The organism is Oceanobacillus sp. FSL W7-1293 (assembly GCF_037969815.1).
Taxonomy (GTDB): Bacteria; Bacillota; Bacilli; order Bacillales; family Amphibacillaceae; genus Oceanobacillus; species Oceanobacillus oncorhynchi.
The window spans coordinates 4602427-4660097 of sequence record NZ_CP150212.1 but is presented as its reverse complement, the minus strand read 5'-3'; the positions used below and the strand labels follow the sequence as shown (position 1 = coordinate 4660097).

General features: G+C 39.3%; 50 protein-coding genes, 1 riboswitch and 1 other annotated feature (2 of these 52 only partly in view). Of the genes, 30 read left to right on the top strand and 20 right to left on the bottom strand.

Annotated elements, in window-relative coordinates:
- Nucleotides 1-1614, top strand: partial view of a ribulokinase gene (locus MKY65_RS22310; RefSeq protein ID WP_339180918.1) — the 3' portion only. It extends 48 nt beyond the left edge of the window; 1614 of the gene's 1662 nt are visible here — the last part of the coding sequence; its start codon lies beyond the left edge, outside the window; it ends in the stop codon at nucleotides 1612-1614.
- A gap of 268 nt (nucleotides 1615-1882) precedes the next feature.
- Here the strand turns inward: MKY65_RS22310 and MKY65_RS22305 are convergent, their stop codons facing one another.
- From MKY65_RS22305 to MKY65_RS22290, 4 genes are all read right to left on the bottom strand, one after another.
- Nucleotides 1883-2659 (bottom strand): sulfite exporter TauE/SafE family protein, encoded by a 777-nt coding sequence (locus MKY65_RS22305; protein WP_339180916.1) that lies wholly within the window; start codon nucleotides 2657-2659, stop codon nucleotides 1883-1885.
- A gap of 125 nt (nucleotides 2660-2784) precedes the next feature.
- A complete protein-coding gene (locus MKY65_RS22300; RefSeq protein ID WP_339180913.1) occupies nucleotides 2785-4113 on the bottom strand; it encodes an amidohydrolase in 1329 nt (442 codons plus the stop codon).
- Between the two features lie 104 nt (nucleotides 4114-4217).
- Complete coding sequence (locus MKY65_RS22295) at nucleotides 4218-4667, bottom strand: hypothetical protein (protein ID WP_332094047.1); 450 nt, start codon at nucleotides 4665-4667, stop codon at nucleotides 4218-4220.
- Nucleotides 4664-5527, bottom strand: coding sequence for a DUF3100 domain-containing protein (locus tag MKY65_RS22290; RefSeq protein WP_339180909.1), 864 nt, complete (start codon nucleotides 5525-5527; stop codon nucleotides 4664-4666). The genes MKY65_RS22295 and MKY65_RS22290 overlap by 4 nt, the downstream gene beginning before the upstream one ends.
- A gap of 255 nt (nucleotides 5528-5782) precedes the next feature.
- Nucleotides 5783-5884, bottom strand: a riboswitch (purine riboswitch).
- Between the two features lie 216 nt (nucleotides 5885-6100).
- Between MKY65_RS22290 and MKY65_RS22285 the strand changes: the two genes are divergently transcribed.
- From MKY65_RS22285 to MKY65_RS22270, 4 genes are all read left to right on the top strand, one after another.
- Nucleotides 6101-6781 (top strand): sigma factor-like helix-turn-helix DNA-binding protein, encoded by a 681-nt coding sequence (locus tag MKY65_RS22285; RefSeq protein ID WP_339180907.1) that lies wholly within the window; start codon nucleotides 6101-6103, stop codon nucleotides 6779-6781.
- Between the two features lie 36 nt (nucleotides 6782-6817).
- A complete protein-coding gene (clpP, locus tag MKY65_RS22280; protein ID WP_339180905.1) occupies nucleotides 6818-7390 on the top strand; it encodes an ATP-dependent Clp endopeptidase proteolytic subunit ClpP in 573 nt (190 codons plus the stop codon).
- A gap of 346 nt (nucleotides 7391-7736) precedes the next feature.
- Nucleotides 7737-8633 carry a macrolide 2'-phosphotransferase gene (locus MKY65_RS22275; RefSeq protein WP_339180904.1) on the top strand — a complete coding sequence of 299 codons (897 nt, stop codon included), beginning with the start codon at nucleotides 7737-7739 and terminating at the stop codon, nucleotides 8631-8633.
- Nucleotides 8634-9266: 633 nt separating this feature from the next.
- Nucleotides 9267-10109: an aldo/keto reductase gene (locus MKY65_RS22270; protein ID WP_339180903.1), complete on the top strand. Its 843-nt coding sequence runs from the start codon at nucleotides 9267-9269 to the stop codon at nucleotides 10107-10109.
- A gap of 91 nt (nucleotides 10110-10200) precedes the next feature.
- Here the strand turns inward: MKY65_RS22270 and MKY65_RS22265 are convergent, their stop codons facing one another.
- Nucleotides 10201-11628, bottom strand: coding sequence for an amidohydrolase (locus MKY65_RS22265; RefSeq protein ID WP_339180902.1), 1428 nt, complete (start codon nucleotides 11626-11628; stop codon nucleotides 10201-10203).
- A 37-nt stretch (nucleotides 11629-11665) separates the two neighbouring features.
- Entirely contained in the window at nucleotides 11666-13216 is a 1551-nt protein-coding gene (locus tag MKY65_RS22260; protein WP_339180900.1) for a Na+/H+ antiporter NhaC family protein, read from the bottom strand.
- A 698-nt stretch (nucleotides 13217-13914) separates the two neighbouring features.
- On the opposite strand from MKY65_RS22260, the gene MKY65_RS22255 reads away from it, so the two are divergent.
- Nucleotides 13915-14247 carry a general stress protein gene (locus MKY65_RS22255; RefSeq protein WP_339180897.1) on the top strand — a complete coding sequence of 111 codons (333 nt, stop codon included), beginning with the start codon at nucleotides 13915-13917 and terminating at the stop codon, nucleotides 14245-14247.
- A gap of 120 nt (nucleotides 14248-14367) precedes the next feature.
- Here MKY65_RS22255 and MKY65_RS22250 read toward each other — a convergent pair whose 3' ends face one another.
- On the bottom strand, nucleotides 14368-14799 hold the full coding sequence (locus MKY65_RS22250; protein WP_339180894.1) for a pyridoxamine 5'-phosphate oxidase family protein: 432 nt from the start codon (nucleotides 14797-14799) through the stop codon (nucleotides 14368-14370).
- Between the two features lie 526 nt (nucleotides 14800-15325).
- Here MKY65_RS22250 and MKY65_RS22245 point away from each other — a divergent pair.
- The 9 genes from MKY65_RS22245 (at nucleotide 15326) to MKY65_RS22205 (ending at nucleotide 24701) form a co-directional block, all read left to right on the top strand.
- Entirely contained in the window at nucleotides 15326-16561 is a 1236-nt protein-coding gene (locus tag MKY65_RS22245; protein ID WP_339180891.1) for an ROK family transcriptional regulator, read from the top strand.
- A 10-nt stretch (nucleotides 16562-16571) separates the two neighbouring features.
- Nucleotides 16572-17396: a sugar phosphate isomerase/epimerase family protein gene (locus tag MKY65_RS22240; protein WP_339180888.1), complete on the top strand. Its 825-nt coding sequence runs from the start codon at nucleotides 16572-16574 to the stop codon at nucleotides 17394-17396.
- A gap of 9 nt (nucleotides 17397-17405) precedes the next feature.
- The gene (locus MKY65_RS22235; RefSeq protein ID WP_339180887.1) at nucleotides 17406-18389 is read left to right on the top strand and encodes a Gfo/Idh/MocA family oxidoreductase; all 984 of its coding nucleotides are present in this window, start codon (nucleotides 17406-17408) and stop codon (nucleotides 18387-18389) included.
- A 251-nt stretch (nucleotides 18390-18640) separates the two neighbouring features.
- Nucleotides 18641-19903, top strand: coding sequence for a sugar ABC transporter substrate-binding protein (locus MKY65_RS22230; RefSeq protein WP_339180886.1), 1263 nt, complete (start codon nucleotides 18641-18643; stop codon nucleotides 19901-19903).
- Nucleotides 19904-19935: 32 nt separating this feature from the next.
- Nucleotides 19936-20856, top strand: a complete 921-nt coding sequence (locus MKY65_RS22225; protein ID WP_289584501.1) for a sugar ABC transporter permease — start codon at nucleotides 19936-19938, stop codon at nucleotides 20854-20856.
- A 14-nt stretch (nucleotides 20857-20870) separates the two neighbouring features.
- Nucleotides 20871-21683: a carbohydrate ABC transporter permease gene (locus MKY65_RS22220; RefSeq protein ID WP_212929197.1), complete on the top strand. Its 813-nt coding sequence runs from the start codon at nucleotides 20871-20873 to the stop codon at nucleotides 21681-21683.
- Between the two features lie 23 nt (nucleotides 21684-21706).
- Complete coding sequence (locus MKY65_RS22215) at nucleotides 21707-22720, top strand: Gfo/Idh/MocA family oxidoreductase (RefSeq protein ID WP_339180880.1); 1014 nt, start codon at nucleotides 21707-21709, stop codon at nucleotides 22718-22720.
- Nucleotides 22717-23694 carry a Gfo/Idh/MocA family oxidoreductase gene (locus MKY65_RS22210; RefSeq protein ID WP_339180877.1) on the top strand — a complete coding sequence of 326 codons (978 nt, stop codon included), beginning with the start codon at nucleotides 22717-22719 and terminating at the stop codon, nucleotides 23692-23694. The genes MKY65_RS22215 and MKY65_RS22210 overlap by 4 nt, the downstream gene beginning before the upstream one ends.
- Before the next feature lie 242 nt (nucleotides 23695-23936).
- Nucleotides 23937-24701: a 2OG-Fe dioxygenase family protein gene (locus MKY65_RS22205; RefSeq protein WP_339180874.1), complete on the top strand. Its 765-nt coding sequence runs from the start codon at nucleotides 23937-23939 to the stop codon at nucleotides 24699-24701.
- A gap of 57 nt (nucleotides 24702-24758) precedes the next feature.
- Here MKY65_RS22205 and MKY65_RS22200 read toward each other — a convergent pair whose 3' ends face one another.
- Nucleotides 24759-25721, bottom strand: a complete 963-nt coding sequence (locus tag MKY65_RS22200; RefSeq protein ID WP_339180872.1) for an L-lactate dehydrogenase — start codon at nucleotides 25719-25721, stop codon at nucleotides 24759-24761.
- A gap of 215 nt (nucleotides 25722-25936) precedes the next feature.
- Nucleotides 25937-26193, top strand: a binding site (T-box leader).
- A 67-nt stretch (nucleotides 26194-26260) separates the two neighbouring features.
- Between MKY65_RS22200 and MKY65_RS22195 the strand changes: the two genes are divergently transcribed.
- Nucleotides 26261-27481: an MFS transporter gene (locus MKY65_RS22195; RefSeq protein WP_339180869.1), complete on the top strand. Its 1221-nt coding sequence runs from the start codon at nucleotides 26261-26263 to the stop codon at nucleotides 27479-27481.
- A 186-nt stretch (nucleotides 27482-27667) separates the two neighbouring features.
- Here the strand turns inward: MKY65_RS22195 and MKY65_RS22190 are convergent, their stop codons facing one another.
- The 4 genes from MKY65_RS22190 to pfkB all read right to left on the bottom strand — a co-directional run bounded on the left by MKY65_RS22190 (nucleotide 27668) and on the right by pfkB (nucleotide 32115).
- Nucleotides 27668-28171, bottom strand: a complete 504-nt coding sequence (locus tag MKY65_RS22190; RefSeq protein WP_339180866.1) for a hypothetical protein — start codon at nucleotides 28169-28171, stop codon at nucleotides 27668-27670.
- A gap of 175 nt (nucleotides 28172-28346) precedes the next feature.
- A complete protein-coding gene (lacD, locus tag MKY65_RS22185; protein WP_339180864.1) occupies nucleotides 28347-29285 on the bottom strand; it encodes a tagatose-bisphosphate aldolase in 939 nt (312 codons plus the stop codon).
- Nucleotides 29282-31177, bottom strand: coding sequence for a fructose-specific PTS transporter subunit EIIC (locus tag MKY65_RS22180; RefSeq protein ID WP_339180862.1), 1896 nt, complete (start codon nucleotides 31175-31177; stop codon nucleotides 29282-29284). The genes lacD and MKY65_RS22180 overlap by 4 nt, the downstream gene beginning before the upstream one ends.
- A 17-nt stretch (nucleotides 31178-31194) precedes the next feature.
- A complete protein-coding gene (gene pfkB / locus MKY65_RS22175; RefSeq protein ID WP_339180859.1) occupies nucleotides 31195-32115 on the bottom strand; it encodes a 1-phosphofructokinase in 921 nt (306 codons plus the stop codon).
- Nucleotides 32116-32244: 129 nt separating this feature from the next.
- Between pfkB and MKY65_RS22170 the strand changes: the two genes are divergently transcribed.
- The 5 genes from MKY65_RS22170 to MKY65_RS22150 all read left to right on the top strand — a co-directional run bounded on the left by MKY65_RS22170 (nucleotide 32245) and on the right by MKY65_RS22150 (nucleotide 38427).
- A complete protein-coding gene (locus MKY65_RS22170; protein ID WP_339180857.1) occupies nucleotides 32245-33021 on the top strand; it encodes a MurR/RpiR family transcriptional regulator in 777 nt (258 codons plus the stop codon).
- A gap of 373 nt (nucleotides 33022-33394) precedes the next feature.
- On the top strand, nucleotides 33395-34636 hold the full coding sequence (locus MKY65_RS22165; RefSeq protein ID WP_339185346.1) for a dicarboxylate/amino acid:cation symporter: 1242 nt from the start codon (nucleotides 33395-33397) through the stop codon (nucleotides 34634-34636).
- A gap of 834 nt (nucleotides 34637-35470) precedes the next feature.
- Entirely contained in the window at nucleotides 35471-36910 is a 1440-nt protein-coding gene (locus MKY65_RS22160) for a transposase (RefSeq protein ID WP_339180854.1), read from the top strand.
- Between the two features lie 223 nt (nucleotides 36911-37133).
- On the top strand, nucleotides 37134-37904 hold the full coding sequence (locus MKY65_RS22155; RefSeq protein WP_339180851.1) for an SDR family oxidoreductase: 771 nt from the start codon (nucleotides 37134-37136) through the stop codon (nucleotides 37902-37904).
- A gap of 217 nt (nucleotides 37905-38121) precedes the next feature.
- Nucleotides 38122-38427 (top strand): hypothetical protein, encoded by a 306-nt coding sequence (locus MKY65_RS22150; protein ID WP_339180848.1) that lies wholly within the window; start codon nucleotides 38122-38124, stop codon nucleotides 38425-38427.
- 69 nt (nucleotides 38428-38496) lie between these two features.
- Here MKY65_RS22150 and MKY65_RS22145 read toward each other — a convergent pair whose 3' ends face one another.
- The 3 genes from MKY65_RS22145 to MKY65_RS22135 all read right to left on the bottom strand — a co-directional run bounded on the left by MKY65_RS22145 (nucleotide 38497) and on the right by MKY65_RS22135 (nucleotide 39722).
- Nucleotides 38497-38718: a hypothetical protein gene (locus tag MKY65_RS22145; RefSeq protein WP_339180846.1), complete on the bottom strand. Its 222-nt coding sequence runs from the start codon at nucleotides 38716-38718 to the stop codon at nucleotides 38497-38499.
- A gap of 111 nt (nucleotides 38719-38829) precedes the next feature.
- Entirely contained in the window at nucleotides 38830-39282 is a 453-nt protein-coding gene (locus MKY65_RS22140; protein WP_212929263.1) for a DUF2269 family protein, read from the bottom strand.
- Between the two features lie 62 nt (nucleotides 39283-39344).
- The gene (locus MKY65_RS22135; protein ID WP_339180843.1) at nucleotides 39345-39722 is read right to left on the bottom strand and encodes a YbaN family protein; all 378 of its coding nucleotides are present in this window, start codon (nucleotides 39720-39722) and stop codon (nucleotides 39345-39347) included.
- A 275-nt stretch (nucleotides 39723-39997) separates the two neighbouring features.
- On the opposite strand from MKY65_RS22135, the gene MKY65_RS22130 reads away from it, so the two are divergent.
- The 3 genes from MKY65_RS22130 to MKY65_RS22120 all read left to right on the top strand — a co-directional run bounded on the left by MKY65_RS22130 (nucleotide 39998) and on the right by MKY65_RS22120 (nucleotide 45552).
- Nucleotides 39998-41902 carry a helix-turn-helix domain-containing protein gene (locus tag MKY65_RS22130; protein WP_339180841.1) on the top strand — a complete coding sequence of 635 codons (1905 nt, stop codon included), beginning with the start codon at nucleotides 39998-40000 and terminating at the stop codon, nucleotides 41900-41902.
- A gap of 291 nt (nucleotides 41903-42193) precedes the next feature.
- Nucleotides 42194-43609: a glycoside hydrolase family 1 protein gene (locus MKY65_RS22125; protein WP_339180838.1), complete on the top strand. Its 1416-nt coding sequence runs from the start codon at nucleotides 42194-42196 to the stop codon at nucleotides 43607-43609.
- Between the two features lie 62 nt (nucleotides 43610-43671).
- Nucleotides 43672-45552, top strand: coding sequence for a beta-glucoside-specific PTS transporter subunit IIABC (locus MKY65_RS22120; protein ID WP_339180837.1), 1881 nt, complete (start codon nucleotides 43672-43674; stop codon nucleotides 45550-45552).
- A 98-nt stretch (nucleotides 45553-45650) separates the two neighbouring features.
- Here MKY65_RS22120 and panD read toward each other — a convergent pair whose 3' ends face one another.
- Genes panD through panB form a run of 3 tightly spaced genes read right to left on the bottom strand, consistent with a single transcriptional unit; the run spans nucleotide 45651 to nucleotide 47675 of the window.
- Nucleotides 45651-46034, bottom strand: coding sequence for an aspartate 1-decarboxylase (gene panD, locus MKY65_RS22115; RefSeq protein WP_193064459.1), 384 nt, complete (start codon nucleotides 46032-46034; stop codon nucleotides 45651-45653).
- Nucleotides 46027-46887 (bottom strand): pantoate--beta-alanine ligase, encoded by an 861-nt coding sequence (panC, locus tag MKY65_RS22110; protein WP_339180834.1) that lies wholly within the window; start codon nucleotides 46885-46887, stop codon nucleotides 46027-46029. The genes panD and panC overlap by 8 nt, the downstream gene beginning before the upstream one ends.
- Complete coding sequence (panB, locus tag MKY65_RS22105) at nucleotides 46884-47675, bottom strand: 3-methyl-2-oxobutanoate hydroxymethyltransferase (protein ID WP_339185344.1); 792 nt, start codon at nucleotides 47673-47675, stop codon at nucleotides 46884-46886. Before panB ends, panC begins: the two co-directional genes overlap by 4 nt.
- A gap of 125 nt (nucleotides 47676-47800) precedes the next feature.
- Here panB and MKY65_RS22100 point away from each other — a divergent pair, with 125 nt between their 5' ends.
- Together MKY65_RS22100 and MKY65_RS22095 are read left to right on the top strand one after the other, a co-directional pair.
- Nucleotides 47801-48661 (top strand): oxidoreductase, encoded by an 861-nt coding sequence (locus MKY65_RS22100; RefSeq protein ID WP_339180831.1) that lies wholly within the window; start codon nucleotides 47801-47803, stop codon nucleotides 48659-48661.
- Between the two features lie 157 nt (nucleotides 48662-48818).
- Nucleotides 48819-50402, top strand: coding sequence for a BCCT family transporter (locus tag MKY65_RS22095; RefSeq protein ID WP_339180829.1), 1584 nt, complete (start codon nucleotides 48819-48821; stop codon nucleotides 50400-50402).
- 326 nt (nucleotides 50403-50728) lie between these two features.
- On the opposite strand, the gene MKY65_RS22090 is transcribed toward MKY65_RS22095, so the two are convergent.
- Nucleotides 50729-52225: a glycoside hydrolase family 32 protein gene (locus MKY65_RS22090; RefSeq protein ID WP_339180827.1), complete on the bottom strand. Its 1497-nt coding sequence runs from the start codon at nucleotides 52223-52225 to the stop codon at nucleotides 50729-50731.
- Complete coding sequence (locus MKY65_RS22085) at nucleotides 52200-53444, bottom strand: oligosaccharide MFS transporter (protein WP_339180825.1); 1245 nt, start codon at nucleotides 53442-53444, stop codon at nucleotides 52200-52202. The genes MKY65_RS22090 and MKY65_RS22085 overlap by 26 nt, the downstream gene beginning before the upstream one ends.
- A 354-nt stretch (nucleotides 53445-53798) precedes the next feature.
- On the opposite strand from MKY65_RS22085, the gene MKY65_RS22080 reads away from it, so the two are divergent.
- From MKY65_RS22080 to MKY65_RS22065, 4 genes are all read left to right on the top strand, one after another.
- On the top strand, nucleotides 53799-54794 hold the full coding sequence (locus tag MKY65_RS22080; RefSeq protein WP_339180822.1) for a LacI family DNA-binding transcriptional regulator: 996 nt from the start codon (nucleotides 53799-53801) through the stop codon (nucleotides 54792-54794).
- Between the two features lie 113 nt (nucleotides 54795-54907).
- Nucleotides 54908-55849: a nucleoside hydrolase gene (locus MKY65_RS22075; RefSeq protein WP_339180820.1), complete on the top strand. Its 942-nt coding sequence runs from the start codon at nucleotides 54908-54910 to the stop codon at nucleotides 55847-55849.
- 1 nt (nucleotide 55850) lies between these two features.
- On the top strand, nucleotides 55851-56798 hold the full coding sequence (locus tag MKY65_RS22070; protein ID WP_339180818.1) for a nucleoside hydrolase: 948 nt from the start codon (nucleotides 55851-55853) through the stop codon (nucleotides 56796-56798).
- Nucleotides 56799-57261: 463 nt separating this feature from the next.
- Nucleotides 57262-57671, top strand: the start of a protein-coding gene (locus MKY65_RS22065) for a PRD domain-containing protein (RefSeq protein ID WP_339180816.1). It continues 1432 nt past the right edge of the window; the window shows 410 of its 1842 coding nt (coding positions 1-410); it begins with the start codon at nucleotides 57262-57264; its stop codon lies beyond the right edge, outside the window.

Here is a 57671-nt window from a genome sequence, read left to right as displayed (position 1 = left end):
AGAGTTCTCTTAGTGGATGTACAGAACGGAGAAGAGATTGCCACACATGTTACGCATTATAAACATGGTGTTTTAGATGAAAGTCTGCCAAATGGGAAAATGCTTCCGCCGGACTGGGCATTGCAGCATCCTGGAGATTATTTAGATGTGCTCTATCAATCTATACCGCAAGTAATTGAAAAGGCGCAGATTGAAAAAAGAGATATTATTGGGGTAGGGATAGATTTTACATCATCTACTATCTTACCATTAGATCAAGCAGGGGAGCCGTTATGCTTTCAACAGGAGTGGGAAAGTAACCCGCATAGCTGGGTGAAGTTATGGAAGCATCATGCGGCGCAAAAAGAAGCAGATGAAATAACACAGCTTGCGAAAGAGCAAGATGAAGATTTCTTAAGCTTATATGGCGGAAAAATTTCTTCGGAATGGATGTTTCCTAAAATATTGCAAATTGTTAAAGAGGCTCCTGAAATCTATGAAAAAACAGATTTATTTATGGAAGCATGCGATTGGATTACTTCTAAATTAACAGGAAAACTAATACGAAGCAGTAATACCTGTGGTTATAAAGGGTTCTGGAGCAAGAAAAATGGTTTTCCGGAAGCATCCTTTTTTAGCATGTTAGATGCTAGATTGGAAGGTGTTTTAGAAACAAAAATGCGGGGGAAAGTTCAATCCATTGGGGGAAAAGCAGGAGCACTGGCAGAAGGAATGGCAGAGAAAATCGGTCTCCTCCCGGGAACTTCTGTTGCCGTAGGAATTATTGATGCGCATGCCGGCGTAGCTGCAGTTGGTGCGGTGCATCCTGGACAGTTTGTGATGGCAATGGGTACGTCTACTTGTCATATGTTGATTGCTGATAAAGAAGAGAAAATCGAAGGCGTATGCGGGATTGTAGAAGACGGGATTATTCCAGGTTACGTTAGTTATGAGACAGGGCAGGTAGCTGTAGGAGATTCATTTGCCTGGTATGTGGATCATGCAGTTCCAAGCTATATTTTACAAGAGGCAAAGGAAAAAGGAACGAATGTACATGCATTATTGGAGGAAAAAGCGTCAATGTATAAGCCGGGACAATCCGGTCTGATAGCTTTGGATTGGTGGAATGGAAATCGTTCTGTTTTGGTTGATGCTCATTTATCTGGGATAATTGTCGGTTTGACACTAGCCACCAAACCAGAAGAAATATACCGGTCCTTATTGGAATCTACTGCCTTTGGAACAAAGAGAATTATTGAAGGGTATCTTCACGCCGGTATTGAAGTAAATGAAATTTTTGCAAGCGGCGGATTGCCGCAAAGAAATAGATTACTAATGCAAATCTATGCGGATGTAATCAATAGAGAAATTAAAATACCAGATTCCAGTCAAACTACTGCGCTTGGAGCGGCGATGTATGCGAGTGTTGCAGCCGGAGGGGAGAAGGGCGGCTATGATACCATTTTCGAAGCTGCTGAAAAAATGGCGAAAGTAAAAGAAGAAGTGTTTACGCCAATTCCAGAAAACGTGCAGCTTTATGAAGAACTTTACCAATACTATCTGGATGTGCATGATTATTTTGGAAAAGAGAATAGTAGCGTGATGCATGGTTTGAAAAGAATGAAATTGGGATAAGAGATAATAAAAGTAGTAAACAGAAGAAATGTCTCCCCGTCTTTAAATATATAGAAGAAGGGACCCCCTCACCAAAGGTCCCTTCTTCTACCCAATCAAAGTCCCCAAACATCATCTCTTTAATTTCTTCCCTTGCATGGCTTCTCTGGTAAGGTATCCCCGAGATTATGCCTCCTTAGAGACAAGGAATGCCCAATTGGTGTTGCAAGCAACCCGACTAATTTTATTTTGAAATATAAAAAAGCGAACCTCCGCGAGGTACGCTTTTTCAGCCTCCAAATGCTAAACTGCCAAGCATATAAACAGAAGAAATAATGGTAATCACAGCAATAAAGATTTTTAACTGGTCCACAGGAACCTTGTTGGTAAGGCGGGACCCGGCTAAGATACCAATCGTTGTTCCAATCAGACTAAAGATAATAAATAAATGCATATTGTCGATGCTTGCATACGTAAAATAGCCAAATATAGACGGAAGAGCGATGATAACAGAGTTTAACAACCCCACGCCGACTGCTGTCCGGATATTTACACCAAGGCTAGCAAGCAATGGTACAACTAAAATGGGACCGCCTGCACCTGTTAAAGCGCAAATGGCTGCGGTCAGAATCCCAAGCAGTATAACCCATACCGGCTGCCGTAAAATAAGTGATTTGCTGTCGTCTGCTTCGTTGTCAGAGGCAGCTTTGTTTTTCTTAAGGATAATGGAAAGGCCGGCGCATAAGACAAACAAGTAAAGCAGCAGCTTCGCCAGCGTTTCGGAAATAAGTACATTGATTTGTACACCGAGGAAGGCCCCGGGGAGGCTGCCGATGCTCAAATAAAGTGCTAATTTGAAATCCATATATTTCAGCTTCCAATAGGAATAGGCCCCGATAACGCCTGCGATGAGAAATGCCAGAAAGCTGAGCGCCAGGGAGTCATATACGGGAAGACCTAACAAACCGACATAAATAATTGGCAGCAGGAAACCGGAAACGCCGGAGAGGCCTACTAATACGCCGATAATTAAATTTGCTATAAATACAATAAAAAACGTTAACATGGAAGTGACCTCAACTCTCTAATAACTTTATCTTCTTGAATGTGGGAGGGAGCTCCTCATACAAACAAGGAGAAGAGCGCTTCAACATGACGCTGTTAAACCGCTCGTATGCTTTGGTACAATATCTAAATTTTAGCACGAACGATGAGATCGTCCATAGCTTTTTTACTTTCATATTTAATTCTTTCTTCGTCCAGTGAAAGCACTTCTCTATTTTTCATTAAAATACGCCCATTTACAATCACATCTGCAACGTCATTGCTGTTCGCAGATTCAATTAATGTATTTGTCAGCTGGTGGGTCGGTTCGATATGCGGCTGATCGGTATTGATTAAAATCATATCTGCCTTCTTGCCAACTTCGATGCTTCCAAACTGTTCCTCCTGCAGCATGGCTTTTGCGCCGCCAAGTGTCGCCATCTCCAGAATATTTTTAGATGGCATCACAACGGGATCAAAAATCGGAACGCCCCAAAAGGCGCGCATGAGGGATTTGAAAACCTTCATTTGATCGAATAAGCTCAATCCGGAGTGAGCAGAGCCGTCTGTTCCTAAGCCAATGCTTACACCCTTTTGCATAAGACTTGGAGACTTGGTAAATCCTTTTCCTGCATTACTGATAGGGCTGTGAGCTACCTTGCTATCGTATTTCTGAATAAGTTCCATCTCATTCTCGGATAAGAGGATACTGTGCGCGCCTAAGAAATTTTCGTCCAGCACGCCTAGTGATTCTAAATATTCATATGGACGCATTTGAAAGTTTTCTAAGCAGTAGCTGATTTCATTTGGATATTCATTCATATGTGTCTGCATGCCCGTTCCGGCTGCATTTGCTGTTTCATAGACCTTCTGAATTAATTCAGGTGTACAGGTAATAAGCGATCGTAAAGAGTACCACACGTGGATTCGTCCATCTGCTTTTCCATGATAAGCATCAAACAGGTCCGTATTTCTTTGAATATTATGTTCCATCGTTGTTTTCATCGATTCAGGAATGGCGGCGCCTGTATCCATTGTAGAGCAGGTAAGCACACCGCGTAATCCGGAGGCTTCCACAGCTTCTGCCACCTTGTGCATATAGCTTCCGCCTGCATCAACAAAGCCTGTCGTACCAGCCTTCAGCATTTCTAAGCAGCTCAGTTCTGCGCTGATTGCTACATCTTCTTCCCGGAGGTTACTTTCAAATGGAACCATGATACGTGTCCAAATCATTGGATATTCATCTGAAATTCTGCCCCGCAGAAGCTGTTGATTTGTATGCGTATGTGCATCAATCAAACCTGGCATGACAAGTTTACCTTTTCCGTCTATGGTTTCTTTCGCATCATAGGTTTGTGTAAGTTCTTTTTCGATAGCAATAATCTTTTGATCCTTGATAACGATATGTTGCTCGTGAATTACTTCAAAATCTGGGGTTAACATAGAACAGTTTTTAATCAGTATATCTGCATGCATTGTTATTTCTCCTTTAGGACACGTTGAAAAAGACTGTGTGAACAGCCTTCTCAACATGGTTAGGTTAGTATAAGTGTAAATAGATTTTTAAGTTTTCTTTTAGCTTAAAAAGCGTTTGTAACTGTTAAAAATACTTGAGCAAAGACTGCTTGAAGCAGGAAAGTTCCAGTAAATACAAATACGGCGATAATGACCATTTTCCAGCTTTGACTCATAAATGCTTTAAAATCAAGTCCAATTCCAGCCAGTGTACCCACAACAGTGATGGGTGCTGTAAAAGAAATTAAAGAGGTATAGTAAATAATCGGGTCCGAAATCGGTGAAATCGGGCTGGCTAACAGTAAACCAGTTAAAGCAACATACACCACGGCAGGTATTTTTAAAGGAATGAGCTTGGCGATGAATATACCGATAAATGCAATGCTGGATAAAATCAATACACCAGGAATGGACTCTAAAATGGAAATATCATTTTGAAAAAAGTTCGCAATAATCGTTGTCAGGACGGATGTGAATAAAAGGGAAATCGTCCAGTCTTTCATGCTCATATTCATTGTGAAATCCTGCTTTCTACAGATGTTTTAGGGCTGTGATTTTTATTTCGACGTCCAATTTTAGGCTCTAACCAGCCATACATTTTGTTGACAAGCGGCAATGAAATAAACAGTGTAAAGTAAATTCCGGTAATTGCTGATAGCATATCGCTCATGCCGGCCAGCATGATGATTTGATCCGCATAGGCCGGATAAATGGTCGCCAGCGTACTGGAGGCGGCGGCCATCATCACACCGCTGCCGACACCGCTCGCCATTGCCAGGGCTAACGGGTGGAAGAAATCAAAGGATGCAACAATGCTTGCTAATAAACCGAGATAGGTTGTACCAATCAAAAATCCAATAATATAGATAGAAAGAGAGCCGCGGGCTTCGGGAGAGTTTGCACCATACTTACTGCAAATCAGCCCATAATCCTTATCGCGGTTGGTAGAGCTGGTTGCGCCGATGGATTCTCTTTTAAGACCAAGGAGCAGCGCAATCGGAAGAGCAAATAACATCGTTCCAATGGTTCCGAATTCCTGAAAAACGAGTGCCGGGCCAACGTTAACAAGCTCAGGAAGGTTAGAACCTGCCATAACGCCGATTTTTGCCATGAATGGGGAGATGGCAACAAGAACGAGCTGCGATGCTTTTTTTGCTTCTTTCTTTTTAAGGAATTTGAGTACATCTTTTCCGAATAGAATACTGATAATAATGGCGAATAACATGGGATAAAGCACAATTAATGCTGAACCGACATTAAATTGGATTGTCCCGATAAGTTCGGCAATAAGGACAATACCAAATGCAATCGCATAGAGCCGGTAATTTTCCTTGAGATGTCCTATGATTGTTGTTTTTTGAGGTGCTTTTTCCATAGTGTGTTTTCCTCCTTAGATGTACTGCCAAATCAGCGCCGGTGCAAATAAAAAAACGCTAGTAAGTTTCTTCTACTAGCGTTCCGGCTTGGCATATGAAAAACACAAAAAAGACCAACGTAAACAGGTTAGGACACGCACTTCGGCAGTTTTCTCGAGAAGCTACGTTACATATGCTGAAAAAAGAATGAAAAACATATATTATTTTATCAGCAACAGCTACCTATTAGATGAAAAAGATAATTCTTATCCGACTGATCATTTGTGATTTTCCATAGTCAAACCATTTACGGTAGTTTGGTAGAAACTTTTGGACCATATTTCCAACTTTATATGGTTAATCAAAATACGAATGTTAAATTGTTTTCTTTGTTTAATGTTCGTGTATTAGTAACTTACCTCAATATGATAAGAATGTCAAAGGTTTTTTTATGGGAAATAGAATGAAGTTTTACATTTCATCACAAAAATATAAAATAAGATTAGTTAGAGAAGAAAAAAATTTAAATCCCCATATCTTTTTACAGTATGAAATCGTTTATATTATTGAGAAGCGTAAAAGGAGTGAGTGGCATGTGCGCTAGGCCTAGCACAAATCAAAATGAAGAAGAAATAATCTTTCACACGATGTATCGCCAGCTTTCCCATTACTGCTTTTTCCTGTCTCAAAACAAATGGGACGGTGAAGAATTAGTGCAGGAAAGCTTGAAGAAAGCACTGATAAGCTATGGAGACCCGGGTTCCTGGAATGTTACGTTGCTGAAGAAAATAGCTTATCATGCCTGGATTGATACAAAGCGAAGGAAGACAGCTGAAATAGAGCATATCGTGAAAGAGAAACCAGAACAAGAAAGTCATTATGAGGAAATTGAGGCGTTGGTGACAAAACTGCTTTCTTTCATGACAGTGAAACAATGTATGGTGTTTTTGTTGAAGGATGTATTTCAGTATCAAATCAATGAAATTGCTGAGAATTGCGGTATGTCTGATACAGCAGTGAAGGCGATGTTGAACAGAGCTAGAAAACAGATACAGAACATGAAAGAGGAAGAAGCGTTGGTTTCAGCCGATGAAGTTCCTTATGAGAATACCGCGGAAAGCTTTGTTCAAGTGGTTGTTTACGTTATTAAAGCAAATGACCCGGCTAAATTAATGGAGCTGATTCCAGAAATCTTTATGTCAGGTTATCCGGCACATAAATTGCATCATCAAACATATCGCCCTTCTTCTTACGCTCTCTCGATGGCAGCATAAACTGCCATAATCCACGCGTTTACAGGGAGGATGTATATGAATACAGTTCCATATGTTATTGAACAGTCAGGCCGAAGCGAGCGGTCTTATGATATTTTTTCCAGGTTGTTAAAGGACCGGATTATTATGATCAGTGATGAAGTGAATGACCAGATGGCAAACAGTATTGTTGCACAGCTGTTATTTTTAGCTGCAGAGGATGCGGAAAAGGATATTTCTGTGTATATCAACAGTCCTGGAGGTTCTACTTCTGCAGGTTTTGCCATTTTTGATACGATGCAGTTTATAAAACCGGATGTGCGTACGATCTGCACAGGTTTAGCTGCTTCGATGGGGGCATTGCTATTGCTGTCTGGAACGAAAGGGAAACGTTTTGCACTTCCAAACAGTGAAATCATGCTTCATCAGCCGCTTGGAGGAGCACGCGGGCAAGCAACCGAAATTGATATTTCAGCGAAGCGGATTATCAAGCTCCGGGAAAAATTGAATCATATTATTGCGGAGCATTCCGGCCAGCCTGTGGAGAAGGTGGAGGCGGATACAGAAAGAGATTATTTCTTAAGTGCAGAAGAAGCAAAAGAATACGGTTTGATTGATAAAATTATTTAATTGGGAAGCGGGCTGTCCATGGAAGTTATGGCAGCTCGCTTTTGCCGTGTAGGCATAAAACATGTTGTTGCGAATCAACCATCGTTATGCTAGGATAAATGTAATTAATAGGGAGGAGGGATTCTTTTGATCGATAACCAATCTTTGCATCGCTAATGCAGACGCTTCAGACTCGAGACACGATATGTGCCCAGATGAAGGATTGGTCTATCTTTTTTTAGAATCCCTATACGGTGAAAAGTAAGCGTAGGGGTGGAATCTGTCTGCCCCTGCTTTTTTTAGACTTAAGAGTATCCTTCACTGATTAGCATGTATAAAGCAGAATAAAAAGAAGGATGTGACAGATTTGGATAAACAAACGGTATCAGAATTAGCTAATAAATATGGATTAGATTTGAAAGAGGATTCTATCCGCTTTAATGAATCCGGATTGGATTTTCTCGCTGCTTTTGCGGAGGATTCGGATGGAGCAGAATGGGTCTTAAGAATACCGAGACGCGACGATGTGATGGGAAGAACAGTCGATGAAGGGAAAGTGTTAGCGTTCGTTCATCAGCATGTATCCTTTCAGGTTCCAGTCTGGTCCATTTATGAAGAGGATGTAATCGCCTATAAAAAGCTGAGCGGGGTTCCAGCAGGCACGATTGATCCAGAAATTCAAAACTATGTCTGGGAAATGGATATTGAAAACATACCTGAAGCCTTTCATCAGAGCCAGGGAGCGGTTTTAGCATCTTTACACACAGTTCCTGTAAAAGACGCAGAAAAAGCTGGAATTCCTGTCCAAACGGCAGAGGAAGCAAAGGCCTCTATGAAAGAACGAATGGAAAAGGTAAAGAAACATTTTGGCGTGGCTGATGCCCTTTGGAACCGCTGGCAGGACTGGTTGAATAATGATGAATTATGGCCAAAACAAACAGGGTTGATGCATGGTGATATGCATGCCGGGCATATGATGATCGATAACGATTCACGGGTTATTGGTTTAATTGACTGGACAGAAGCGAAAGTAACGGATGTTTCCAATGATTTTGTGTTCCAATATAAAGCATTTGGAGAAGAAGCGCTGGATAAGCTCCTTCATTATTATAAAGAAGCTGGAGGTATTTACTGGCCAAGAATGAAGGAGCATATCATAGAGCTGGATGCTGCGTATGCTGTAGCGATTGCGGAGTTTGCGATTGTTTCTGGTGTGGAGGAATATGAGCAGATGGCGAAGGAAGCGTTGGGTGTTGGAAGATAAATATAAGGATAATCACGTCTAACTTTGAGCGATAGATTCATTTTAACCCGAAGAACTGAATTTATTTCGCTTCCATAGTAATAAGGTTATTCAGGTGGAAATGACTTGTTTTTAAATATGTAAATAGGGTATACTATCAGTAGAAAGACATATAATTAAAAGACCGTTCCATGCTGGTACATGAAACAGTCACAATAGACTGAACCCCATCAAGAGGGGCTAGGTAGCGGGAAAAATAATCCCTCACTTTCCTACGACAAGGCATGAGGGATTATTTTTTATGGTCTTTATCAGACATGATGAACGCTATTAACATCCCAAAAGATATCATTAGCGTTAACACGCTTTCTAAATCCATAGGCAAACACCTCCCTCCCTAGGAAGTCTCCTAATAAAGACTACCGACAGGATGACAAGTGCTACCATAACCCTCATGTGAAGCCAGCTTATTGATGCAACTATTATAACACAAATTAATTATCTAACAGATAGAATGGTTACATTTTTAATAAGAAATAGTATAAAAAACTGTAAGTCTGATAACTCTCGGCGGAAGCAAGATGCTTCGTCGTTTATTTGCATTTTCATAAGGGAATATTAAAAATAAACGAAAGCGAAAAGAGGTGGTGCTGAATGGTTCAATTAGGAAAAAAAGAATTGTTTCCAATTGGAATGGGAACCTGGCATATGGGAGATTATCCAGAAAAAAGAAAGCAAGAAATAGAAGCGCTGAGATATGGACTGGAACAAGGCATTGAAGTAATCGATACGGCGGAAATGTACGGAGAAGGGAATTCAGAAAACCTTATTGGTGAGGCGATCCAAGATGTAAAGAGGGAGGATATTTACCTGATTTCCAAGTTCTATCCGTTTCATGCACAGGAGCCGGATCTGGAGCGCTCCCTGGAGAATTCATTAAAACGGCTAGGTACAGATTATCTGGATTTATATTTATTGCATTGGAAAAGCAGTACACCGCTGGAAGAAACAATTGAATCACTTGAAAAGTATGTGAAGGACGGGCGCATTCGTGCCTGGGGTGTTTCTAATTTCGATACAAGGGACGTAGAAGGAATGTGGCAGGCTGCTGGCGGGGAAAATGGTACTGCGAATCAAGTATTATATAATATAGCGAGCAGAGGGATTGAATATGATTTACTGCCGATGCAGAGAGAAAAGGGGCTGCCAACCATTGCCTATTCCCCAACTGCGCAAGGGGATACGAGGGGCGATAAAATCACATCAAACAAAGTCCTGCAAAAGATAGCAAAGCATCATGATGCAACCGTATTTCAGGTGATGCTGGCATGGACGATCCGTCACGATGATGTACTGGCTATCCCGCAATCCAGTGATAAAAAGCATATTCAGGAAAATATAGATGCCGCATCGATAAAGCTTTCTGAAGAAGAACTGCAGCTGATTGAAAAAGAATTTCCTGCGCCGAAGCGGAAGATGCCGTTAGATATTATCTGAGGCGGACTGCCCATTCTTTAATGATGATATGAAAAGAAACCAATGAAAAACCCGGATAAGTTCGGATTTTTCATTGGTTTCTATTTTTTCACTATAATAATCCATCTCTGACCATTTGTAAGATATCGCTGTCCGCTTTAAGTATATCTTCTTCTGCGCGGGAGGCGATATTCTCTGCTGTTTGCTGCGCCTTCGAGATTTCCTCTTTTTCATTGATTGTTAAGATCTGTTTATTCTCCATAATCACTTTCCCATCAATGATGGCTGTATCTACTTCGTCTCCTCTTGCGGAATATACCAGGTTTGGAACGATATTACGAATGGGCTTGGTTAGAACAGGATAAAAAGCAGGAGCAGTTAAATCGACTAAGATGATATCTGCTTTTTTCCCACTGCGCAAACTTCCCACTTCATGATCGATGCCCATGACTTTAGCAGCTTCAATGGTAGCCATCCGAAGTGCTTGCGTGGCATGAAAGACCTGCGGATTTTTATATTTTACTTTGTTCAATATGGCTGCCAATTTCATTTCGTTGAACATATTATTGCTGTTGTTTCCTGGTGCTTGATCTGATCCTAAGCATGCTGTTCCTCCGGCATCTAGAAAATGCTGTACAGGCGGTACCATTCCATCAATGATACCAATGCTTCCGGCACAGTAAATCATACTAGCACCGCTTTTGGCTATAAATGCAGTCTCTTCATCAGTGGCCTCGGTAAGATGTACCGCAATTAATCGCTCATTTAAGAAATCATGCTCATCCAGAAATTCAATACTTCTTTTTCCATAACGTTTTTCCATCTGATTAATTTCCCGGTCACCCTGGGCTACATGCATGTGCAGCTTGGTGTCTAATTTCTCTGCATGATGTTTTACTTCCTTCAACAATTCTAAACTCATCATATCCGGACCATGCGGGCCAAGGATAACCGTAATGCGTCCGTCTTCTGTATCATGGTGTTTCTCGTATAATTCAAGGTTTCGATTTAATTTTGTTTCTCCAATAGACGATTCAAATGTATATAATTCTCCTACTGGAAGGTCGCCGATGTTATCCGGGATTTCATTGACCAGCTCAGCGACGCGAGCACGGGCGCCAATTTTTTTATAGTTGTTTACAATGAGATCCATTCTTCCGTCATAGTCACAAAATGTTGTTGTGCCTGCTTTTATCCCCTCAATAATATTCACCATGGAACCGATAGCGCTTTCCTCCGGACGGAGGTGTTTTTGGAATGGCCACAGGCCCTTCTGCATCCAGTTTGACATATCCTGTGCGACTCCTCTAAAGATAGCAATGCCTGTATGGATATGCGCGTCAATAAAGCCTGGCATAATTAACTTGTTTGCAGCATCAAAATATCTTTCAGCGGTATACTCCCGTAAAATTTCCTGTGTTTGACCGACAGCTTCGATTTTATTATGTTTTATGGCAACTGCTCCGTCCGCAATATAGCCGACTCCTTTTCCTTCCATTGTCATCAGGTGTCCATTGTGAATGATAATATCGACTTTCATGTGAGCAACTCCTTGTATCGTATAATTATTTTATGCCTTAGGAGGTCTTCTCTAAGGAAACTTTTAAATTCTCTTTTTTCGCTTTCCGATTTAAGAAATATAGAATGGATAATAATACTGCTGCCGTAATAACCATGCTTACAATGGCATTTTGTGTTAATCCTGCAGAAAGAAACCCGATCGCAGCTGAGATCGCGATAATAATTGCATAAGGTAACTGTGTTTTTACATGCTCAATATGGTCTGCCGCTGCTCCCGTTGAAGCCATGATGGTTGTATCTGATATGGGAGAACAATGATCTCCGAATAGTCCGCCGCTAATAACCGCACCAATAGCTATTGGCAGACTGATGTCTATCGCAGCAGCCATTGGCAGGGCAATTGGCATCATAATAGAGAATACTCCCCAAGAACTTCCGGTAGCGAAAGCAATGAAAGCCCCAACCAGAAAGATAATTGCCGGGACAATAAATGATGGCAGGTAGCTGCCGGTAATATGAGCAATATATTCTCCCAATCCCATCGTAGTGGCTATGGAACCAATCGACCATGCCATAATAAGAATTAACGTTACAATCATTAATTTTAAAAGGCCATTGGTGAAATCTTCAAATAAATTCACTAATGATTTGCCATAACGCAGTCTTGCGTAGATAATGCCGCCAGCAGAACCGCAAATAAATCCGCTAATGATACCAAGCACAATATCCGCATTTAAAAAGGCGCCTCTAAACCCATTTTCTCCAATATTGCCTGTCCAGAAAATAACTGAAAATATGGTTCCCAGCAACAGTATCATCGGAATCAAAAAGCTAAATATATCTGCATCGTTCCTTTTATTTCCCTTTTCTGTTTCTTCGTCTTCATCCACCATCAATTTATCATGATCTCCATACAATTTCCCGGTCGCTATGGCTTTTTTCTCTGCTTGATACATGGGCCCGATATCTAAATTTAAGTTAATGACGAACAGCACACCAATCATCGCAAAAACGCCATATAAATTATAAGGAATCATCTGTATGAACAACCCCCATGGATTATCACTCAAGCTTAGTGCAGCTAATTGGGTGGCGATTAATCCTGTAATAAATGGGCCGTAACTGCTGATGGGGGACATGGCAGCCAGCGGACTTCCCATGGAATCGAGTATGTATGCCAGCTTTACTCTCGAAATTTTTATTTTATCGGTAATGGGCCGGGTGACTGCTCCGAGTATTAGGACTGGTTCTGTATAAGAGAAGAGAAAAGAACTTCCCCAAACAAAATTTTGAGCCTTCCTTCTGGTATTGATTTTTTTCGTAGCAGCTTCAGCAAACGCCTGCGCAGCTCCGGTAGTGCGAAGGATATTAACAAATCCTCCTGTCGTTGTAACAAGCAGTAGCAGACTGGCATTCCACGGATCTGCGATAGAGGGAATCATGGTGTCTGTGATGGTATATGTAAAACCCACAAGCGGATTCCAACTATTGATTATGGTTGCGCCGAGCCAGACACCGATAAATAAAGATATAATCGTTTGTTTTGTGATGATGGCAATAATAATTGCGAGTATCGGAGGTAACAGCGATAAAAAACCATATTCCATATGTTCCATCTCCTTTTTGTGTATTAGCGCTTTCAATTGAGTGGTGAAACAAGCAACTGCCAGAGAGTTCAGCTAATATGACATGAAAAATGTTTGGTTGAAAAGCTTTATTTGTGCATTGGCTGTTTGTAGAGAACAGATGTGGTTTTCCATTTTCTATAATTGTTTATAACCTTTATCTATCAGCACAAAACCTTGCTTTTGAATCAGCTTTATCCATTATTTTTTCGATTCCGTGAATCAAGAGAGTTATTTGATATGGATAGGTATGGAAGGATAATATAATAACTTCAACCAGATTTTAATCAAAAGTAAGCATTTGTGCGCCTGCTGATAATCTTTCTTCGTTCTCCGTTCCCTGAAGCGTATATTTTATAATTATATAGGAGGCGCAATTGATTGTATAGCGTTTATTTTTTGAATATTTATTAATTATTTTAAGGCTATCATATTTTAATTGGAACAGTGAACGTGATGTGAAAGTCAATGGGAGAGACTGGGTATTCAGTTGAAGGGCCGGGGGATCATAACATAGTAAAAAGTATTTCCAGAGCATTGCGGCTGATTAAACAACCTTTGCCGAAGCGGAAATGTCACTAGAAAGTGAGTAGTCTTTAAATTTTTTTCAAAAAAAGTGATTAGTTTTATGTGATTCGGGAAGACATCTAATGTAGCATTTTATAGGAGGTAGTTAAGATATGACATTCGTAAAATCTTATACAAACGATGAAATGTTAGAAAAAGATGTGAACAAGCTAAAGGATAATAACATCAGCTCCAATAATATTTTCATCCTCTCTCATGATGATGATCGCACTGCACGTATTGTAAATAATACAGAAGCATCAGGTATTGATTACAATAAGCAGGATATCGGAGGAGATTTTGAAAAACCAGGTGACGAGTTAAGAGAAAAACTCCGTGAACTGGGAGTTGCTGATGCAGATGCCCATGAATATGAAGAAGATATGGATGAAGGAAAAGTCTTTTTAATTGTAAAAGATGAATCAGCAGAAAGTATTGTGGGTTAACTGTAAATCAAAATAAACGAAACAGTTAAGTATAAATCCGGACCAATCCTAATCTCTATGGAGAGAAGGAGGGTCCGGATTTTGGTGTGTTTAAAGGGAGATTTTTCTATGTGATAACTCTTAAATATCTTCCATGTTAATTATTTCAGGCGTATCAAAGTTATCACTATTCATGATTTTAATTTGTTCAGGGATGAGTTTGAGAACAGTTAAATCAGGGTCATTTTTAGAATCAAAGTACGCTTTATCCTGCGTTTCCCATAACCAGTCAATGGTTTCTTGATCATTAATAACCTCGACCTTGGCTTTGATTTCTAAGAAGCTTTTATTTTTTGTTTCTTCATATCCCAGCAAAATATGGGCTTGCGGGTTGCTTTCCACTTCTTCTACTTTTGGGGAATCCTCATCTGTTTTGGTGTATAATACCGCTTCATCATGGTAAAAAACCATATATCGGCTGTTTGGCACATGATTATGGGAAGTAGATAGAACGCCGACCTTTGAAATATCTAAAATCTTTTGAATTTCTTTTATTACTTTTGCTTTATTCATGTTGTCACCTCATATTGTTATTATCGACATCGATTTAATCATAAACGTATGTACATAGTTTCTCCGTTTTTCGCATTATTATTTCCTTTTTTCTTGAATTTGCACAAAACTATAAATTAATTTTGAAGGCGTTTAGAAAGGGAATGTAGATAGAAGAAAGGATAGTAATTGGTTAGGGTTAGTGAATAAAGTAGTTATTCTAATATGATTACTTTTGTATTTGTTGAGTGGAAGAAAGAAAGGCGAGGAAACACTAATTATCGCTACGGGGGCATATTGGTGGAAGTTTTAATCCCTTAAACTAATCAATTAAAAAATTCTAAAAATTAATTGACAACGCTTACAATTAAATGCTATAGTTTCTATACTTAATAATTCCATTGGAAAAAGTAACGTTTGTTCATATATTTAAAGTGAATTTATTCTTAAGGATTTATAAAACAATAGCATTTAGCTTAGATGAATTTTGGGGGAATTCAAATTTATAAAAGTGATTATTTCAATATAGATAGGAATGTGAATAACTATGAAGAGGACTGGAGACCTGAAGCTGATACAAGAATTAAACCGTTCTATCATCTTAGAAACAATTCGAAAATATGGCTCTATATCGAGAAGTGAAATTGCTAAAAAAAATGATCTTAGCCCTACGACTGTCACATCTGCTGTAACGGAACTAATCAATGAAGGCTATGTAGTAGAAGGTGGTACAGGCACGTCCAGTGGAGGGAGAAAGCCGATTCTTTTGAACTTTTCACCAGATAACCACTATTTAATCGGTGTATCTATTTCTTATTCTAAAATAACAATTGCGGATATGAATTTGGAAGCAAAGATAAATATGAAAAAGATATACCCTACTAACGGTTATACAGGCGCAGCTTTAATAAATTATCTGCTTCTATTATTGGAGGATTTCCACGCTGCACAGCAGGACGATAGACAATGTATTGGTATTTCGCTGATTATCCAAGGGATTGTTGATTCTAAAAAAGGTGTAGTCCATTATAATCCAGTTTTGTTATTAGAGGATGTTTACCTGCGGGATTCGGTTGAAGCACATTTTAATCTGCCAACTTGGCTTGATAATGATACAAATGCATACGTTTTAGCTGAGAAGAATTTTGGTCATTTTCAAGAGGTGGAGAATCTCATTTATATAACGATTGGCGAAGGTGTTGGTTCCGGCGTTATTGTAAACAACATGCTATCCCGCGGTGAAAGTGGAGGAGCTGGTGAATTTGGCCATACCAGTATTGATTATCAAGGTGAGCTTTGCAGTTGTGGAAATAAAGGATGCATCGAAAATTATATAAACTGGCCAGCTACATCGAAGAAAATAATGAAAGAGATTGAGGAAGGAAAAGAAACTATTTTAACAACTTATTTAACAAGTGACAAGCTGTTTATTACCCCGTCTGAATTTGTTGAGGCAGTGAACACTGGGGATAACTTGGCTGTTGAAATTAATGATGAAATTGCTGAATACCTATCAGCTGGAGTAGTTAATTTAGTTCACCTCTTTAATCCGGAAGTAATTATATTAGGTGGAGATGTCACCAACCAAAATCAAATATTGATAGACGCTGTACAGCAAAAAATCAAAGACAAAACGTTAAAAACACTTTATCAAGATGTGGATATTACCACATCATCATTAGGAAAAGAATTTGAAATGGTTGGCGCTGCTTCTGTTTTACTTCAAGATAAATTTCAATTTAAGCTCACGCATGACAAGCGTGGATTAAAAACAAATTTGTAGGAGGAATCGTATGTTAAAGGGTATTAATCAATGGTGTTATCCGGAAGGGACTAGTTTGGAGAAGGTACTGGAATATAGCAAAGAAGCTGGTTTTGAAACAGTTGAATTAAATGTGAATCCCTCAGGTGGAATTGGTTTAACGGTGGATTCGAATTCAGATGATGCCAAAAAAATTAAAAGTCTCATAGAAACATATGATTTGGAAATTAAAAGTATATCTACAGCATTATTATGGCAGTTTCCGTTATCTTCACCAGATGAGGCTGTCAGAGCACAGGGTAGAGCCATCGTTGAAAAGCAAATTGAATTAGCAGCTGCAATGGATGTGGATACAGTACTTGTTGTACCAGGCATTGTATCTGAGGAAGTTACTTATAATCAATGCTATCTACGCAGTCAAAAGGAGCTGCGGAAGGTGTTGCCGCTGGCAGAAAAGCACCAGGTACATATAGGGATTGAAAATGTGTGGAATAAATTTTTACTTTCTCCGCTAGAGATGTCCCGTTATGTGGATGAATTAGATTCTGAATATGCTGGCGTATATTTTGATATAGGAAATGTTCTTCAGTTTGGTTATCCAGAGCAGTGGATACGAATTTTAGGCAGCCGCATCCGTAAAGTTCATGTCAAAGATTTCAATACAAGCGTGGGAAATATTACAGGATTTGTTCCGTTATTAGCAGGAGATGTTAACTGGCAGGCAGTTAGCAAAGCATTAAAAGAATTAGGTTATAAGGGTCCGCTTACCGCAGAATTATCTCCATATAAGCTGGATACGAAAGCATTAGCAGTCGATACTGCCAAACATATTGAATTAATTATTGATGCAGGTTGATAGGAGGAGATGAAAATAAAGAAATTAAAAGCAGGGTTTATTGGAATAGGAGGAGTTGCAGCTACTCATTTAAAGATTTTGAAAAAGCATAAAAGTGTAGATATTATTTCAGTCTGCGATATTGCCGAAGTAAATGCAGTTAGGGCTGCTGAAGAAATAGGAGCAAGAGCTTATACGGATGCGGATGATATGTTAGAAAAAGAAACGCTGGATGTTGTTTTCCTTTGTGTTCCACCATTTGCCCACAAAGACTTGGAGCAAGAAATAGTGAGAAAAGGAATTCATTTAATGGTTGAGAAACCTGTCGGGCTAAATATGAAAGAGGTGTACGCGAAACAGGAGGTTATTCGGAAATCAGGTGTTATTTGTGCTACAGGTTATTGCTTACGATACTTGGATACTGTGCAGAAGGCCAAAGAATATTTAGCAGGTAAAGAAATAGCGATGGTACGCGGGTATTACCTATCTTCTTTTGTGGAAACGCCCTGGTACCGCACGATGTCAAAGTCAGGGGGACAATTGGTAGAGCAGGCTACGCATATTGTGGACCTTATTCGTTACTTAAACGGAGATTTTAAAAAGGTTTATGCCAATATGGCATTAAGAGTATCAGAGGATATTGAGAATATTGATATTCCAGACGTGAGCTCCGTCAATTTTACATTTGAAAATGGTGCTATTGGACATTTAGACTGTTCCTTCACCCAAAAGGATCATCGTATGGGCGTAGAATTATTAGGGAAGAATTTTCGCGTAATGATTGATGGAACAAAGCTTACTATCTTTGAAAATGATAATGTGGTTACCTACAGTTCAGAAGTCGATTTCTACGAAGAACAAGATAATGCGTTTATTGAAGCGATTTTGACTGGAAGGACAGAAAATATTCTATCAGATTATACGAATGGCTTGAAAACTTTAGAGGCAACTCTGGCGGCTAATGAATCTCAAAAAACAGACAATGTAATTCCAATCACTAAAACAGGAAGCTGAATAAGTAATCTTATTTTTATCGAAATGGTAATCAATAGAGGCCAGCAGCATGTTAAAAGATTTTGAAGGAATGATTTAAAAGGTTATAAACGTATTTTGAAAGCGCTTCACGAAAACATGTGAATTTGCTATGAAGGAGGGCATCCATTTTTTCTGTCGAAGGCTGTGATTTGAAAATGCTGTCAAGCAAGGAAGCTGTGGCTCATTATATTCCTGGCAAAACATTATTAAACCCTTTTGGAGGAGATAGAATGGGGAAAAAAGTATGCACCATATTTCTAATGATTACATTAGTCGGTATCTTAACAGGTTGTGGAAATGATACAGAAGGCGGCAGTAAAAAAACGCTGGAAGTAGCCTTGTGGGATGAAAATATAAGCGGTGCAGTGGATGCCTCTATTGAAGAATTTAATAAGGAGCATCCAGATGTTGAGGTGAACGTAACCTATACACCTTATGCCAACTATTTCACGAAATTACGAACCAGTATAGGGGGAGGGAGCGGACCAGATGTATTTTGGATGAATGGACCTAATTTTTCTGAATATGCCTCTTATGGGCTAATCAAAGATTTAGAGCCATTTATTGAAGAAGATAGTGATTTTTCCAAGGATGCCTATTTTGATTCTATGATAGATTTATATTCTCATGAAGATCACTTATACGCTGCACCTTATTTCTCGGATATTGTAGGTTTGTTTTACAATAAAAGACTATTTGATGAGGCTGGTCTGGAATATCCGGATGAAAATTGGACGTGGGAGGATATTGAAGAAAAGGGAGAGCTCTTGGCTGATCAGGAGGAGGGAGTTTATGGATATACAGCGTATGTTGTAAGTAATCAGGCTGGCTATTATAACTTAATTCCACAGGCTGGCGGCTACATGATTGATGAAGACAAGACCCATTCAGGTTTTAATTCACCAGAAGCGCAAGAAGCACTTACTTTTACACAGGATTTGATAGATAAGGGGATTTCACCATCTGTACAGACACAAATTGAAAACCATCCCCGCGATATGTTTATGTCAGGAATGATAGCAATGCATCCTGAAATCTCTGTGAACGCGGAGATGTTTTACAGTGAGCTTGGGGATGATTTAGGAGTAGCTCCATTACCAGCAGGGAAGGAAGAAGGATCTATTGCACACGGAATTGGCTGGGCTATGAACGGGGACACCGAGCAAGAAGAATTGGCTTGGGATTTAATCAAGCATTTGACTGGTGAAAAAGGAAATCAGTTTATTGCTGAATCAGGCTTTAGTATCCCTGCGCAGGAATCCATGAGTGATTTATGGGTAGATTCCATGCCTAAATTGGATTTACAAGTATTTATCGACGCACAGGAAGTTTCGTTTCCCTACCCTGTTTCCCAAAACACAATACAGTGGCAGGATATTGAGCAGGCAGAAATTCAAGGAGCATTTTTGGGCTATAAATCAATGAAGGAAGCTTTGGACAATGTTGCCAGAGAGATGGATATCATCTTGGAATCAGAACAGATAAATGAATAAAAATCTTTCTGTAAGAAGGGAGTTTCTAATGAATGAGTGATTCAAACGTGCTTACTAAACCGAAAAGAAGCAGGCGTAAGCGTAAGGAAGCGATGTGGGCTTATCTATTTATCGCTCCCGTTGTACTAGGGCTCTTCCTATTTTATTTGATGCCGGCTCTTGCTTCTTTTGGCTTGTCATTCACTAGCTGGAATGGGATTAACCCTCCCGAGTTTATTGGTTTGGACAACCTGATAAGGCTGGTTCAAACAGATTCTTTTATCAGAAGCATGGTTAACACACTCGTATTTACGCTGGTTTCCGTGCCGTTAGCGGTGATGCTGGCCACGGGGATTGCCATATTGCTGAATCAAAAAATTAAAGGAATGATCGTCTATAGAACACTTTATTTTCTGCCGGTGGTAACCATGCCGGTTGCTGTTGGAATGGTTTGGAAATGGTTATATAACACAGATTATGGTTTGCTTAATTATATATTAGGCTTACTCCATTTACCGCAGCCTGCATGGCTGTTCAATCCTAATATTGCGTTAATATCGGTTATTGTTGTGTATGTTTGGATGACAGTTGGAAACAACATTATTTTAATCCTGGCCGGTTTGCAGGGGATTTCAGAAACCTATTATGAAGCTGCGGAAATGGATGGTGCATCAAAATTAAAACAATTATTTACGATCACCATTCCTCTGTTAACACCGACTTTGTTTTTCGTATTTATCACTGGAATAATCAGCTCTTTACAAGTGTTTGATTTGATATTCATCATGATCGGCGACAGCCATGTCTTATTGGAGCCATTGCGTACACTTGTATATGGTGTTTATGAGTCAGGGTTTGAGTATTCGCAAATGGGCTATGCTTCTGCACAAGCATTCCTGCTGTTTTTAATGATATTAGTCATCACTATTTTCCAGTTTGCGTTTCAAAAGAAATGGGTGCATTATGACGGATAATAAGGAGGAAGCGTATGAATAAAAAGTGGTTGATTCATTTGGTGCTGATTATTGGTGCAGTGGTCATGGTTACGCCATTTCTTTGGATGGTGTTAACTTCTCTAAAATCATTTGGAGAAGCAATGCAAGTGCCGATTACCATTTTTCCTGAAGAGTGGCTAGTAGAGAATTACCTTGACGTTTTTGCAAGTATCGATATGATGAGATATTACTTTAATACGCTGATGGTCACTTTAGGAAGAACGTTGGGACAGTTAATTTTGTGCTCATTGGCTGCATTTGCCTTTGCAAGGATGGATTTTCCGGGAAAAAATGTCATATTTATTGTAGTCCTATCTGTTTTGATGGTGCCAATGCAAATTATTCTAATTCCAAACTACGGAATTTTAACGTCTCTGGGCTGGATTGACACCTTTTATGCTTTGATTGTTCCTGGTATGTTCAGCGCATTCGGCGTCTTCCTGTTAAGGCAATTTTTCTTAGGAATACCGAAAGAGCTGGATGAGGCGGCAACGATTGATGGGTGTTCCTTTTTTGGAATCTATTGGCGCATTATTTTGCCGAACGCGACACCAGGATTAATTGCATTAGGTATATTTACGGTCCTCGCTTCTTGGAATGATTTTCTTTGGCCCTTGGTTATGACGAATTCAGAAGAAACGAGAATGCTGTCAGTAGGTATTGCAGCATTTCAGGGGCAATATTCGACGGATTATCCATTGCTGATGGCGAGTGCTGTACTGTCCACCATTCCGATGCTGATTATGTTTGTTCTTTTACAGAAACATCTAGTTTCAGGAATTGCTTTACAAGGCGTTAGAAGATAATTAATAGAAAGAGGTGCACAAAAATGAATATTTTAGTTTTAGGCGCAGGGACAATGGGAAATGCCCACGCTGCTGCTTATACAGAAATGAAAGATGTAACATTATGTGGAATTGTTGATGTGAATTTTGAAAAGGCTGCTCAATTGGCTGACAAGTGTGGGACTAAAGCGTTTTCTTCTTATGAAGAAGCGAAGCAGCAGATTGTGGATATTGATGTCGTATCTGTTTGTTTGCCTACCCCTTTACACAAAGAGACAGTCTTGCAAGCGGCGAGAGATAAATTTCACGTTATTTGCGAGAAGCCTTTGGCCCGTCATCTGGCTGATGCCAGAGAGATGATCGATTTCTGTGAACAGCAGGGAGTTCGCTTATTCGTAGGCCATGTTGTACGCTTTTTCCCAGAATATGCCCAAGCAAAAGAAGTAGTAGATTCACAAAAAATAGGCCAGCCGGTAATTGCAAGAACAACGAGAGGAGGAGCATTTCCAAATGCCTCCAATGACTGGTATGCAAACTTTATTAAAAGCGGTGGTTTGATTTTAGACACAGTTATTCATGATTTTGATTTTTTAAGATGGTGCTTTGGAGAAGTAGAGCGTGTATATGCAAAAACAAGCAGAGGAAGAGCGGCTGGAAAATTAGAATATTCCTTAATCACACTTCGGTTTGAGAACGGGGTGATTGCTCATGTGGAAGGCACCTGGGCACATCAGAACTTCCATACGAAGTTAGAAATTGCAGGAAAGGAAGGGATTATTCAACATGATAGTACTTCAGTCAGCCCTGTTGTAGTAGAGAAAAGCGCATCAGTTGATGAGGTTGTAGGGGTAGCGGTTCCATCCAGCCCAACGCAGCATAGTCCATATTATCTTGAAATAGAGCATTTTATTTCTTGTATTAAAGAAGGAAAGGAAGCGAGAGTGACCGCAGAAGACGCCTATAAAGCGCTAGAGATTTCATTAGCTGCTTTACAATCGATTGAGTCGGGAGAGCCGGTTTATCTTAAACAATTTTCCAGTTTGGAGGGAGTAAAATGAAGGTAGGTATTATTAGTTTTGCTCATGGACATGCGTATAGCTATGCAAATGCTTTAAACAATTTACCGGAGATAGAGTTATATGGTATTGCTGATGAAGAGGAAGTGAGAGGGAAAGACGCAGCGGAACAGTTTAATACCAAATATTTTTCGGATTATCATGACTTATTAAAGGAACCGATTGATGCTGTAATTATTACATCAGAGAATCAAAAGCATTTTGAACACGTCAAAGCTGCAGCGAATCATGATAAACATGTACTATGCGAAAAACCTTTGTCTTCTAATGTGAAGGATGCGGAAGAAATGATTAAGATTTGCCGGGAAAAAGGCGTGATTTTACAAACTGCATTCCCGGTAAGGTTTAATAAGCCTGTGCAAAATGCGAAACAAACGATAGACACGGGTGATTTAGGTAATATTATTGCCGTTAAAGGTACAAATAGAGGAACTAATCCTGGAGGATGGTTTGTGCAGAAAGAGAAATCTGGCGGAGGGGCAGTTATCGACCATACTGTTCATGTAGTCGACCTTATTCGTTGGTTTACTAACGCAGAAGTAACAGAGGTATATGCTGAAATAGATGATAAACTATCCGATGGAGAGATAGATGATACAGGGCTGTTAACCATGGAATTTGATAACGGTATGTTTGCGACATTGGATTGCAGCTGGTCTCGTAATAAGGATTATCCAACTTGGGGAGACGTTACCTTAGAAATAATAGGGACGAAAGGAACGCTCTCTGTGGATGCTTTTGCCCAGAAGCTGGATGTATATAGTTCAGACGGCGTTAAATGGAATTTCTGGGGAGATGATATGGATGAGGGATTGATTGCTAATTTTATCCAATCTGTCAAAGAAAACAAAGATCCATTTATTACAGGAGAAGATGGATTAAGAGCTTTGGAAGTAGCTATGGCTGCCTACCACTCATCCGCTAGAAAAGCCGCAGTAATGCTAAGTGAATTATGATTTTAATGCTGACAAGACCTCACAAACTAGTTTCAATCTGTGGGGTTTTTCGCTTTTTGGTTTCATTTAACAAACGCTAAGTTTGAAAAGAGATTTCTGCAGTACCGATTCGGTAATTGCTAATATGGTTACATCATCTACATACCCTTTGCTCCATTTGTCTTTTCAACCCAAATCATCTAAAATAATAACTTGGATTCCATTTTTTAAGCAAACCGATGAAGATAAAAGGAGTAATATAGATGAGCAATTTAAAAAATAATGGCTATGCGCGGTATGATTTAATGCAGCAATTAGACTATGAAGGAATAGAAGCAGATTACCAAGCTTTATTGGATTATTTCGAGGATCTGCCTATCGATGAATATGCAAAAGACTTAAATCGTTATAGAAGATATTCACGCGCTTTGGTATTGCCAACTTCTGGTCAGATTGAATGGCTGCCGACGCTGACGAAGGATGGGGAGGAATACGCTGCGTACTTCCAGGGGAAATTTAATCCGGAATATCCGGGTTCTTATCGGGAATTCCCTTATATAGATAAAGAAATACAGAATAATAAGCTATTGCAAAAAATAATTCTGTTTGATTATCAGGAAACGTTCTGGAAGGAAGAAGACCGGATCATGCCGATTCATGCCGGTGTGCATTTTGTGAAGCTGTACGTAGAAAATGATTCGGATAAGGCTGTTTCTTCACCAAACTGTTTTCATCAGGATGGGGAGCCATTTACCTTTGCCCATTTAATTAAAAGAGAAAATGTCAAAGGCGGTACGAACGCCATTGGTATTCCTAAAGCGGCAGGAGAAACGTTTGATACAGTCAATCAGGATGATGTGATAGAGATTTTTGAGATTACGAAGCCTTTAGAATCCTACGGTGTGGAGGATTCGGCAGTATCGCATTATGTCAGTCCGATTGAAAAGGGAGATGCGGAAGAAGCTGGGGTACGTTCTGTTATCTTAATTGATTACCAGCAAACCGTTGTTGCTGATGTAGATGAATAGTAAATAAAAATGGAATGTGAGGCAGGTTTTGTGTCTCACATTCCATTTTTTAAAACGTTATATGCGCTTCATCGCAGGCTCATAGATAGATTTCAGCGTTTGAACACTATGAGCAAATTTTTCCTGTTCTTCTTCGTTCATTGGCACTTCAATAATTTCACGGATGCCAGAACGGTTAATGATAGATGGAACACCGATGCATACGTCTTCTGCACCATATTGACCTTGTAAATAACTGCTTGTTGTCAACACGATATTTTCGTTTCTTAGAATGGCTTCGGTAATTCGTGCTAAGCTCATGGCAATACCATAGAAGGTGGCGCCTTTTTTCTCAATAATGTGATAAGCTGCATCCCGAACCTCTTCAAAGATCTGGTCAAGGTCTTCTGCGTTATAATCGTCATGATTATCTAAATACGTTTGCAGGGGAACAGGACCAATGGTTACTCTGCTCCAAAGCGGAAGCTCTGTATCCCCGTGTTCACCGATGATATAGGCATGAACTGCTTTTGGAGAGATATCGAAATACTCTCCAAGCTTATAACGAAGACGGGAAGAGTCTAAGGTTGTTCCGCTTCCGACAACACGGTGAGCAGGGAAACCGCTGAATTCAATAACTGCTTGTGTTAAGACATCTACAGGATTGGTTGCAATGAGGAAAATACCATCGAAGCCGCTCTCCATCACATCATCCACAATTCCTTTAAATATCTTCATGTTTTTTTCAACGAGGTCTAAGCGTGTTTCACCCGGTTTTTGGTTTGCTCCCGCACAAATACAAACAATATCTGCATCTTTACAGTCTTGATATTCTCCCAGCCAAACATTGGTTGGAGATGGGGCGAACGCTTTCCCGTGGTTGAGATCCCACACATCTCCAAGCGCTTTATCTGCGAACAAATCAATAATAGCTAATTCTTCCGTAATCCCTTGATTTATGAGTGAAAACGCATAGCTGACACCGACAGACCCGGCTCCAATCAATACAACGCGATTTACTTTTCCATGATTTGCTGTCATGTATAAACACATCCTTTAAAGTAGTATACGAATCATTCTATACTTAAACAGTGAGCCATTACACAATTTAAGTCAATAGTTTTATAATATTTCGGAAATAGAATTATAAAACGAAACTTCGTTCAGTCGAAGTTTTTGTTCTTCTCCGTGATAAAATAACACTTGTCATTTTTATGGAACCATGTATAATATTTCTAAACTCGAGATACATCCTATCAAAAGCGTTGAAGAGAAGAGTAAATATACGGGAAGCATAACAGAGAACTCCGGAAGCTGAAAAGGAGGATGCGGAACTATATTGAACCAAGCCTCTTAGCTGCATATCGGATTGTTACATGATGATGTGCCGGTGCTCCCGTTATCGAGAAAAGCAATGTTCGATACGATTGCTTATGAAGGTTTTTGCAGCGATGCAGAAACAGAATGAGGTGGCACCACGATCTTCTGTGATATAAGAAGTCCCGTCCTCAAAGTTGAGATAACTTTGAGGACGCGGGCTTTTTTTATTTTATAAAAAAGCTTAAAAAAGGAGAGATGATATGAAAGAGGCTTTGGAAAGGTGGAAAAACACCTCATTATTGTTAACGGGAATTGGTGTATCTAATCTGGGAGCATGGATATACCTGATTGCATTAAATTTAATTGTTTTGGAAATGACGGGCTCTCCGCTTGCGGTTTCTGTGTTATATATTTTAATTCCGCTGGCAGCGATGTTTACTAATTTTTGGGCGGGTTCATTGATTGACCGTTGGAATCAAAAGCGTATGATGATTGGCTTAGACGTATTTCGGGCAGGCCTTATAGGTATACTTCCTTTTTTAGATTCCTTATTGCTCATCTATGTTTTGGTATTTGGAATTAATGTAGCCAGTGCGGTGTTTGAGCCGGCCTCTATTGTCTACATGACCAAATTGGTTCCAAAAGGAGATCGTCAGCGGTTCAATGCCCTTCGTAACTTTATTAATTCCTGCGGGTTTATTTTAGGACCGTCGATTGCAGGAGCATTGTTTATGGTCGGCAACCCTTCCTTTGCTATATTTATAAATGCTGCTGCATTATGTATTTCTGCCATGATAATCCTTTTCCTTCCCAATTTGCATGAACAGGGGAAAATAAGTGATAGAATCGATATCCATTCTGTCATTCACGATTGGAAGAAGATCCTTGCATATAGCGGCAATCACAAATATATTACCTTGATTTATATTCTGTTTGGGGGCGTAACAGTTTTTATGACAGGGCTGGACTCGTTAGAGGCAGCTTTTGCAATAGAGGTGCTATTGTTGGATGAAAGCACCTATGGCTTTTTAGTTAGTATTGCGGGCGCAGGGATTATAGCTGGTTCTTTGATAAATGCAATGTTTGCAAAGTACTTAAAAATTAATATGCTGATGGGGCTAGGGGTAATAGGTACGCCCGCTGGTTATTTGTTTTTTGCTTTCTCAACAGATTTTACAACAGCAGCAATCGGTTTTTTCCTGCTGACATTTGCGCTTTCTTTTGCCAACACGGGCTTCCTGACCTTTTATCAAAATAATATTCCTGTAGAGATTATGGGGCGTTTTTCAACGATTTTTGGACTAATCGAAGCGGCAAGTATTATTTTGTTGACATTAATCATTGGAATAGCAGCTGAAATAATGGACATTAGATTGGTTTATATCGTGGGTTCGTTCTTGTTTTTAGGTCTTGGTCTGTTCTCTAACACGGTGGTGCAAGGGAAGAAGAAACGAAAATATTATCAACTAAATGAAGGGTAATATATCTGTTTTTTCTGCAAGTAATGTGGTGTACGAGGTAATTAAATAACATTATAATTACCTCATACAAAGAGGGGGAACCTGTATAAACACATCATTATTTGCTTATGCGGGGATCTTCATTCGATATGTTCAATAAGATTGGTCACAGAAATAAAGGCATCGATTATGCCGCAGATGAGCAAGCTATCCTTCGTCTTCTTTAAAGAAAGAGTGAAAATAGGCATAAACAGCATTTTCCGTATCTAATACTTTGTATAGCCTTCCTTCCTGATCTGGCGGCACAACCCGTATGTATTCATTGGAGAGGTATAGATAGAGTGTATCTCCATCAGACAGGTTCATTTCTGCGGTATATTCCGGGCTATCGCTTGTAATCCGTCCGCCCTGATAAATATGGACATCTTCAATCAGCATTCGGGTGATATCATTTGATTGCTCCAATACAATTTCTTCCTCATTCTCTGATTGTACAGGCTCATCGCTAGCTAAGTGACTGGAGTCCGATTTTGTAATAGTAATCGAATCAACATGTCTCCGTTCCCCTTCCGTGGTCAGAACTTCTGTTAAAACAACGGGCAGATTTGTTGGCAGGGAAGTAAAGGATATTTTAAAGAAGAAAATAAGTGCAAGCAGGATAATGATGATAACAGCAAGGATGCTGCTGATAATAATGTATTTTTTAGGCATGGATTACGCTCCTTATAATAGGAAGTTCAAAAATCAAAATGATTTGTTTAACACGCGCGATAAGATCGTTTCATTGTTAGCATGCAACAAACTGAATAATAACATACTATTAATAAGAAGCAGAAAGGATATGACGAAAAAAACCCAGTGCGCACACTGAGCTTTTCCATCTTTGTTAGGAAATAGATGTAGCTGTTTCTTGAACCACTTTATCCAGTTCCTGAATATTTTTCACGCCTTCTGTCTGCAGCCATTTCGCAGCAGCTTCTCCATCCACGTTTTTGAATTCAGATGTTGCGCCGCTCCAAGTTGCTCTGCCGCAAAGCACACCATTAAAGGCAGATTCTGCTTCTTTGGCAAAACGCAATGTTTCCTGGAATAATTCCGGTGTAACGCCTGCACTTAAAAAGATAAACGGAAGGTTGGTGGCTTCAGACTGTTCTTTGAAAACAGCTTTTGCTTCCGCTTGGGTTTGAGCTGTATCTTCTTCCGCATAGCCTTCCACAAAGTTCATATTGACAGGAACCTCTACTTTTAACACATCCACGTTAAATCTTGACTCGCTGTAGCGTTTCATTGCTTCAATCACTTTTTTCGGTTTTACTTTCGCAAATTCCAATCCTTTTTCATTGCCAATCGAATCATCATAGGTAAGAATTTCTAAGAAAAATGGAATCTCCTCTGCGACACATTCACTGCCAACGCGTTCTACAAAAGCTTCTTTAGCTTCATTGATTTCTTTACTTTCATCTACATCCACATAGATCAATAATTTAATTGCGTCAGCGCCTGCAGTTTTCAGGTTTTTGACAGAGCAATTCGGAATTAAATCTGGGAAACGCCCAGGCTCTTGTTTATCGTAGCCTGTTTGTTCATAAGCCAATATTAATCCGCAATTTACATCTCTTTTCTTCGCTGCTGCTAATCCATATTCCGGATCAAGCAGGATAGAAGAAGCATAAGGAGTCAGTGCTTCAGAAACAATCTGTTTGAAGGCTGAAATCTGCTCGCCGGAAATATCCTCGCCCATCATTCTTCTTAGTGCACCGCGCTGGTCAATAGCAAGTGCCGAAATAATCCCCTGGTCATTTATAAGTTTTTCTAAATTTTTCATTTTTTAACGCCTCCAAGTAATAATTCTTTTATCTCCGCTTCAGATTGAGAAGCTTTTAGCTGGTTAATAAAATCTTGATTCATCAGTTTTCTGGAAAGAGCCGATAAGATATCTAAATGTTCGTTGCTGCTTCCATCTGGAACGAGAATGCTGATCACAAAGTCTGTTGGTTTTCCGTCCATTGCAGGCCAATCAATACCTTCTGTCAATTGAACGACCATCAATTTAGCTTGCTGAATTGCTTCACTTTTCACATGAGGGATAGCAATCCCATTTTCCATGCCTGTCGAGCCTTCTGCTTCTCTTTTTTGCAGACCGCGTGCTACTTTTTCTGCATCTGTTGCAATATTTAATGCTGCAGCTTTATCTGCTATAAACGTCAGAACCTCCTCTTTTGAGTGAAGGTTTTGCTGCAGATGAATTTGGTTTGTTTCTAAAAGCTCCCCCTGTTCACGTGGCGCAGGTGTTTCTTGTTGTACAGATGCAGCCGCTTGCTCAGGATTGCTTTTCTGTTGATGTCTTTTTTGTTCTAATGCCATTAAGAATCCGGAAATCACAGCACCGACTAAAATTGCCAAGACCCATAAGAAGGCATGTGTGACAACAGGCAGAACGATAAATCCGCCATGTGGTGCAGGAACTTCTACTTTAAACATATACGTCAGCATGGCAGCGATAGAAGAACCTACCATGATAATTGGGATAATGGTAAACGGACGTTTTGCTGCAAAAGGTATCGCGCCTTCTGTAATGTGCGTTGAACCTAACAGAAAGTTGACGTAGCCGGCACTTGCTTCTGCCTGGTTATAGCTGCGTCTCGCAAATAATACCGAGAATCCAGTTGCGAGCGGCGGGACGATACACGCCGCAGAAACACCTGCCATAAATAAGAAATTACCTTGTGCCAAAAGTGCTGTACCTGTTACATAGGCCGCTTTGTTGACTGGGCCGCCCATATCAAATGCACTCATAATACCTACAATCAACCCTAATAAGATTGGGTTAGAATCTTGGAAACTGCTTAGGAAGTCCATCATTCCCTGGTTGATTGCTTCCATCGGAACAGATAGGTACCACATCGCAAATCCGCCGATAAAGATACCGAGAACAGGAATTAAGAAAATAGCTTTTAAACCATCTAGTGATTTTGGCAGGTTCTTCAGTGCTTTCATAAGCAGTAAAACAAGGCCTCCAGCTAAGAAGCCGCCAACAATTCCGCCTAAAAACCCGGTGCCATTTGTATCAGCAATCATACCGACAATAAAACCAATAATAAGACCGGGTCGATTACCGATGGATTGTGCAATATAAGCACTTAAAACAGGAACCATCAACCCCATTGCCAATCCTCCGATGGTATTCATTTGTTCGGCAATAACATTATATTGAGACGATTCAGGGTCAGCTGAATAAATTCCAAACATAAAGGAAACAGCAATCATTACCCCGCCGGCAACAACTAAAGGAAGCATATGGCTGACACCATTCATCAGATGTACATAAAGCTGATGCCATATGCTGGCTGACTCTTGATTGCTGTCGCCATTTGATTGAGTGGTTTCCCCAGATCCTTTATAGACAGCTACATTCCCCGATATAGCTCTATCTATTAATTCCTCAGGGTGTTTAATACCTTTTGAAACGGAAACATTGATTACTTTTTTGCCATGAAAACGGTCGATGTCCACGTTTTTATCTGCAGCAATAATAATGACTTCTGCGTCTTTGATTTCTTGAGCAGTAAACTGATTTTCTGTTCCTCTTTGTCCATGTGTTTCGACTTTGATGGAAACGCCTTTTTCTGCTGCTGTTTTTTCAAGTGCTTCTGCAGCCATAAACGTATGCGCAATTCCTGTTGGACAGCCAGTAACGCCTAAAAAACGATATGTCATGATGTTCACCCTTTCTTTTAAATGGTTACTATTTTTACTTCTAAGTTTTGCATCAATTGATCGACATCTTTAAAATCGGTTAACCCAGAGCGGAAAGCCGTTGAAGAACCTGCCGCTACAGCTTTTTTCAATGCTGCTTCGGGGGGACTGGTCTGTAAGGTGCTGTAAAACGTAGCCAGCATCGTATCGCCGGAGCAGGCGGTGTTCACAACCTCGCCTTTCGGTGCCGGACAGTAGAGCGTTGTATCTTTACCAACAAAGTAAGCACCTTCGCCTCCCATAGAAACTAATATATTTTGACAACCTTGATCTACTAATTTTTGAGCTGCTCTCAATATTGCTTGTTCTGAGTCGAGTTCCTCCTCTGGAAACAGGGCTTGCAGCTCTTCGTCATTCGGTTTGATCAAGTAAGGCTGGTAGTGAACTAATTCACTTAAGATCGGATGGCTTATATCTAAAATCAATCGAAATCCAATATCAGAAGCATGCTTTGCGATGGAGACCAGTATGGATGGATGTACTCCCTTTGGCAGGCTGCCTGACACAAATAACACGTCATCCTTTGTAAATCCGGCAATTTTAGTTATTAATTCATCTATTTTTACATCTGTAATTTCCGGACCGCCATTAACAATTTTGTACTCACCCTGATTGGATTTTACAAATGCATTAATTCTTGTGACACCATCAACTTCAGTAAAATCAGTGCCGATATTCATTTGGTTTAGTTCATCTTGAATATAATGCCCGCTGAAACCTGCTATATAACCAATAGCTGTCGAGGGTACGCCAAGCTTTTTTAAAATAATGGATATATTGACTCCTTTGCCATTTGGCTGGAATTCATCGTATATGCTTCGGTTCACCTTATCCGGAAGAAAATCTTCCATTTCGATGAACATATCAATCGCTGTATTTAACGTGCATGTATAAATCATGGTTCATCATCCTTCCTTACTTAAAGTATGGCACGGCATGAAATGAAAATGTTTGCATTATATGTGGTATAGTTAGAAAATAGATGAAAAAGATTTCAAAAGGATGTTCGAAAAGGGTGGGTGTTTAGCATGAATTTCCAACAGCGGATTCAGCATTATTACAATGAATTAAGCAGCAGTGACAAGCATTTATTGGATTATATTGAATCGCATCATGCGACGATGGGAGAGATTTCCATCACCCAGTTGAGTGAGAAAGCAAATGTCTCCACATCCACAATTGTCCGATGCATGAAAAAACTCCACTATCGGGGGTTTACCGATTTTAAATTTCAGTTTGTTTCTGAGAAGTCAAAGCAGTTTCCGGGAGCATTGGAGAAAATAAAAAATATTGATTCCCAAATTCAATCAGCAATTTTCAAGAATCAGGAGGAAGTAACGAATACCATTAATTATCTGGATTCCTCCATTATCGAAGATGCTTTAGTTGCAGTGAAATATAGTAAAAAAATTACGATATTTGCCAGAGGCTTCTCGGAGCATATTTCCAATGAGATGGCGGTAAAGCTGCAGCTGCTGGAAAAGCATTGTGAAGAGCATACCGACCCGAATATTATTCGTATTAAATCAAAAAAGTTTACGCGTGATGATTTAGTTATCTTTGTATCGCTAAATGGGGAAACAGAAGAATTGGTAGAAGCGGCACAGTTTTGCAAGCGAAATAATGTGAAAACAATCCTGCTGACGACAAATAAGGAGAGCAGGCTGTTTCAGCTATGTGATATTAATTTGCTGGGCTATAAGTCGAAGCAGAGCTTTTTCCCGGATTATGAGGTGCGTTCCCGTCTGCCGCTGCAGGTGCTGGCCCGGATATTTCTGGATGCGTATGTGATTCGGTTTAAGTAGTTTTGGGGGCTGGTGTTTAATATTAACAATCCAGTATAAGCTGAATAATTTAAAAAACTCGTGAATCAGATTGGTTAATGTTTTATATTAATAAAAATCATTGGAGAGCAGATAAGCATTTTCTAAATGTTAATGATTAGAACTGGAATATATGACATAAGATATTCATAAAATGTAGAAACACTCGTCATCTAGAGTGAGGCTACATTTTTTTGTTATATGGAAACAAATTTTAATACTTTATGTAGTCATTAGTTGAATCTGGCAGCGACCGTTTCAGGTGATAGGCTTTAAAATGGAATTCTTTGTCTTCTTATTTCATGATAGCGCTTTCTTTTTGTGGTTAAATTTTGATTAGAGAGGGTGTCTGATGATGAAAGCTAACAACCTAACCAGAAATATACTTATCGCATTAGTAGCTGGTGCCGTGGTCGGGATGGCTCTGACATTTGCTCCTGAAAGTTTTTTTGGTCCTTTGGACAGATATGTGCTGGACCCGGTTGGTCAAATATTTATTAACCTCATTATGATGCTGGTTGTTCCTTTGGTGTTTGTGTCCATTGTTTTAGGGACAGCAGGTCTTGGCGAGCCGGCAAAATTGGGTAGAATTGGTGTTTTTACGATTACTTTCTTTTTAACAACTACGGCGATTGCCATCAGTATTGGTTTAGCATTAGCTTATCTGGTGAAGCCGGGGAGAACGGGCATATTTGAAACATCTAACCTGGGCGACTTTACACCAAGCGAGGCGCCGCCAATTATGGAAACATTGGTTAATATCATTCCGGCTAATCCGATAGCGGCTATGTCTGCTGGGGAAATGCTGCAAATTATTGCCTTTGCTGTGTTTATCGGGGTTGCCTTAGCTTATTTAAATGAAAAGACAAAAGGTATTTTTAACTTATTTGAACAAGCAAACGATATTTTAGGCTGGCTTGTTATGCTGGTAATGCGATTTGCTCCATATGGTGCTTTTGCGCTTATTGCATCAGCAATTGGCGGAGCTGGACTGGATGCGGTTGGTTCCATGTTAAGCTATATGTTAACCGTTATTGCAGGGCTGCTTCTGCATGCGTTGCTTATTTATTCTCTGGCTATCTGGTTCTTGGGGCGCAGGAATCCAATTACATTCTATAAAGGCTTCTTTCCAGCGATGACAGTAGCATTTAGCACAGCCAGTTCCAATGCAACGCTTCCTGTATCTTTAAAAGCTGCACAAGAAAATCTTGGTGTAAAGAAAGAAATCAGCAGCTTTGTACAACCGCTGGGAGCAACCATTAATATGGATGGTACAGCGATTATGCAGGCTGTTGCAACCGTATTTATTTCACAGGTGTATGATTTGCCGCTTACGATGGTTGATCTTTTAATGGTCGTGCTTGTTGCTACCTTAGCAAGTGTAGGTACAGCTGGTGTACCGGGAGTTGGTTTGATTATGCTGGCCATGGTGCTGAATCAGGTCGGTCTTCCTGTGGAGGGTATTGCATTAATCATTGGTATCGACCGTATTCTTGATATGCTGAGAACATCTCTTAATATCTCTGGAGATGCGGCGTGTGCGTATATTTTATCTGAACGGGAAAAGCGGAGAGATAAAAAGCAGGTAAATGGATAGGGATAAAGAATTGCATTTTCTTGCCTTGTCTTTGTCTCTTTAGGGATAGAAGCATCTTAGTGAAAGCAGCGTCATTCCAATAAGGATGACGCTGCTTTTCCTTTATGAATTTAGGTTCAAGAACTACTGCTTCCTTTACATGAAAAAAGATAGGATGAACCTACCTATATAAAAAACAACAGGAAGGATGGAAAAAAGGATGCCAAGTCTTTTTAATTTGAATAAATAGTAAAAAGTTGCTCCAAAAGCCCATACTGCAATAAGCAAAAAGAAGCCCATACCAAAATTATCATTATCTCCCTCCGCAATAGCTCTTCCCATGAAAAAGAAAGATAAGATGATGGTGATAAAACCTGTTATGAAGAAGTAGAGTAAAGACGAGCGATTATTGTTGCCCTTTAATTTATTTTCAGAAGTAGACTTCATGAGAAATCATCTCCTATTCAAGTGATTTATTAAAACTTTGTATAAGAAGTTCCATGTTTTCCTATTCTTCATTGTATACCCTCTAGATATTCTCTGTAAATTGATTGATTTTCATCCAAAATTGTATGTGATCAATATGAAGTTGGTTGAAACCTTTCTATCATTTCAGCCAAGAGGACTCCTTCCTCAAAAATTTCATAGAATTTTAGGTGGAAGGTGAATTGGCGATTTTAGTACTTCAACCATTTAGCTGTTAAGAAAATCCAAAGAAATAGCTAACAGCACAAGCATAATGTGAACATTCCCTAAAAAGTTGTTATTACTTTTCAGAATAGTGGCATTTTACGTCCTTTTATGATATTATGAAATGAATAGAACATATATTCTGTTTTAGGAGGTGAGAAGAAAATGTCTGCTTATAGAAGCCTGCAAATTTGGGTGAAAAAAGGACACCGGATGTATCTGTATTTTCAAAACATGTGCCAAAATGCAAAAAATATGCATAACACAACCAACTTTTATATCCGGCAGGTTTTTACAGGCCTTAAACAAGAAAAGAAACTGCAGCCGCTTCAACAAGACGTATTAGAAACGATTCAAACCCATTTACCCGAAATCAATGCCAACCAGTTGAAAGCTTACCAAAAAAGGAATGCAAAAGAACAGAAAAAAGCCGAATCAGAACAAACGGAAATCACATGTCATTTATTTGAGATGGCCTCTAAGGATCATCCATATATCTCGTACCCTTTTTTGAATGCTTTGTTTAAATCGATGAAACAGGACGATTATCAATCCTTACCGATTCAATCGAGTCAAGGCATTATGAAAATGGTCTTTCAAAATTGGAGATCTTTTTATGGCAGCTTACGGGAGTATAAAAAGAATCCCGTAAAATTTAAAGCACGTCCTAGAATACCAGGATATTGTCGTTCCAAAGAAAAAGAAATAACCTTTTCCAATCAGGATTGTGTCATAAAAGAAAATAAATTCTTGAAGTTTCCTAAAACAAAATTTCGTCTGAATATTGGAAAATTAGGTTATTCAGAAGGAAGATTTAAACAGGTTCGAGTCATTCCCAAGTATGGTCATTATGTCGTGGAATTAATTTTTCAAGTTCATGCAGAAGCAAAGTGGAAAGAATCCAAGAACCGTTTTTTATCTGTTGATTTAGGTATGGATAATCTTGCAACCATTGTCACGAATACAGGCAAAAGGCCAGTTTTAGTGAAGGGCAAAAATATCAAATCCGTCAATCAACGATATAATCAGCTAAAAGCCTATTATACAGGGATTCTCCGTCAAGGAAAAAATACAAACGAGGGTTCGTTTACATCTAAACGGTTGGAGAAAATCAGCCAAAAACGATTTCTTCAAATCAAAGATCTCTTTCATAAGGCTAGTTTTCAAATCGTGAAAATCACCTTGGAAGAGGATATTGATACCATCATTATCGGACAGAATAAGGACTGGAAACACTATTCCGATATAGGGAAAAGAAATAACCAATCCTTTACGTCCATCCCGTACAGCCTGCTTATTCAAATGATTACATACAAAGCAGAAAAGCATGGGATAACGGTGATGTTGACAGAAGAATCTTATACGTCGAAAGCAAGTTTTCTTGATAACGATGAAATCCCTATTTATGACCAAAAAAGTAAAAACGCTGTATTTTCAGGGAAGCGTATTAAACGCGGGCTTTACCTTTCGAAAAATAGGGAACGTTTTAACGCAGATGTAAATGGAGCCGCAAATATCATGCGAAAAGTTATCAAAGATGCGTTTCATCACAGCCTTTCCTGTATGGAGGCTTTACGAAGACCGGTATCTTTGATTGTAAAATAAAAGTAGTCTCAGGAGGCAGGACCAATGGGATAGCGGGGTTGGGTGTTTTCAGCACACCGATGTGTCAACTCCACTGAGGCTTAATCGTCATTTTGAAAGTCGATACCCCAGAAACCCACACTTCAAATTTAGGCTGAAATGAAGTGGCGGGAGTATTCATTTGTAGGAATATTTGTGAAGTGTTACGGTGAAACGATAGGAATAATTTTATGGAGGGGTACGAATGAGTGGTAAACTAGATGGAAAAATTGCTATTGTAACTGGTGGAACCGGCGGAATTGGTAAAGCGACTGTAGAATTATTTTTAGAAGAAGGGGCTAAAGTAGCCGCTGTAGATATTAATGAAGAAAAATTGAAAGAACTTGAGAAAGAAGTCCATTCTGAAGAAAATCTGTTAATTGTTCAAGCTGACGTCTCAAAAGAAGCAGATGTTAAAAATTATGTGGATACGGTAGTAGAGAAATTTGGCCGGATTGATATTTTATTTAACAATGCAGGAATTTTAGGAGACGTGAAGCCTTTCTTAGAACAAACCATTGATAATTTTGATAAGGTTCTCTCGGTTAACGTAAGGGGAAGTGCACTTGGTTTATTAAATGTGCTTCCAGTAATGGCAGAACAAAAATCAGGAAGTGTCATCAATACATCGTCAATTTCTGGTCTGATAGCAACCAATGGTTTTGCTCCATACGACACATCCAAACATGCGGTAAACGGTCTCACTAAAAATGCTGCAAAAGATGTTGCAAAGTATGGCATTAGAGTGAATTCCATACACCCTTCTCAAGTAGATACCGATATGGTAAAAGACGTAGAATCTGGAATTAATGCAGAAGATACAGAAAGCGTAAAATCAGAGCTTCAAGCAGCCATCCCAATGGGCAGATATGCTAAACCGGAAGAAGTAGCTAAATTAGTTTTATTCTTGGCTTCGGATGATAGCGAATTTATTACTGGATCGCAATATCGAATTGATGGCGGGTTAGTGTCATAAGGAAATGATTGAATAATTTCAACAAAATATAGTTTATTTAATAATAAAAATGGCGATTGGTTTATGACAAAATCAGTCGTCATTTTTTCTCTAGATTTCTAAGTTAAATCTGGAGTTTTCCGTTTTTTTGTTTAATAAGCTCGGTCTGCGGGAAATGATTTCTAAATATTAAAAAAAGGTATATCTTCATGGGAATTTTGATATTACGAGGTGTCGTATGAAAAAGAAAGCTCCTTTAATTGGTTATTCTCTTATCTTTCTTGGGATTGCTTTCCTTACAGCAAATACAGATGCTCTATTCAATATGTATTATCTTCATTACGTTTCCATCATTGTTGGCATAGTCATTCTTTTGATTTATTATTTAACAACCAGAAGTGAAAAAAATTTACTTTGCAGAATCGGATTCCATCAATTTGAACATATCGGCTGGGATGAGGAGGTTACATTTCGTCTTATTTATCGTTGCCAACGATGTGGTCACAAGAAAAAAGTAATCAGAAGTTCAGGCGGTGGAGTGTAGTGAGTGAAAAATAAAGTACACTTTCAATCATATAATTGGGGTGTGATATTTATACTTCCTTGTAACCAATCATAATCCACTATTATCAAACTGAAAATCTGCTCCTGGTTCCCATTCCACATCCAGGTTATCTATATACTCTCGCAGCCCGTCTTCATTACTGTCGATGCTTTCTTCATAAATGACTTCATCCATTGTCATGTTTGAAGTGTAGTAAAAGAAATAATAAACGGCACCGATGATTCCAATTAAAATGACAGCGGATATAGTTATCTTTATACTTTTTCCCACTATATACCTCCTCTTTTTATATCAGGTACCCTCTATCTTTCCTTTTTGAAACATGAAAAAAGACTGGGGGAATCCCAGTCAGATAGAAAAATAACCCTTTTTCCATAAAACTCAAAAAGGCTTGGTAATCATCAATGCAATAATAATTAAAAACAGCGTATTGATAAGATGCTCATAGAAAAATAGCCGTTTAGACAAAATGAAGTATTCTGCTGGAATATCTTCTCCCTTATGCTCCTTCAACAATGCCTTAATCGGCTTAGAGCTGGAAACTAATACCGTCGGACCGGATGCTAGCGCAAGTAAAAAAAGAACGAGGCTGGTCCAGAACCATCCTTGCTGAAAGAGGTATGTATTTAAAAACCCCATCCATAATCCGGTAACGAGTAACAAGGTACCGCCAATCATGACGAATTGATGCAATTTGTTACGGAGGGCATACGCATGCCGCAGCTCTGTCATGTTAGCAGCCTTTTTAGCAATCGGCGTCATCACAAAACCAGGTCCCATCCCTAAAATGGCAGAAAAGATATGTATAAATACGAGTATTTCATAAAATGTCATACTGTCCGTCACCTCCAAATACAAACAGCATGCCATCCTTTATGGCAACAGGTATGCCATTTCTAGACAGCATGCTTTTGAAGTGTTTTTTGTTTCAGGATAAAGCCTGTAAAGTAAGCTCCAATCAGTGCAAGCAGGATTTTTACGGCAACGAGTGGAACGACAAAAACGATTGTAAAGGATAAGGATAACCATAAAACCGATACAGCAGTGATTTTTGCTTTTAATGGAATGCCTTTTCCTGCGCGGTAATTCTTGATATAAGAGCCAAAATATTTATTTTCAAGCAGCCAATGATATAATCTTTCTGAGCTTTTCGCGTAACATGCTGCAGATAATAATAAAAATGGTGTCGTAGGTAATAGGGGTAAAATTATACCGATGATACCCAGCCCCAGTGATAAGGATCCGCAGCTGACAAAAAATGCTTTTTTCATCATAACACCTACTTCAGCTTTAAATGAAATGCTGCCAAGAACAGCAGCCAATACGTTTTTTCATAAGAGATTACTTCTATTTTACAATATAATTCCTGCCTGTGAAGGAAAATAAAATGACTAATTTGTGTAGATTCTGTGCACTGTTGAAAGGTTAATGAAGGGGGCTTTCCATAAATCATGAGAAATATGATATGAACTTTGACAACAGATAAAAAGTTATAGTAGGAGTATAATAAGACTATATGATTTTAAAAGCAGGAAAGAAGTGTTAAAAGATGTTCAGTAAACGTCAAAAAATAATCTTATCCTATATTCTGTATACAAACGTACCGATAAAACTTGATTTACTTGCAGATATGATTCAAGTTTCTATCCATACCATCCGTATGGATTTAGAAAATATGAATATACTCCTTTCTGAAACGAAAGCTCAAATACAAATTTCCAAGAAAGGGAAGTGTTATCTGGAAGAGGAAGAAAAAGAGACGGTTAAAAAGTTATTAGTGAACCCTATTTTTGTGGATAAAAATAATATTGAAAACCATGTGATTTGGGATAGAATATATACGATTATGGGGATGCTGTCCTTTGAATCAGATTATATAAGTATGGAGGAGCTTGCTGAACGGCTCTATGTTTCCAAATCAACCATTAACTTAGATATAACCGAAATTAAAAAGCTGATTAGCAGAGTTTCTGGTATACGTTTTATCGTCTCTAGTACGAAAGGATTGAAATTTAAAGGGAATGAAGAAGCTTTCCGTTACTTTTTGGCCAAGATGGTTGTTCAAGGGTTAAATTTAGAAGTGATGTTACACTATTTATTCCCTGAAGAGAATTTCGATATCATTGAAACGTATGCTAAATTGAATAAAATTTTAAAAGAGATTATGGTAAAGCATCAGTTTATTATTTCTGGAAAAGCATTTGGATTAGTGGGTGCCAGCCTTTTAATAGCCGCAATCCGGAATCAGCTGGAATATCATTTGCCGCATAATCAGGCAAATGAACCGCTATTGCCTATGATGCAAGAATTAAAGGAGCGTTTAAAAGCTGAAGCAAGGATAGCTTTTACGGATGCTGATATGATGTATTTGCAGCAATTCATCATGGAACAAAACCATCTCTACCCCTATACAAATGAGAATTGGAATGAAACTGATCAGAAAATTGTCTCGTTATTCACTCGCGTGGTTAGAGACTTCTTTCAGGTGGATTTAATGAATTATCCTGATTTTGAGAAAAATTTTTTGTTTTATATTAATCAATTAAATCAACGGGCAAAAAATGGACATGACTACACCAATTTTAATAAACGGCAAATTAATCGAATGTTTCCTATGTCGGCTAGTATTGTATCCTTTTGTCAGACCTATTTACAGGATATCGAAACAACATACTCTGATGCAGAATTGGCTTATATTACACTCTTCCTGGGCAATTTATTGGAAACGAAAGAACCAGTCTTAAAGCTATTATTTATTTCGGATGAACATACAGCACTCGTAAATTGGATTATTTCTGAAGTAACCCGTCTGATGGGAGCATCCGTACAGATCATAAATGCTATACCAACGTATCTATTCGAGGAAAAGGATGGCCTGTTTTTAAACGATGTGGATGTGATTTTAACAACAGAGCAAATCAACGTAAGCCATGGCCAAAATATTATTTTTATTCAATCCTTGTTTGGCAAAACGGAACAGGATTTTTTACAGTCGCTTCTGAATGATTATCTGAACCAGTCTAAGATGCAGAGATTGAAAGAGATAGAAAGGATAGCTATTGGGAAAGAACATTTTCTTCAGATTCCGGAGAGCATGAAAAAATTCAATGATAGTGTCCAGTACCTTCTCGAACAGCTCGGGCATAAGGAAATATTGGATAACATCGTTAGGATGGATCATCATTTTATACCCAATGATACCAAAATAGCATATGTATCGTTTATGGCAGAGCGCCCGTTCCAATCAAAGATTATCATTGGTAAATTACCAAAGAGTATAACGTATCGAAATAAGGCTATCCATACGATTGTTATCTCGATCTATTCAAAAAATGATTATGTTTTAGCAGATTCTTATTATCAGTGTATACGTTTTTTAATGGAGCCTGCCCAAAGTAACCAGATGGGGAAGGTTAAGAATTACCTTGATTTTAAGAAAATATTTGACCAATAAAGACTGTTTAGTTTTTTTAGCTGGAAAGCGAAAAAAAACTAAATGGTCTTTTTATGCTCTTCCTATTATCTTAGAACTGTAGAGAAGCTTAAAAGAAAACATCTGTAAAAGAAGATGCAGGGAATGGTTTTCCGGGTTTTGAAAGCGGATAATCTCAGTGTGCTTCGGAATCGAACGTGCATGCTAAAAAAAGCAATTTGTAATGGCTTGCATCTTTTTAGGAATATGTATTTCTTTAATTACTTCTAAATCAATACAGATACTTATTCTTAGGTAGGGAGGAATTTATAAATGGAATATAAAGCGTATACTTCTTTTGATCCAGATTTTCTATGGGGGGCTGCTACGTCATCTTTTCAGATTGAAGGAGCTGCTAAAGAAGATGGGAAAGGGCTTTCTGTTATCGATATGATAGAAAAGAATCCTGCTATAACCGACTTTTCTGTTGCTTCAGATCATTATCATCGTATAGAAGAAGACGTTGCTCTCATGGCAGAACTTGGTTTAAAAGTCTATCGATTTTCAATTGCATGGACACGTATTTTTCCAGATGGAAATGGCGAGGTCAATGAAAAGGGAGTGGATTTTTACAATCGTTTAATTGATGCACTGGTTAAATATAACATTGAACCCTTAGTGACCATCTACCATTTTGATTATCCGCAAAGTCTTGTGGAGCAGTACGGAGGATGGCTCTCAAGGAAAAGCATTGAGGATTACCGGGCATATGCAGCGTTCTTATTTAAAACATATGGGGACCGCGTAAAGTACTGGTTGACAATCAATGAACAGGACCATGTTGTGCGTATCCCATCACGTCTGGGATTATCCGGGGAGGATCATTATGAACAGCTGAGACTCGGCTATCAGGCAAATCACCATATGTGTGTGGCTACCGCACTTACCATTAAAACATTTCATGAATTAGGTTTGGAAGGAAAGATTGGTCCTGCTATTTCCTATTCCATGGTTCATCCTGCAAGCTCTCATCCAGATGACATTTTGGCGAGTAGAGATGCGATGTTAGTTAAACATAATTATTTAATGGACTTACATTGCTATGGAGAATACAGCTACAGCTTTCAAAGATATCTGAAAGAGAGAAATTATATGCCGCCAATAGAAGATGGCGATTTAGAATTGATGAAGCAATACCCGCCTACGATGCTGGGAGTGAACTACTATTTCTCTGAAGCTGTTCGTGCTTTTCCTGCTACGGAAGAATTTCCAATTGGCTATCAAAAAAAATCGCTACTGCCTGAAGCAGAAGCAGGTGTATTCGAAGTTGTTAAAAATGAGAACCTTGCTGCGACAGACTGGGGATGGGAAATTGATCCTGTCGGACTGCGATTAACTTTGCGAGAGCTTCATGATCGCTACAATCTGCCAATGATTATTACGGAAAATGGCATTGGTGCTTACGATAAATTGGAAGAAGGGGACATCGTTCGAGACGATTACCGGATTTCTTATTTAAGTGAACATATCAAACAAGTCAAACTGGCTATCAATGATGGTGTCAACATGTTAGGCTACTGTGCCTGGTCATTTATGGATTTGGTCAGCGGCCGGAACGGAATGGAGAAACGCTACGGATTTGTTTATATCAATCGAGAAGATTTCGACTTGAAGGACATGCGGAGAATCAAGAAGAACAGCTTTCATTGGTACCAAAAGGTTATTGCTTCTAATGGAGAGGATTTGTAATCTCCTTGTGTATAGATCGTATTTTGTAAAAAACAAATCATGCAAATAAAGGAGGATTTTGTATGAATCAAAAACAGTTAGCAAAGGATATTCTGTCTCTTGTTGGCGGCGAAGAAAACGTGGGAAGCGTTACCCACTGTTATACAAGATTACGTTTTAATTTAAAGAATAATGATTTACCGGAAAAAGAAAAGATTGAATCACTTGATGGTGTCATAAGCGTTCAAATTCAAAGTGGACAATTTCAAGTAGTTATCGGTAATGAAGTTGGAAAAGTATACAAAGAAATAGAAAAACAAGGAGACTTCAACAGCGGCGAAAGTGATAATGATACTCAAGAACAAGAAAAAAAGGGAAATATTATCGGCCGATTTTTTGAAGTGATTGCTTCTATTTTCACCCCGATTATTCCGGCGATTGCTGGTGCGGGTTTAGTTAAAGGGATTCTGGGATTAGTTACTACATTTAACTGGGCATCAGAAGATAGTGATATTGTAGCTATTTTAAATATCGTAGCAGATTCTGTATTCTACTTTCTGCCTTTCTTCCTGGCTGTATCTGCTGCGAGGAAGTTTAAGACGAATGAATTTATTGCCCTTGCATTAGCTGGCGGATTAATGTATCCAACGTTGATTGAAGGAGCACAGGCCATTGCGGAAGGCGGGGTGACAGGGCTATCGTTATTTGGCTTGCCAATGCCGTTTATGGATTATAGCTCCACCGTTATTCCGATTATTATATCTGTATGGCTGTTAAGCTATGTATATAAATGGGTGGATGCGGCTATGCCAAGTGCTGTCCGAATTATTTTCACACCTACCATTGTTTTACTTATTATGATTCCTTTTCAATTGGTAGCAATTGGACCACTTGGATCGTATCTCGGTATCGGATTAGCAGATGGAATAACTTGGCTGTTTGAGCATGCCGGTATTCTTGCTGGAGGAATTCTGGGTGCGACACGTCCGTTGTTAGTTATTGTTGGGATGCATTATGGATTAATGCCAATTGCCATACAAAATATTGCAGTTCTTGGATTTGATTATTTGGTTCCAGTATTTCTGATGGCTAATATGGGACAGGCAGCTGCAGCGCTCGCTGTATTTATTAAGACAAAAAATAAAGATTTGAAAACAATTGCTGCTTCTTCTACGGTTTCTGCGTTTCTTGGGATTACAGAACCAGCTATGTATGGCGTAAACCTGCGTCTGAAAAAACCGTTTATTGCCGCATTGATTGGTTCTGGTATTGGAGGCGCATTTATAACCGGGTTTGGCGTAACGGCATCTGCGTTCGTTTTACCAGGTTTAACTAGTCTTCCGGTATTTAGCGGTCCGAGATTTATCTATCTCATTATTGGATTGATTATTACGATTGCCGTTACGATGGTGCTGACATTCGTACTAGGATTTAAAGATATGGAAAGTAAAAAAGAAAAGACAGAAGCTGCGACTGCGAAGGATGAACAGCAGCCTGCAAGCAAAGAGGCAATTGTAAACAGTCCGTTGGAAGGGAATATTATCCCGCTTCAAGAGGTAAGTGATCCCACCTTTGCAGAAGGACTATTAGGGAAAGGGATAGCAGTTGAACCAACGAATGGAGAAGTTGTTGCTCCTTTTAATGGGACGATTGAATCGCTATTTCAAACGAAGCATGCGATTGGTTTACGTTCAGAGCAAGGTTTGGAGCTATTAATTCATATTGGCCTGGATACTGTAAATCTGGAAGGAAAGTATTTCGAAGCGCATGTAGAACAGGGACAAGCTGTCAAACAAGGAGATCTGCTTATTACGTTTGATATCGATAAAATTAAAGATGCTGGATATCCCACAGTTACTCCTGTTATTGTAACGAACAGCTCTGATTATCAGGATATACACCCTAACGATCAAGCCGCTCAAGCCAAGCAAGGTAAATGGCTATTAAAAGCGGTGAAAGGGTAATACTGGAGATTATCATCAGGCATAGAATATAAATAAAGTAAAACGTGCTGCTCTTTCCATTGTTTAGAGACAGCACGTTTCTTTTGTTTCTTACTGGTCTATAAAACCAGCTGATTTTCCTTCTCTTCAATCAATTCTACGATTTCATTCTTCTCATTCATCACAGCCACTTTAGGTGTATGTGTTTTTACTTCATCCTGATCTAACTGCACATAAGAGATAATAATAATCACATCATCAATTTGTACGAGACGGGCTGCTGCACCGTTCAAGCAGATTTTTCCGCTTCCTCGTTCACCGGCAATGACATAGGTTTCCAAGCGCGCTCCATTGTTGTTATTGACAATAGCAACTTTTTCATTTGGCAGAATATCAACAGCATCTAAAATGTCAGCATCAATCGTGATGCTGCCGACATAATTTAAGTTGGCTTCGGTTACGCGTGCACGGTGAATCTTGCCATTCATCATTGTTCTAATCATGGTTGTCTCCTTTTAAAATAATATTATCAATCAATCTGGCTTTGGAAAATTTCACAGCCAGGGATATAAAAATCTGACCGGTGATTTGCGGCTGCTCCACTAACTCCGGGTAGCTGTAGACAGCAATATCCTCTACATTTCCAGAAGTGTTTTTGGTTAGGTACGCTTGGATGGTGTTAATCAAAACAGCGCTGTTTCTTTCGCCAGCATTATACATTTCCTTTGCTTTAATTAAGCTTTGGTATAAATGAACGGCCTCTTTCCGTTCCTGTTCGGTTAAATAGACATTGCGGGAGCTTTTGGCAAGACCGTCTGCTTCCCGTATCGTATCAATACCGATAACTTCGATGGGGTGATTAAAGTCGGCAACCATTTTTTCAATAATGGCAAGCTGCTGGGCATCCTTTTTACCAAAATAAGCGAAATCGGGACGAATGATATTGAACAGCTTATTGACGACAGTGACAACCCCGTCAAAATGTCCTGGGCGATTTGCTCCTTCCAGCACCTCGGCCATGCGGTTTACCTTCAAGGAAATGGCTAACGGATCTGGATACATTTCTTCTACACTTGGATAAAATACATAATCAACACCAAGCGGTTCTAGTTTTGCCTGATCACTGTCGATATCTCTGGGATAGGCATCAAAATCTTCATTCGGGCCAAATTGAAGCGGGTTTACAAATACACTGACGACAGTAGTGTCATTGTCTTCTAAAGAGGCTTTCACCATTGTTAAATGACCATCATGTAAAGCGCCCATCGTAGGTACCAGGCCGATTTGCTTCTGTTCTTTTTTTAACGTTTGTATAATAGCGTTCATTTCTTGTATCGTTGTAATTCGTTGCGTCATGCGTCTACCTCATCCATAATTTGTTTCTTATACGTAAATTCAGGGGAAGGGAACAATCCTGCTTTTACTTCTTCATGATAAGCTTTTAATGCATCTACACCTGTTGTAAAGTCTCCGTAGCGCTTCACAAACTTTGGTTTGCGGTCGACACCATAATTTAACACATCATGATAAACAAGGACCTGTCCATCTGTATCTGCACCGGCGCCAATGCCGATAACCGGAATGGATAACGTTTTTGTGATAGTCGCTGCCAGGTCACTTGGAATAGCTTCTAACACCAGCATCACGGCTCCGCTTTGTTCCATCAGCTTGGCGTCGCTAATAAGCTCCTCAGCTGCTTCTTTTGACGCTGCCTGAAGCTTATAGCCGGTGATACCGAAGCTCTGCGGCGTCAGTCCGAGATGAGCAACGACCGGGATGCCGCTTTGGGTGCATCTTTTGATTAAGGGAGCAGTATGAGCTCCTTCGATTTTCAATGCATTCGCATTTGTTTCTTGATATAATTCCACCGCATTTTCCATATCTGTTTTATCATCTATACCAACTGTTCCAAAGGGCATATCAACGACCATAAAGGTATCTCTTGCTCCTCTGCGTACGGCTTTTGCGTGGTGTTTCATATCCTGCATCGTCACCTGGACTGTGCTTTCATAGCCAAGGACGGTCATGCCGAGAGAGTCTCCGACAAGAATCGTCTCTATTCCAGCCTGCTCTGCCTGCTTTGCACTTGGGTAGTCGTACGCTGTAAGCATTGTCATTTTTTCTCCGTTACTTTTCATGTTCATGAAATCATGAAGGAATTTCACTTCTAAATCACCTACTATTTTTATTGTTCTTCTTATTATAAAATTATCTGTATAGATTCACAATGGCAAGTTATTAGCCTAAGGAAAAAAGGGGGAGATTAAAAATGGATACTTTTGGAGTTATCGGCCCAGGTGCAGTTGGTTCTGTTATCGGCGAATCATTACATAACAGCGGCTATCAGGTGACCTTTTTAGGCAGGGGAACGGGGGAAGTTTATATAAAAAGAGCGTCTGCATCGAAAACTGCCGTTTTTCCTGTAGAAGCTATTTCTGAAGCGGAAACAGTGTTTGACTATTTATTTATCACTGTGAAAGGAACGCAGCTGGAGGGGATTATACCTTATTTAGATAAGCTGACGCATGAAAATACAGTATGTATTCTTTGTCAAAATGGTTATGGACAGTTGGATAAATTTCACATCCCCAATGCATACCAGGCGGTTGTCTATATTAGCGGACAGAAGAAAGAGAAGGTTGTTACCCATTTTCGTGACAGAATCTTAATTTTACCGGAGAATCCAGTGACGAAAAAATTAAAAGAAGGGATTGCCGCAAGTAATCTCGACATCCGATTAAGCCCGGATTATCGTTATGAGGTTTGGTATAAGCTCCTTGTTAATCTCGCAATCAATTCTGTTACTGCACTCAGCAGAAATACAGCGCTTATTTTAGAAGAGGAAAAAATACAGCATTTATGTAAACGATTAATTCAGGAAGGCATAGCTATTGCTGCGGCAGAGGGGATTCATTTTCAAGAGGGGATTACAGAGGAGATCATGCGCATCTATGCCGGATATCCGTCGTATATGGGGACAAGTATGTATTACGATATCCTGGCCGGAAAAACAATGGAGACAGCTTATATACAAGGGTATTTATATGAAAAAAGTCAAACGTACGACTTAGATACGCCCTGTTTAGATACGGTATACAGCTTGTTGCTGGCAAGTGAGATGAAGGGATAAAATGAATCAATTTGTTTAACCAAAATATGGTAATGTGATTTTTTTATCATTCCTAGGTTTTGGAATTTTTCTTCTGTGGAATTACATAGACGTGAACGCAAACGCCATCTTAATAAATATATTTCTAATCAAAAAGTAACAGAGAGGAGAAATTAAAATGGACGTGCCGAAACGGCAGAAGAAAAAAAGCTTTGTTGAGAAGAAAATTGTTATCCCTTCTATCGTAATTATAGCGATTATCAGTGCTCTATTTGCAATGTACACGAGCGAGTCCATGGAATTATTGGATAATATTTTTAATACATTAGTGGATACCTTTAAGTGGGGGTATTTATGGTACGCCTTTCTCATCGTAATAGCTGCATTGTTTTTTTCATTTTCTAAGTATGGAAATGTAGTCTTAGGTGATCCAGCACAGAAACCGAGATACAACTTATTTGAATATGCATCTATTTTAGTTGCCATGGGTCTTGGGTCAACGGTTATGCGGACTGGTTTGACGCAATGGAGTGAGGTTGCGAATGATCCGCCGTTTGGTCTGGATGCGGGATCGATGGAAGCGATTCTGGCTGGGAATTCCTACAGTATGTTTTTATGGACCTTCCAGACCTTTGCAGTGTTTGTAATGGTAGCTCCGGCGATGGGATATCTTTTGTATGTCCGGAAGAAACCGAGAATGCGTATTTCAGAAGCATGCCGCGTTATATTCGGTGATAAATTTACAGACGGAATTGGCGGCATCGTCCTTGACGTCCTTTTCTTAGTCAGTATTTTAGCTGGAGCTGCAGTGACCTTAGGTCTTGGTACACCGATTGTTACGTATAACCTGGCAGAACTATTGAATATCGAAGTCACCTTTCCTTTTACTCTTATTGTTACATTGGTATGGGTCTTGGGCTTCTCCATCAGTGCTTATGCAGGAATTGATAAAGGGATCAAACGATTAAGCACATGGAATATGTATCTGGCAGGAGCTTTTGCTGTGCTGATTATTGTAATTGGTCCGGGAATCTTTATCATGAATTTCTTTTCAGATTCCTTGCGTTATTTAATCTCTAATTATATGAATTTTTCACTATATACGAATTCGCTGGATTTAGAAGGCGGTACACATATTGAGAGTCATACCGTTTTCTGGTTTGCTTATAATGCAACCTGGGCTATGCTTCACGGCGTATTTGCAGCGATTGTGTCGAAAGGCAGAACGATAAAAGAAATGATTTTAACATACCTAATGGCACCTATGCTGTTATCTTGGCTTGCGACAGGAGTTCTTGGCGGATTAAGTGTTCACAGACAAGTGACAGATATCTTGCCAGTGCTGGATATTGTGCAGAATCAAGGAATTGAAGCATCGATTCCGGCTGTCTTAAGTTCGCTGCCGATTTCAGCGATTGTTCTGATTCTTTTTACGGTTATCGCGACGATATTCCTGATTACTACATTAGATTCAACAACCTATACCGTAGCAACCTATATGTCTAATCAGGATATGTCAAAATCTACACCGTATAAATCACTACGAATCTTAGTGGCAGTACTGATTACGGTTCTTGCTTTGACGCTGATGAGTGTAGGCGGCTTATCTCCGCTGGAAGTACTTTCGGGACTGATGGGAATACCGATTATTATTATTCAGATTCTGACAGTCTTTGCAGCAAAGAAAATGATGGACGAGGACCGTGCCTGGGTGAAAAATGTCCGGAAAGCAAGGTATTCTACAACGAACCAGAAGGATTAATCGAAGGGTGTCTGGAAGAGAGGATTTTACTTTCTTAATTAATGCTTTGGAGCTTCCGTTAGCAGACTAAATGGCCTTGTCACTAATGGAAGCTCCACTTTTTTACACATAATTAACTATATAATTGGTAACGTTCAAACATGCGCCTGTCACTGGTATGCTTCATCGCTTCCATGACACGTAAAGTTTCCTGTTGAGTTGTCATCATACTCATCCTCCTAATTATAGGTTTTCTATTCTATACCCCATATAGGTTAGGAGAACCTTTTAAATTCAATTTATATAGCTTGTTATTTCATCTATCATTTTACTAGATGAAAGCCCCTCTATGAAATTTCCGCATTCTTGAGGGTCCAAATGTCTATATACTCTGCGGCTGCTTCGATTCCTTCTGTATACAACGCTATGCTGTTGCTTGCAGAATCTGGGTAAATTCTTGTTGAGAGTGTTGCTTCGCCATCATTCACAAACACTTCGACAGAGCATGTATCAACAAAAATATGAAATGTAATTTCGTTGCTGTTGTTCAATAAACTGGCTTTATTAACAGCTTGATAGGAAAGTTCCCCTGCTTGTGTTGTGTCGACAGTTACTTCATTCGCTGCCAAGTCATAGAAAACGGTTGTCTGTTCAGAACCATCTTTTGATTGACGTAAGCATAAACCGACTTTTCCATGATTATTATTTCCCGCTAATACCCATTTGCATTTTAATTCATAGCTATGCGGAAAAGTATTATCGTTATGAAGCGGGCGCATTTCATCTGTTGACAGCACAAGCTTATCGTGATGTGTATGATTATCTCGAAGTGCAGTCAGTTCTTGAATGGGCTGAGAACGTACGTAATCATCCTTATCAAGGGTGAGTTCACGAGGGATTGTCATAGCGCCGGACCACTTATCAGATTTAGACGGGAATTCCGTAAAGGGAAAGTCCATCCAGGCGATAAGAATACGTCTTCCTTTCTCGTCTTCAAAGGTCTGAGCAGCATAAAAATCGATTCCATAGTCGATTTCGCGCTGTGATTCAGGAATAAAGATACCCTTCTCATAATCCATGCTGCCGACCATTACCATGCTTTTACCGTTCTCCATGTTCATTGGAGAGGTAACCAATACATACTTGTCTCCCAAAGGAAACAGATCTGGACATTCCCACATATCACCTTGTGTTCCATCACTTTTCGCAGCGATACCTACATACTCCCAATCTGTCAGATTGCTAGATTTGTATAATGCCACTGCTCCAAGATTATCTACAGCTGTTCCTACAACCATATACCAAAGTTCACCGTGTCTCCATACTTTTGGGTCGCGGAATTCATTGCTTAATCCCTTGGGGCTTCCGTTGATGACTGGATTTGCAGCGTGTTTGGTAAAATGTATCCCGTCTGTAGAAGTTGCAATAGCTTGTACTTCTTTAGGTTCACGTCCTTCTAGATGTCCCGTATAAATCAACGTCATGACATCTCCGTCCATAACAGCAGATCCGGAGAAACAGCCCATCTCAGTTTTTGTTTCATCATATTCATAGGATTCAGAAGGCGCTAATGCAACGGGTTCATGTTTCCAGTGAACAAGATCTGTACTTGTTGCATGGCCCCAATGCATCGCCCCCCAGTGATAGCTGTACGGATTGAATTGATAAAATAAGTGATACACCCCGTTATGCTGGATAAGACCATTCGGATCATTTAACCAGCCGATAGGAGCCATAAAATGATAGTTGAGCCGATAGGAAGCATCATTTAGGTTATTTTTTGTATTTGTTATTATCTGATTAGCGAGAACAAGCTGTTCAGAGTGCTTTTTGAGTTGTGTCATAGGGTAATTCCTCATTTCCTTTTGATTTTTGATTCGTTAAGAAAAAGATTGAAGCAATCGTGAAAATATAGACAATTGTACCAAGGATGAAAAATGTTGTTATAAAACCTGTATTATCATAAAGTTTACCAATGACAGATGAAAAGGCAATAACCCCGATTTCACCTGATATTTTAAAACCAATCAAGTAAATGGTGGCAGAAAGTCTTTGATCAAAATTAAGGGAAATATATTTAAATATAGCAATCAGCAGGATAGGAAGTTCAATCCCGTGCAGAAGCTTGATTAATGAAATAGCGATGGTGCTATCGACAAGTGCTGAGCCTATAATGCGAGTTCCCATAATAATACCTGCAAAAATCAATGACTGCTTTGCTCCAATTCGATTAACAATAAACGGTGCAGCGAACAGCATAGCTGATTCAAGGAAAACTTGAAATGAATTCAAGTATCCAAACACTTGATAACCCATATCCGTATCAGTGAAATGCTGCGTAAAATAAACTGGAAACAGTTGAACATCATAAATAGTATAGATGCAAGCAGTTCCAAAAAGAAATAGAACAAAATACCAGAACTTTTTCACTTTAACAATAGATACGATATCTTTTATACGTAAATTGGATGCTTCTTCTTCATCCTCTTTTTCAGTTACTTCCGCTTTAAAGAAGCAATTTAAGAGAAAGAAACCAACTCCTGCAACAGAAGCAATCCAGAAATTTAGATGAGGGTTAATGCTTAGCAATAATCCTGCAGTCAACGTAGCGCAAGCATACCCGATAGATCCCCACATTCTAGATGTTCCATACTCAAAGTGGAATTTCCGGCTTAATTTCTCTGCGTAAGATTCCAGGAAAGCAACCCCAGCAATGAAACCGGCTCCAAAATATATTCCACCTAGGATAGCACCGATAGTAAAGTTGGATTGTAGAAGCGGTTCATAGATATAAATGATAAACGGGCCTGTTCCCATAAGGAAAATACTCTGAAACCAAATCAAATGTTTCTTGGTGCCGATTTTATCCTGAATAACGCCATATAGAAGCATAAACAACAGTGAAAGAAATGAATTGATGGAAAAAATGGTCCCTGTCTGAGAGCCTGTTAAACCAAGTGTTCCATTTAACCAGATGGAGTAAAAAGACCACCAGATAGACCATGTAATAAAGAAAAGAAACAAATAACCGGATGAAAACCAGTAATTTTTATTTTTAAACATATGCATTGTTATCACCTATTCTTTAAATGTAGTAAAATAATAATGTAAAAGGGATGTTGCATGAATTGAAAATGAACATTTTAACCTCCTGTGTGAATATTTAAAGAATACGTATTCTTGAATGGTGATTTTATTATATTCTTTCAAAAATAGGAAGTCAATGATTTTAGAAAACGATTTCTCTCTTCGCTTTCTAATTGTTGTGAGGGGAGTGAATAGAAGTCTGTATATCAGTGAAATAGGATGTGGCTGATTAACAATGCTAGCTTATAACTTGTTTCTATAAAAAGAGAATATATATGAATAATAATCTGTATATAAGAATACGAATTCACGAAAGGGAAGGAGTCTGCTATGGCTAAACTAACAATGAAAGAAATTGCTAAGTTGGCAAATGTTTCTCAATCTACGGTTTCGCGAGTGATTAACGGAAATGAGAAGGTAAATGAAGAAGCGGTGAAACGCGTACTTAATGTAATTGAAGACGTAGGATATGTTCCGAATAGCGCTGCACAAACTTTAAAAAGGAGCCAATCCAAGATTATCGGTGTGTGTGTGACAGAAACATATAATCCTTATTTTGTAGAACTAATTGATGTATTAGAATCTGAAGCTAGAAAACTAGGGTATAGTATCCTTTTGCATAATTCTAAACATAACCCAATTACGGAATGGGAAAGTATTCAAAATTTCATTTCCCGGCAAGCGGATGGAATCATCTTTATTCCTACGGGCGAGTACAATCTGAAACGAATAAATAAACTTGCCATTCCAGCGGTTATCATTACACAAAATCATCGTTCTTTTGATAGTGTAGGACTTGATCACATGCAAGCTGGCAAAATTGCTGCGGAGAAATTTATTCGTACAGGGCACACAAAGTTTGGGTTTATCGGCACTGCATTAGATGATAAATTTTTAGGATACAAAAGCGTATTGTACGAAAATGGATTCGACTTTGATTTGAAAAACTTTATCCGTGTGGAAGAGTCTTCTACGAACAATTATCTAATCCAGCAGGATATTGAAGCGTACCTAAAAGAGAAGAGGGGACACCTTGATTTTACTTGTATTTTTGCCGGGAATGATGTGGTTGCCCTAGAATTTTTAGAAATGGCTCACAGAAGAAATATTCGTATACCTGAAGATATCAGTATGATTGGTTTTGATGATACATACCTTTCTAAAATGATGGGGATTTCCAGTATTCATCAGCCAATGAAAGAAATGGTTAAAACGACGCTTGAGGTTCTTATTAATCGTATGGAAAATGAAGTATCTAAAGAAAAAGTTAATATTAAGCTGGAGCCCGCATTGATTGAACGAACAAGTTCCAGCCTTAAAAAGTGATGTGTATTTTTACTGCAGAATACATTAAACTTTTTTGTTTATGTGGTAACCTATAAATAGATTTCGTATCCTGTTGGTACTTGGGAATGATAAAAGAAAAGAGGTATTTGTGTATGAAAAAGAAAGTTTACTTAAACCATGACGGTGGAGTAGATGATTTAATTTCCTTGTTTCTATTATTACAGATGGAAGATGTGGAGCTGGCTGGCGTCGGCGTTATTCCGGCTGACTGCTATTTAGAGCCTGCTGTATATGCGAGCCGTAAAATTATTGACCGTTTTGGAAAAGGACAGGATGTAGAAGTGGCTGCATCCACTTCCCGCGGCAAAAATGACTTTCCAAAAGACTGGCGTACGCATGCATTCTTTGTAGATGCCCTGCCACTATTAAATGAGTCTGGAAAGATAGAAGCAAAGCTTGCAGAAGAAGCGGCACACGAGCATTTGGTGAATGTGCTTCGTAAGAGTGATGAAAAAGTAACGCTTGTGTTTGTCGGCCCATTGACCGATTTAGCAAGAGCTTTAGAAATCGCCCCAGATATCGAAGAGAAAATTGAGAAGCTTGTCTGGATGGGCGGAACATTCTTAGAAAATGGGAATGTGGAAGAACCGGAGCATGATGGAACTGCTGAATGGAATGCTTTCTGGGATCCGGAGGCTGTGAAAAAGGTGTGGGACAGCTCGATAGAGATTGACTTAATTGCTTTGGAAAGCACGAATATGGTTCCGCTGACGCCAGAAGTCAGAGATAAATGGGCTGCTGAACGCCGGGATATCGGAATTGATTTCCTTGGACAGTGCTATGCCATGGTACCGCCGCTCGTGCATTTTCAAACGAATTCAACATACTTCCTATGGGATGTTTTGACGACCGCAACGATTGGAAAACCGGATCTGGTGAAGAAAAAAGAAGTGAAGAGTATTGTTCACCCGGATGGGGCCAGTCAGGGAAAAACAGAAATCTCAGAAGCTGGACGCCCTGTTCAGTTTGTTTATGAAGTGGATAGGGATGCGTTCTTTGATTATATTACAGCATTAGCAAGGCAGGAGAAATAAGATGAGAAAAATCATTATTGATACCGATACAGCCGGGGATGACACGATTGCCCTGTTGACCGCAATGCATCATTTTAAAGTGGAGGGTGTAACGATAACCGGCGGAAATGTGGAGTTTAATCAAGAGGTGGAGAATGCGCTCTATACGATTCAGGTTGCTAACCCGGAAGAAAAGGTCCCTGTCTATAAAGGTCTGGAACGGCCGCTGCTTGCAACAGGACAGGAGAAGCACCGGACAGTAGAAGACGTCCATGGTGATGATGGTATGGGCGGCGCGCACTTTCCAAAGGCAGCACAGCGTCCGGAGGAAGGACATGCTGTTGATTTTATCATTGAGAAAGTAAAAGAATATCCGGGAGAAGTGAGTTTATTAGCGATTGCGCCGCTAACGAATATTGCGATGGCCATCAAGAAGGACCCTTCGATTGTCAAGGATATTCCGCATATTTATATCATGGGCGGTACGAATGATACGCTAGGGAATATCACGCCGGCAGCGGAGTATAATTTCTATGTGGATCCGGAAGCGGCAAGGCTTGTCCTGCATTCCGGCATTCCGATTACAATGGTTGGCTGGGATATGTGTATCGATTATTCCATCATGGATGACGATGACCACGCGGAAATTGCCGGTCTGGAAACAGCTGGTTCCCAATTTTTTATAGATATTAATCAAGTGGTGATGCAGTTTAATAAATCTGTACACCGGCTGAATGGCACAACACATCCGGATACATTGTTAGTAGCGATTGCGGCAGACGAGCGTATTATGACGGAAGCGCATGATTATTATGTAGATGTCGAAACAAAGGGTGAGCTTACCAGAGGTTACAGTCTGGTGGATATCAATAACCGTCTGGAGAAAGCGCCCAATGTCCGTGTTTGTGAAGCAGTGGATCGTGAACAATTTAAGAAGAATTTGTTAAATGTTTTAGGGACGATTAAGTAAATAAGTAATGAAAAAGCCACGTCTTTCAGGAGAGAGACGTGGCTTTTTCATTACAGTAAAAACGATGTACAAGGGCGGTTAATTAAAAATTAAAAAATAGATCAGTACTCCCAGTGAGAAGCCCAAAATAAGCCGGATAGCTCTTTTCATAATTATTCTCCTCGCTCTGATGTATGGTCTTACTATCATTGTACTAAAGAGAGAAGATGATGCAAGGCTGGTAATGGTTTGGAACAGGATTTTTAATCATTAGATAGCAACCGAAGATCCTTCTGTAAAAGTTTTCATTCTTCCTGTGATAAATCCTCTTATTTCTGAAAAAATTATTTTGAGAAAAACAAACAAAATCCATTTTAATGAAAACGCCTACAGTATAAATTTCCTCCCTTATAGGAAATTTACCTAATATAGCGACTACTAAAATTATATTATAAATTAGATGTATAGGAAGGTTGGGATTAAGGTGAGTAAGAAGCATAATCAATTAATTAACTTTCTATCAACTCAGGAACAAGAGTATATACCAGCTGTGAAAATCGCTGAAGCTATTGGAGTAACAGATCGAACGATTCGAAATTATATCAAGGAGATAAATGAAAAATTTAATCAAATTTCTATTGTTTCTTCCCCGGAAGGCTATAAGCTTCAAACGGATGATATAAACATGTTGACAGTTAATGAAACTGATTTGGAAGAGACGTTGCTAGATTTTGAAATTATCCAATTTCTAATGAATAGAGATGATTATACTACTTATGATGAAATTGCGGATAAATTCTTCTATTCACCCCAAACAATTCGAAGCAGAATTCAGAAATTAACAATGGATATGGATAAGCTGGGAATTGATGTTGCAATAGATACAAAAGTATT

Excerpts from the sequence above, each read along its gene's own strand:
- MKY65_RS22295 (WP_332094047.1), bottom strand. The coding sequence starts at position 4,667 with ATGAATATGAGCATGAAAGACTGGACGATTTCCCTTTTATTCACATCC.
- MKY65_RS22075 (WP_339180820.1), top strand. The coding sequence starts at position 54,908 with ATGAAAAAGAAAGTTTACTTAAACCATGACGGTGGAGTAGATGATTTA.
- MKY65_RS22170 (WP_339180857.1), top strand. The coding sequence starts at position 32,245 with ATGAATTTCCAACAGCGGATTCAGCATTATTACAATGAATTAAGCAGC.
- MKY65_RS22200 (WP_339180872.1), bottom strand. The coding sequence starts at position 25,721 with ATGACAGCAAATCATGGAAAAGTAAATCGCGTTGTATTGATTGGAGCC.
- MKY65_RS22255 (WP_339180897.1), top strand. The coding sequence starts at position 13,915 with ATGACATTCGTAAAATCTTATACAAACGATGAAATGTTAGAAAAAGAT.
- MKY65_RS22260 (WP_339180900.1), bottom strand. The coding sequence starts at position 13,216 with ATGGAATATGGTTTTTTATCGCTGTTACCTCCGATACTCGCAATTATT.
- MKY65_RS22080 (WP_339180822.1), top strand. The coding sequence starts at position 53,799 with ATGGCTAAACTAACAATGAAAGAAATTGCTAAGTTGGCAAATGTTTCT.
- MKY65_RS22245 (WP_339180891.1), top strand. The coding sequence starts at position 15,326 with ATGAAGAGGACTGGAGACCTGAAGCTGATACAAGAATTAAACCGTTCT.
- MKY65_RS22195 (WP_339180869.1), top strand. The coding sequence starts at position 26,261 with ATGAAAGAGGCTTTGGAAAGGTGGAAAAACACCTCATTATTGTTAACG.
- MKY65_RS22095 (WP_339180829.1), top strand. The coding sequence starts at position 48,819 with ATGGACGTGCCGAAACGGCAGAAGAAAAAAAGCTTTGTTGAGAAGAAA.
- MKY65_RS22190 (WP_339180866.1), bottom strand. The coding sequence starts at position 28,171 with ATGCCTAAAAAATACATTATTATCAGCAGCATCCTTGCTGTTATCATC.
- MKY65_RS22305 (WP_339180916.1), bottom strand. The coding sequence starts at position 2,659 with ATGTTAACGTTTTTTATTGTATTTATAGCAAATTTAATTATCGGCGTA.
- MKY65_RS22230 (WP_339180886.1), top strand. The coding sequence starts at position 18,641 with ATGGGGAAAAAAGTATGCACCATATTTCTAATGATTACATTAGTCGGT.
- MKY65_RS22155 (WP_339180851.1), top strand. The coding sequence starts at position 37,134 with ATGAGTGGTAAACTAGATGGAAAAATTGCTATTGTAACTGGTGGAACC.
- MKY65_RS22235 (WP_339180887.1), top strand. The coding sequence starts at position 17,406 with ATGAAAATAAAGAAATTAAAAGCAGGGTTTATTGGAATAGGAGGAGTT.
- MKY65_RS22100 (WP_339180831.1), top strand. The coding sequence starts at position 47,801 with ATGGATACTTTTGGAGTTATCGGCCCAGGTGCAGTTGGTTCTGTTATC.
- MKY65_RS22160 (WP_339180854.1), top strand. The coding sequence starts at position 35,471 with ATGTCTGCTTATAGAAGCCTGCAAATTTGGGTGAAAAAAGGACACCGG.
- MKY65_RS22150 (WP_339180848.1), top strand. The coding sequence starts at position 38,122 with ATGAAAAAGAAAGCTCCTTTAATTGGTTATTCTCTTATCTTTCTTGGG.
- MKY65_RS22225 (WP_289584501.1), top strand. The coding sequence starts at position 19,936 with ATGAGTGATTCAAACGTGCTTACTAAACCGAAAAGAAGCAGGCGTAAG.
- MKY65_RS22085 (WP_339180825.1), bottom strand. The coding sequence starts at position 53,444 with ATGTTTAAAAATAAAAATTACTGGTTTTCATCCGGTTATTTGTTTCTT.
- MKY65_RS22120 (WP_339180837.1), top strand. The coding sequence starts at position 43,672 with ATGAATCAAAAACAGTTAGCAAAGGATATTCTGTCTCTTGTTGGCGGC.
- MKY65_RS22250 (WP_339180894.1), bottom strand. The coding sequence starts at position 14,799 with ATGAATAAAGCAAAAGTAATAAAAGAAATTCAAAAGATTTTAGATATT.
- MKY65_RS22265 (WP_339180902.1), bottom strand. The coding sequence starts at position 11,628 with ATGAAAGTCGATATTATCATTCACAATGGACACCTGATGACAATGGAA.
- MKY65_RS22220 (WP_212929197.1), top strand. The coding sequence starts at position 20,871 with ATGAATAAAAAGTGGTTGATTCATTTGGTGCTGATTATTGGTGCAGTG.
- MKY65_RS22300 (WP_339180913.1), bottom strand. The coding sequence starts at position 4,113 with ATGCATGCAGATATACTGATTAAAAACTGTTCTATGTTAACCCCAGAT.
- MKY65_RS22125 (WP_339180838.1), top strand. The coding sequence starts at position 42,194 with ATGGAATATAAAGCGTATACTTCTTTTGATCCAGATTTTCTATGGGGG.
- MKY65_RS22140 (WP_212929263.1), bottom strand. The coding sequence starts at position 39,282 with ATGACATTTTATGAAATACTCGTATTTATACATATCTTTTCTGCCATT.
- MKY65_RS22240 (WP_339180888.1), top strand. The coding sequence starts at position 16,572 with ATGTTAAAGGGTATTAATCAATGGTGTTATCCGGAAGGGACTAGTTTG.
- MKY65_RS22130 (WP_339180841.1), top strand. The coding sequence starts at position 39,998 with ATGTTCAGTAAACGTCAAAAAATAATCTTATCCTATATTCTGTATACA.
- panC (WP_339180834.1), bottom strand. The coding sequence starts at position 46,887 with ATGACGCAACGAATTACAACGATACAAGAAATGAACGCTATTATACAA.
- clpP (WP_339180905.1), top strand. The coding sequence starts at position 6,818 with ATGAATACAGTTCCATATGTTATTGAACAGTCAGGCCGAAGCGAGCGG.
- MKY65_RS22285 (WP_339180907.1), top strand. The coding sequence starts at position 6,101 with ATGTGCGCTAGGCCTAGCACAAATCAAAATGAAGAAGAAATAATCTTT.
- MKY65_RS22090 (WP_339180827.1), bottom strand. The coding sequence starts at position 52,225 with ATGACACAACTCAAAAAGCACTCTGAACAGCTTGTTCTCGCTAATCAG.
- lacD (WP_339180864.1), bottom strand. The coding sequence starts at position 29,285 with ATGAAAAATTTAGAAAAACTTATAAATGACCAGGGGATTATTTCGGCA.
- panD (WP_193064459.1), bottom strand. The coding sequence starts at position 46,034 with ATGATTAGAACAATGATGAATGGCAAGATTCACCGTGCACGCGTAACC.
- panB (WP_339185344.1), bottom strand. The coding sequence starts at position 47,675 with ATGAACATGAAAAGTAACGGAGAAAAAATGACAATGCTTACAGCGTAC.
- pfkB (WP_339180859.1), bottom strand. The coding sequence starts at position 32,115 with ATGATTTATACATGCACGTTAAATACAGCGATTGATATGTTCATCGAA.
- MKY65_RS22270 (WP_339180903.1), top strand. The coding sequence starts at position 9,267 with ATGGTTCAATTAGGAAAAAAAGAATTGTTTCCAATTGGAATGGGAACC.
- MKY65_RS22135 (WP_339180843.1), bottom strand. The coding sequence starts at position 39,722 with ATGATGAAAAAAGCATTTTTTGTCAGCTGCGGATCCTTATCACTGGGG.
- MKY65_RS22290 (WP_339180909.1), bottom strand. The coding sequence starts at position 5,527 with ATGGAAAAAGCACCTCAAAAAACAACAATCATAGGACATCTCAAGGAA.
- MKY65_RS22070 (WP_339180818.1), top strand. The coding sequence starts at position 55,851 with ATGAGAAAAATCATTATTGATACCGATACAGCCGGGGATGACACGATT.
- MKY65_RS22215 (WP_339180880.1), top strand. The coding sequence starts at position 21,707 with ATGAATATTTTAGTTTTAGGCGCAGGGACAATGGGAAATGCCCACGCT.
- MKY65_RS22205 (WP_339180874.1), top strand. The coding sequence starts at position 23,937 with ATGAGCAATTTAAAAAATAATGGCTATGCGCGGTATGATTTAATGCAG.
- MKY65_RS22210 (WP_339180877.1), top strand. The coding sequence starts at position 22,717 with ATGAAGGTAGGTATTATTAGTTTTGCTCATGGACATGCGTATAGCTAT.
- MKY65_RS22165 (WP_339185346.1), top strand. The coding sequence starts at position 33,395 with ATGAAAGCTAACAACCTAACCAGAAATATACTTATCGCATTAGTAGCT.
- MKY65_RS22180 (WP_339180862.1), bottom strand. The coding sequence starts at position 31,177 with ATGACATATCGTTTTTTAGGCGTTACTGGCTGTCCAACAGGAATTGCG.